Origin of the sequence: Pedobacter jeongneungensis (assembly GCF_039538295.1) — a bacterium.
GTDB classification, from domain to species: Bacteria; Bacteroidota; Bacteroidia; order Sphingobacteriales; family Sphingobacteriaceae; genus Pedobacter; species Pedobacter jeongneungensis.
The window spans coordinates 115,343-173,013 of the sequence record NZ_BAABBY010000011.1 but is presented as its reverse complement, the minus strand read 5'-3'; the positions used below and the strand labels follow the sequence as shown (position 1 = coordinate 173,013).

At 40.3% G+C, this 57,671-nt stretch carries 36 protein-coding genes and 1 tRNA gene (2 of these 37 running past the window's edge); 10 read left to right on the top strand and 27 right to left on the bottom strand.

Features of this window, described 5'->3' with window-relative positions:
* The 3 genes from ABD769_RS20650 to ABD769_RS20640 all read right to left on the bottom strand — a co-directional run.
* Nucleotides 1-860, bottom strand: partial view of a RagB/SusD family nutrient uptake outer membrane protein gene (locus tag ABD769_RS20650; protein ID WP_344853256.1) — the 5' portion only. 730 nt of this gene lie to the left of the window's left edge; 860 of the gene's 1,590 nt are visible here — the first part of the coding sequence; it begins with the start codon at nt 858-860; its stop codon lies beyond the left edge, outside the window.
* Between the two features lie 13 nt (nt 861-873).
* Nucleotides 874-3,849 (bottom strand): SusC/RagA family TonB-linked outer membrane protein, encoded by a 2,976-nt coding sequence (locus ABD769_RS20645; protein ID WP_344853255.1) that lies wholly within the window; start codon nt 3,847-3,849, stop codon nt 874-876.
* Nucleotides 3,850-4,282: 433 nt separating this feature from the next.
* A complete protein-coding gene (locus tag ABD769_RS20640; protein WP_344853254.1) occupies nt 4,283-5,296 on the bottom strand; it encodes a LacI family DNA-binding transcriptional regulator in 1,014 nt (337 codons plus the stop codon).
* Between the two features lie 287 nt (nt 5,297-5,583).
* On the opposite strand from ABD769_RS20640, the gene ABD769_RS20635 reads away from it, so the two are divergent.
* Nucleotides 5,584-5,943, top strand: coding sequence for a response regulator (locus ABD769_RS20635; protein ID WP_344853253.1), 360 nt, complete (start codon nt 5,584-5,586; stop codon nt 5,941-5,943).
* 183 nt (nt 5,944-6,126) lie between these two features.
* On the opposite strand, the gene ABD769_RS20630 is transcribed toward ABD769_RS20635, so the two are convergent.
* Both ABD769_RS20630 and ABD769_RS20625 read right to left on the bottom strand, forming a co-directional pair.
* Complete coding sequence (locus tag ABD769_RS20630; RefSeq protein ID WP_344853252.1) at nt 6,127-6,480, bottom strand: DUF6717 family protein; 354 nt, start codon at nt 6,478-6,480, stop codon at nt 6,127-6,129.
* Nucleotides 6,481-6,513: 33 nt separating this feature from the next.
* Nucleotides 6,514-7,104 (bottom strand): hypothetical protein, encoded by a 591-nt coding sequence (locus ABD769_RS20625; RefSeq protein WP_344853251.1) that lies wholly within the window; start codon nt 7,102-7,104, stop codon nt 6,514-6,516.
* 178 nt (nt 7,105-7,282) lie between these two features.
* On the opposite strand from ABD769_RS20625, the gene dinB reads away from it, so the two are divergent.
* Nucleotides 7,283-8,383 (top strand): DNA polymerase IV, encoded by a 1,101-nt coding sequence (gene dinB / locus ABD769_RS20620; protein WP_344853250.1) that lies wholly within the window; start codon nt 7,283-7,285, stop codon nt 8,381-8,383.
* A gap of 1,043 nt (nt 8,384-9,426) precedes the next feature.
* Here the strand turns inward: dinB and ABD769_RS20615 are convergent.
* The 13 genes from ABD769_RS20615 to ABD769_RS20555 all read right to left on the bottom strand — a co-directional run bounded on the left by ABD769_RS20615 (nt 9,427) and on the right by ABD769_RS20555 (nt 32,216).
* Nucleotides 9,427-11,901 carry a glutaminase family protein gene (locus ABD769_RS20615; RefSeq protein ID WP_344853248.1) on the bottom strand — a complete coding sequence of 825 codons (2,475 nt, stop codon included), beginning with the start codon at nt 11,899-11,901 and terminating at the stop codon, nt 9,427-9,429.
* Between the two features lie 202 nt (nt 11,902-12,103).
* Nucleotides 12,104-12,949 (bottom strand): PKD domain-containing protein, encoded by an 846-nt coding sequence (locus ABD769_RS20610; RefSeq protein ID WP_344853247.1) that lies wholly within the window; start codon nt 12,947-12,949, stop codon nt 12,104-12,106.
* 12 nt (nt 12,950-12,961) lie between these two features.
* The gene (locus ABD769_RS20605; protein ID WP_344853246.1) at nt 12,962-14,407 is read right to left on the bottom strand and encodes a PA14 domain-containing protein; all 1,446 of its coding nucleotides are present in this window, start codon (nt 14,405-14,407) and stop codon (nt 12,962-12,964) included.
* A gap of 33 nt (nt 14,408-14,440) precedes the next feature.
* Nucleotides 14,441-16,138: a DUF4983 domain-containing protein gene (locus tag ABD769_RS20600; RefSeq protein WP_344853245.1), complete on the bottom strand. Its 1,698-nt coding sequence runs from the start codon at nt 16,136-16,138 to the stop codon at nt 14,441-14,443.
* Between the two features lie 30 nt (nt 16,139-16,168).
* The gene (locus ABD769_RS20595) at nt 16,169-17,788 is read right to left on the bottom strand and encodes a DUF5008 domain-containing protein (protein WP_344853244.1); all 1,620 of its coding nucleotides are present in this window, start codon (nt 17,786-17,788) and stop codon (nt 16,169-16,171) included.
* A 24-nt stretch (nt 17,789-17,812) separates the two neighbouring features.
* Nucleotides 17,813-18,538, bottom strand: a complete 726-nt coding sequence (locus tag ABD769_RS20590) for a hypothetical protein (RefSeq protein WP_344853243.1) — start codon at nt 18,536-18,538, stop codon at nt 17,813-17,815.
* Nucleotides 18,539-18,561: 23 nt separating this feature from the next.
* On the bottom strand, nt 18,562-20,091 hold the full coding sequence (locus ABD769_RS20585) for a RagB/SusD family nutrient uptake outer membrane protein (protein WP_344853242.1): 1,530 nt from the start codon (nt 20,089-20,091) through the stop codon (nt 18,562-18,564).
* A gap of 11 nt (nt 20,092-20,102) precedes the next feature.
* Nucleotides 20,103-23,252: a SusC/RagA family TonB-linked outer membrane protein gene (locus ABD769_RS20580; RefSeq protein ID WP_344853241.1), complete on the bottom strand. Its 3,150-nt coding sequence runs from the start codon at nt 23,250-23,252 to the stop codon at nt 20,103-20,105.
* Between the two features lie 21 nt (nt 23,253-23,273).
* The gene (locus tag ABD769_RS20575) at nt 23,274-24,362 is read right to left on the bottom strand and encodes a DUF5007 domain-containing protein (RefSeq protein ID WP_344853240.1); all 1,089 of its coding nucleotides are present in this window, start codon (nt 24,360-24,362) and stop codon (nt 23,274-23,276) included.
* A gap of 36 nt (nt 24,363-24,398) precedes the next feature.
* Nucleotides 24,399-25,508: a discoidin domain-containing protein gene (locus ABD769_RS20570; protein ID WP_344853239.1), complete on the bottom strand. Its 1,110-nt coding sequence runs from the start codon at nt 25,506-25,508 to the stop codon at nt 24,399-24,401.
* 72 nt (nt 25,509-25,580) lie between these two features.
* Nucleotides 25,581-27,125 carry a RagB/SusD family nutrient uptake outer membrane protein gene (locus ABD769_RS20565; RefSeq protein WP_344853238.1) on the bottom strand — a complete coding sequence of 515 codons (1,545 nt, stop codon included), beginning with the start codon at nt 27,123-27,125 and terminating at the stop codon, nt 25,581-25,583.
* A 1-nt stretch (nt 27,126) separates the two neighbouring features.
* Nucleotides 27,127-30,033, bottom strand: a complete 2,907-nt coding sequence (locus ABD769_RS20560) for a SusC/RagA family TonB-linked outer membrane protein (protein WP_344853237.1) — start codon at nt 30,031-30,033, stop codon at nt 27,127-27,129.
* A 647-nt stretch (nt 30,034-30,680) separates the two neighbouring features.
* The gene (locus tag ABD769_RS20555) at nt 30,681-32,216 is read right to left on the bottom strand and encodes a SulP family inorganic anion transporter (RefSeq protein WP_344853236.1); all 1,536 of its coding nucleotides are present in this window, start codon (nt 32,214-32,216) and stop codon (nt 30,681-30,683) included.
* A 590-nt stretch (nt 32,217-32,806) separates the two neighbouring features.
* On the opposite strand from ABD769_RS20555, the gene ABD769_RS20550 reads away from it, so the two are divergent.
* The 3 genes from ABD769_RS20550 to ABD769_RS20540 all read left to right on the top strand — a co-directional run bounded on the left by ABD769_RS20550 (nt 32,807) and on the right by ABD769_RS20540 (nt 39,000).
* A complete protein-coding gene (locus ABD769_RS20550; protein ID WP_344853235.1) occupies nt 32,807-35,884 on the top strand; it encodes a SusC/RagA family TonB-linked outer membrane protein in 3,078 nt (1,025 codons plus the stop codon).
* Between the two features lie 11 nt (nt 35,885-35,895).
* On the top strand, nt 35,896-37,575 hold the full coding sequence (locus ABD769_RS20545; protein WP_344853234.1) for a RagB/SusD family nutrient uptake outer membrane protein: 1,680 nt from the start codon (nt 35,896-35,898) through the stop codon (nt 37,573-37,575).
* 822 nt (nt 37,576-38,397) lie between these two features.
* Nucleotides 38,398-39,000 carry a Crp/Fnr family transcriptional regulator gene (locus ABD769_RS20540; RefSeq protein ID WP_344853233.1) on the top strand — a complete coding sequence of 201 codons (603 nt, stop codon included), beginning with the start codon at nt 38,398-38,400 and terminating at the stop codon, nt 38,998-39,000.
* A 68-nt stretch (nt 39,001-39,068) separates the two neighbouring features.
* Here the strand turns inward: ABD769_RS20540 and ABD769_RS20535 are convergent, their stop codons facing one another.
* The 4 genes from ABD769_RS20535 to ABD769_RS20520 all read right to left on the bottom strand — a co-directional run bounded on the left by ABD769_RS20535 (nt 39,069) and on the right by ABD769_RS20520 (nt 43,257).
* Nucleotides 39,069-39,959 carry a helix-turn-helix domain-containing protein gene (locus ABD769_RS20535; protein ID WP_344853232.1) on the bottom strand — a complete coding sequence of 297 codons (891 nt, stop codon included), beginning with the start codon at nt 39,957-39,959 and terminating at the stop codon, nt 39,069-39,071.
* A 74-nt stretch (nt 39,960-40,033) separates the two neighbouring features.
* Nucleotides 40,034-40,852: an SDR family NAD(P)-dependent oxidoreductase gene (locus ABD769_RS20530; protein ID WP_344853231.1), complete on the bottom strand. Its 819-nt coding sequence runs from the start codon at nt 40,850-40,852 to the stop codon at nt 40,034-40,036.
* 105 nt (nt 40,853-40,957) lie between these two features.
* A complete protein-coding gene (locus ABD769_RS20525; protein WP_344853230.1) occupies nt 40,958-41,113 on the bottom strand; it encodes a hypothetical protein in 156 nt (51 codons plus the stop codon).
* A 392-nt stretch (nt 41,114-41,505) separates the two neighbouring features.
* Nucleotides 41,506-43,257, bottom strand: coding sequence for an RICIN domain-containing protein (locus tag ABD769_RS20520; RefSeq protein ID WP_344853229.1), 1,752 nt, complete (start codon nt 43,255-43,257; stop codon nt 41,506-41,508).
* A gap of 538 nt (nt 43,258-43,795) precedes the next feature.
* On the opposite strand from ABD769_RS20520, the gene ABD769_RS20515 reads away from it, so the two are divergent.
* Both ABD769_RS20515 and ABD769_RS20510 read left to right on the top strand, forming a co-directional pair.
* Nucleotides 43,796-44,212 (top strand): VOC family protein, encoded by a 417-nt coding sequence (locus ABD769_RS20515; protein WP_344853228.1) that lies wholly within the window; start codon nt 43,796-43,798, stop codon nt 44,210-44,212.
* 4 nt (nt 44,213-44,216) lie between these two features.
* Nucleotides 44,217-44,393, top strand: a complete 177-nt coding sequence (locus tag ABD769_RS20510; protein ID WP_344853227.1) for a hypothetical protein — start codon at nt 44,217-44,219, stop codon at nt 44,391-44,393.
* 265 nt (nt 44,394-44,658) lie between these two features.
* On the opposite strand, the gene ABD769_RS20505 is transcribed toward ABD769_RS20510, so the two are convergent.
* Nucleotides 44,659-45,531 carry a hypothetical protein gene (locus ABD769_RS20505; RefSeq protein WP_344853226.1) on the bottom strand — a complete coding sequence of 291 codons (873 nt, stop codon included), beginning with the start codon at nt 45,529-45,531 and terminating at the stop codon, nt 44,659-44,661.
* A gap of 519 nt (nt 45,532-46,050) precedes the next feature.
* A complete protein-coding gene (locus ABD769_RS20500) occupies nt 46,051-46,248 on the bottom strand; it encodes a hypothetical protein (RefSeq protein WP_344853225.1) in 198 nt (65 codons plus the stop codon).
* 1 nt (nt 46,249) lies between these two features.
* Between ABD769_RS20500 and ABD769_RS20495 the strand changes: the two genes are divergently transcribed.
* The 3 genes from ABD769_RS20495 to ABD769_RS20485 all read left to right on the top strand — a co-directional run bounded on the left by ABD769_RS20495 (nt 46,250) and on the right by ABD769_RS20485 (nt 52,344).
* A complete protein-coding gene (locus tag ABD769_RS20495) occupies nt 46,250-49,402 on the top strand; it encodes a SusC/RagA family TonB-linked outer membrane protein (RefSeq protein WP_344853224.1) in 3,153 nt (1,050 codons plus the stop codon).
* A 10-nt stretch (nt 49,403-49,412) separates the two neighbouring features.
* Nucleotides 49,413-50,990: a SusD/RagB family nutrient-binding outer membrane lipoprotein gene (locus tag ABD769_RS20490; protein ID WP_344853223.1), complete on the top strand. Its 1,578-nt coding sequence runs from the start codon at nt 49,413-49,415 to the stop codon at nt 50,988-50,990.
* Nucleotides 50,991-51,096: 106 nt separating this feature from the next.
* On the top strand, nt 51,097-52,344 hold the full coding sequence (locus tag ABD769_RS20485) for a DUF2268 domain-containing putative Zn-dependent protease (protein ID WP_344853222.1): 1,248 nt from the start codon (nt 51,097-51,099) through the stop codon (nt 52,342-52,344).
* 288 nt (nt 52,345-52,632) lie between these two features.
* Here the strand turns inward: ABD769_RS20485 and ABD769_RS20480 are convergent.
* The 3 genes from ABD769_RS20480 to ABD769_RS20470 form a co-directional block, all read right to left on the bottom strand.
* A tRNA-Asn gene (locus ABD769_RS20480) sits at nt 52,633-52,706 on the bottom strand.
* A 346-nt stretch (nt 52,707-53,052) separates the two neighbouring features.
* Nucleotides 53,053-54,627 (bottom strand): SusD/RagB family nutrient-binding outer membrane lipoprotein, encoded by a 1,575-nt coding sequence (locus ABD769_RS20475; protein ID WP_344853221.1) that lies wholly within the window; start codon nt 54,625-54,627, stop codon nt 53,053-53,055.
* Nucleotides 54,628-54,645: 18 nt separating this feature from the next.
* Nucleotides 54,646-57,671, bottom strand: the 3' portion of a protein-coding gene (locus ABD769_RS20470) for a SusC/RagA family TonB-linked outer membrane protein (RefSeq protein WP_344853220.1). It continues 202 nt past the right edge of the window; 3,026 of the gene's 3,228 nt are visible here — the last part of the coding sequence; its start codon lies beyond the right edge, outside the window — the gene reads right to left on this strand; the stop codon is at nt 54,646-54,648.

The following is a 57,671-nucleotide window of genomic DNA, read 5'->3' as shown; positions in this document are numbered from 1 at the left end:
ATGTTGTTATCTGCTTTAAAAAGATCCATATAACTGGCTTTTAAGCTATAACCGGCAGCAATAACCTTGCTCGAGTAAGTAATGGCTTCTGTATATTTTGCAGTTCCGGTGTACACCTGTGCATTTAAATATAACCTTGCCAGTAAAGCCCAGTCGGCACCTTTATCTGCACGGCCATATTCGTTGCTGCGCGCACTGGCTAAATCACCTTCAATTGCTTTCAATTCTGATTCGATATAAGTAAAAAGGGCAGCCCTTTGGATCTGTTTTGGGGCAACTTTACCAATTTCATCGTTTTCGGTAACAAAAGGCGGATTACCAAAGGCATCTAAAAGCACCCAATATTGGTAAGCGCGTAAGAAACGGGCTTCAGTACGGTAACGGGTAATATCTGCAGCATCGGTACCTGTAATGTTGCGCGAAGCTAATTTCTCTGGCGTACTTTCGCGAAGAAATTCATTACAAACCGTAATCTGTAAAATACTTCTCGAATATAATCCCCTTAAAAACTGGTTATCTACACTTGGTGTGCTGTAATCCAGTTCCGGAATACCGGTATCACCCCATGCACAAATGGCCTCATCGGTTACCAGCTCCTGCGAAGTCCAGAATAAACGAAGGAAATCTGCAAAACCTGAGTTTAGTCCGCCAATATCGCTGTTATCCGATCCGGTAGAACTGGTTAGTGCATAAGCCGCATATAGTTTAACCAAACCTTGTTTGTAACCTGCCGGAGTAGCATAAACGGTTGCCGAAGTCACATCGTTAGTTGGCAATACGTTTAAATCATCTTTTTTACATGAATTTAATGACAACAATAAAACACCTGATGTCAATATTATTTTAAATGAGTTTTTCATTTTTATCTCCTTATTAAAAACCAACATTAAAACCTAAAGTGTACGTACGCGGACGTGGATACAGGTTATAATCAATACCACCGCTCAACTCAGGATCTATACCATTGTATTTGGTTACGGTAAAAACATTCTGGCAGTTTGCCGATATCCTTAACGATGCAGTTCCGGTTTTAGATAATTTGCCGGCGTTGTAAGAAATACCCGCATTATCCATTTTCAGAAATGAAGCGTTTTTGATATAATAATCGCTTAAGAACTGGTTGTTCTGGAAATTGGTTGCCAGAAAATCTGTAGATGCATTGTTGATTACACCTGCCGGACTTAAGATATTCGCCCTTACACCAAAGTTTGAAGAAACGTTGTCGTATATGTAATTGCCGAAGTTTGCCCTAAGTGAAGTGGTAAAACTCCATTTTTTGTACGAGAAAGAAGTATTGAAACCCAGGGTAATGTTCGGATCCGGTGATTTATAAAAATACTGATCGCTGGTATTGATTACCCCATCTTTATTTAAATCCTCATAAACACCTTCTAATGGTTTTCCATCGGCATTATAAACTTGTTTGTACACAAAGAAAGATCCGGGAATCTGGTTAACCGCATTGTATTTTAAGGTTACACCGGTACCACCTGTAATATCGCCCGCACCCACTTTCGAAGCCGGATCAGGATTTAAGGTTAAATTGGTTACTTTTCTTTTGTTGTAAGCCACGTTTACACCAAAATCCCAGCTGGTATTTTCGGTTTTAATTGCCGAGAAGTTTAAACTTCCCTCAACACCCTTAACATCCATATTACCCACGTTTGTAGTTAATTCGTTGTTAAAGTTTGTACCTACCGGAATATTGATTTTACTTAATAAATCAGATGTTTTTTTGTAATATACATCGATACTTCCATATAAACGGCCTTTCATAAAACCGTAGTCCAAACCTGCATTATAGGTAGTGGTGGTTTCCCATTTCAAATCAGGATCGTATGCTGCCGGAGTATAATAGTTATAAAAAGTATTGCCGATCTGGTATTGGCCGGTATTGCTGTTGGCATAATATTTTGATAAGTAATCGTAATAACCGATACCATCTTTATTACCTGTTTGACCGTAACTTAAGCGGAGTTTTAAATCAGATACCGAAGTGCTGTTTTTCAGGAAATTCTCGTTAGAAATTCTCCAGGTAAAAGCAGCTGAAGGAAAATAGCCCCAACGGTTTTTCTCTGCGAATTTAGAAGAAGCATCAGCCCTTAAAGTTCCCGATAAAATATATTTATCGGCTAAAGTGTAAATAAACCTTCCGTAGTAAGAGAGCAATTTATCGCGATCGGTAGAGAAAGGAAAAACAGGAGTTACCAAAGCCTCTCCGGTTCCTTTGTAAGAAGTAAAGTTGAAACCGGTTTTGGAGTTATCGTAATACCCGTAACCTGCGGTTACATCAAAACGGCTTTTAATACTTTCTACCGTATGTGCATAGTTTAAGTAAAACTCAGAAAGTTTGTTGGTTTCTGTATTCAAAGAGTGGGTGTATGATCCCAAAGTTGAAATGCTCTGTGCGGCAAAAACCGGAATACGAACCTCACCATAACCTTTAGACAGATCGTAACCTAAGTTTAAATTGGCGTGCAATTCTGGTAAAAAATGGAAAGAGTAATCGAAACGTGCATTACCAAAACTTCTTTCGGCATTACCGTTATTATCGTTTAACCTGATTAAACCAACCGGGTTGCGCGGTGCATTAGGATTTACAGAGCCATCGCTTCTTAACCATTCGTAATAGTTACCAAAATTGTTATTTGCATTAACCGATTGTGTAGGATCGAACTGGATGGCAGCCCCAACAGCGCCAGAGTTAGCAAAATGCGACTGGGTTAATGCACCTTTTAAGTTTAAATCAATTTTTAAATGATCCTGGAATAATTTTGGCGAAATACTGATTGCACCCGTACCACGCGAAAAATGATCGGTAATTAAAAGCCCCTGCTGATCTAAATAACCAGCAGAAACACGGTAAGGAACACCTTTAAAAGAACCTGCAATGCTTAAACTGTTATCGGTAGAAAAGGCATTCTGATAAATTTCATCCTGCCAATCGGTATTAGAATTGCCCAGTAAAGCTGTAAATTTCTTGCCATCATCGTAACTTGCATTCGGGTTTGCATTTACAAAATCGCGGATCTGACCTGATGACAGGATATCAACCTTTTTAGCTACTGTAGCGATAGAGTTATTGGTGCTGAAATTAAACACCGGCGCACCTGATGCACCTTTTTTGGTGGTAATTAAAATTACCCCGTTTGATGCCCTCGAACCATAAATGGCTGTTGCATTGGCATCTTTTAAAACGGTAAAGGTTTCAATATCGTTCGGGTTAACCAATGATAAGGGACTTGGTGCGTTACCAATAGAGTTACCACTGAAAGGAACCCCGTCAATTACAATAAGCGGATCGTTACTGGCATTAAGTGAAGCACCGCCACGGATACGGATGGTACTCCCCACCCCTGGCTGACCGCTGTTTGAAATAATGTTCACACCTGCAACTTTACCCTGAATCAGTTGCTCAGGTGTAGTAATGGTACCTTTCTGGAAATCTTTCGAATTTACCGTAGTGATAGATCCCGTCAGGTTTTTCTTTTCTGCCGTACCGTAACCAATTACCACCACCTCATTCAGTTTTTGTGCATCGGGCACCAACTGGAAATTTACGGTAGCATTTGCCGAAACGCTAACAGTTTTATCAAGGGTTTGATAACCGATAAAACTTGCCGATAAGGTAACCGAACCGTTCGATAAACCTGCAAGTTTAAAACTACCGTTGCCATCTGTTGATGTACTTCTGGTTGTACCTTTTACAATTACAGAAGCACCGGGCAATGGCAGGCCGGTTTCGTCAAGCACTCTACCAGATACTGATCCGGTTTGTGCTTTTACCATTAATGCTGAAAAAACCAACAGCACCAAAAGCCCCTGTTTTAACAGGTAAAATACTCTCATATTTGAAGCTCGTTTAAGTATAAAAATTTGGTTAAATATTATAGTGATTTACACATAGGCCTAATTTACAGCTGTTAATGAGATTTCAAAATTTATTTAATAAATATATTTCGGAGCTAAACCAGCGCTTAAAATTCGGGTTAAAAATCAGCTTTTAGACGAGTCTAAAAAATCATATTAAATAATTGTTAATTATTTAATTAATTGATTTACAAATAATTATAAATGTTAAATTTCAATTTAAAGTGTAAATTTTACACTAAGCTATTTTCGAGGTATTTTTCGGGAACGTTCCCGAAGAAATCAGATCAAAATTTCGTCATCTTTCGGGAACGTTCCCGAAAATCGGTCAGAATTCTGCGTATTTTACACTAAGTGAAGAATTTTTTTGAAAAATTACAGGTTAAAAAACAGGGATTTTTTGAGTCGGTTTTTATCCTTTTCCGGTCGAATTCCGTTTGATTATTGCGGACTCCAAAACCACCTCTTTCGATTGGTTTTTATCGGCATTATCATCCAGAATAGTGAACAATAATTTTGCGGCCTGCTCGCCTATTTCGGTAGCGGGCTGGGTAATGGTAGTGAGTGATGGATTTAATAAGGGAGCAATTTCCAGACTGGAGAAACTAATCACTTTTAAATCGTCAGGGATGCTGATATTCAGATCGTAACAGGCATAGTATGTGGCAAAAGCCAAACGCTCTACCGAAGTAAAAACACCATCGGGTTTTAGCTGTGTTAACGCTTCTTTAATAATGATGCTGTTTTCTTCGTAACTGTTGCTGCAATCTAAAATCAGGTTTTCTTCAAAAGGCAACCCGTGTTTGGCAAGGGCATCGATATAGCCCTGCATACGCGTTTTACCGATAGATAAACTTTTATTTACCACTAAATAGGCGATTCTTTTGCAACCCTGCTCAATTAAATGTTCTGTTGCCAGAAAACTGCTGTTATAATCGTTGGTAATTACCCTTGGGGTTTCAATGTCTTCGTAAATACGATCGAAAAATACCAGCGGTAACCGCTTTGCCCCAAATTTATTCAGGTAATTATGGTCGTTAGCCTCACCTGAAACCGACATGATAATCCCATCTGCCCTCCCGTTATGCAAATGGCGGATAAAAGTAACTTCTTTCTGGTAATCATCATCAGTTACATAAATGAGGATATGGTAACCGTTTTCCCTCGCCACACGCTCAATGCCGTGAATGGCCTGCGAAAAATAATTATTGGCAAGTTCGGGTACAATTACGGCGATGGTTTTACTTTTTTGCTCCCGTAAATTACTGGCGTAATGGTTGGGTTGATAGTTTAATTCTTTCGCCTTGGCCAGTATAAGCGCCTTGGTAGCGCCACTAATGTCGCTATTATCCCTAAAAGCCCTCGAAATTGTAGAAGTAGATAGATTTAAAGCTTCTGCTAACTTCTTAATATTGATACTATCCATTTTTGGCGACTCAAGCTAATTCGATTTGAATTAACGCTGTAAATATAAAATATTAATGCGCGAATATCTGCTATGTAAAATAAATTATCGGTTAATTCACTATCGCGGGAATAAAATAGCTGCACTTTGCCAATTGACATTAATCAATATTTGATGTAAAATTCTTTAAATAAATATTCGTTTTTTTAAAACAAAAAGCATCTTTACGGCATTAATCATTATACGCTGTCAATTATCTTCTCATTTACCTGTTGCGAAACAAAACTATATGGAAATAAAATTACAAAATGGGAAATAAGAAAATACTCATTGCAGACGACGACGAGGGCATTGTTGATGCTGTAACGATGATTTTGGAGGTAATGGGTTATGAGGTTGAATATACCTATGATGGCGGAGCAGTAATTGATGCGGTTAAAAACAGACCTGATTTGATTCTGCTTGATATCTGGATGAGTGGTTATGACGGGAGGGATATCTGCAAACAGCTAAAAAATGATCCTGAGTTTAAGGAAATTCCCATTTTAATGATTTCTGCAAGCAGGGATATCAGGCAATCGGCACTTGATGCCGGTGCAAACGATTTTATGGAAAAACCATTTGAGATGGATTCGTTATTAAATAAGGTAGAAGTTTTATTAGATTAAACCCTTATTATCATCGAGACGTCACCCTGATCCGATAAATATCGGATTTATTTCAGGGATTAAGATTGCGTTAAGCTTAGTCTTGACTAATAAGAATTAGCTCCAAAAAGATCCTGAATCAAGTTCAGGATGACGATCGCAGAGGAAACCCGGCAGCAATCTTATCTGTATAAACGCTGCTAATCATTCAACTTCCTTAAAATAAATCCGTTCAGGCAGCTGTTTAAAAACAAATTCGGTAACGTTACAGAGCCAAAGTTTATGGTTTTTAAATTCGCCCCTAAAGCTTTCCAACATATAATCTCCACCTCCGCCCAGATTTTCTTCACGTACGTAAACCAGGTTTAAAATTTCGGCATTTTCGATCTGTTCATCTGCCATCAGCAATTTACATTCGCTTTCATTTGCCGAAATCCAGTTTAATAGTTCATCAGCACCTTCTACCATTTGTAAATCTTCAATAGATCCGCTCCATTCGGGTATATCGGCGTACCATTCGTGTTTAGCATTTTTATAAAAGCGGATTACTCTTTCCATATTTTGTAAAGAAAAGTAAAAATTATTCTAAAATTAATTCGCAGATTTATATTGAACAGTACATGAAAGGCTATCCACAAAATTATCCAATGGCTGTAGATTAGCTAGTTTTTTAACCATAAATATGCTATCAACAGCTTTACCTGCCACTATCTTAATGTGTTTTTCACAAACAGCGTCGGCAGTCCAAAGTTTGAGGGTTATTGGTTTTCCCTTTAACCGGTAATAGGTTTTTCCCTCGTTAATTTCTTTTAAAGGGGACATTACAGCTTTATTTTCATCCCAAAATTTTGGGAGGTTATATCTGCTTTTAACGGTAAGGTAAGCGTTACGGTCAAGATCAAACCCAAATACCTTTGATGCATTAATCCGTTCGTTATAATCCCCCAGGATAATATCTTTTAGGGTACCAGGTTCTGATGGGTACAAGGCAATATAATAGTCGGTAAAATCACCAGAAAAGTCAGCTACAACCTTAAGTGAATTCTGCGTTTTTTTGGGGAGTTCCAATAACTCATGATAGCTGCGAACAATCATCACCTTCTTTGATACCGTATTTTTAGTTTGGGGAGAATGACCAATATTTATAAAAAGCAACGATAAACAGATGGATAATAGTTTCATAATATGATTTGTTTAAACTACTTGACACCTTTATTAAAAGGTACTGATTTTGAATTGGATATTTTTTCAGAAACTGTATTACTAATTATCTCGATAATCAATAATATTTCATTTTATGTAAAGAAAAAAATTCTATTCCAATAATACTAAAAAAAATAGCGAAATTTAGCTATTCCCGATGTCTGATGAAACTCCAATAGCTTTAAGAAAGATTATCCATATTGATATGGATGCTTTTTATGCGTCGGTAGAACAGCGTGATTTCCCTGAATACCGTGGAAAGCCACTTGTTGTGGGAGGCAAACCGGATAGTCGCGGAGTGGTATCAACCGCAAGCTATGAGGCACGTCAATATGGAATCCGTTCGGCAATGTCCTCAAGCAAAGCTTATCAGCTCTGTCCTTCGGCCATTTTTGTGTATCCGCGTTTTGATGCATACACCACGGCTTCTAAAGCCATCAGGGAAATTTTTAGCCGTTATACCGATCTGATTGAGCCTTTATCTTTAGATGAAGCTTACCTTGATGTTACTGAGGATAAACTGGGAATTGGCTCGGCCATTGATATAGCACAATCAATTAAAGACGCGATTAAAAACGAACTGAATTTAACGGCATCTGCAGGGGTATCGACCAATAAATTTGTGGCCAAGGTAGCTTCGGATATGAACAAGCCTGACGGCTTAACCTTTATTGGCCCATCGAAAATTGAAACTTTTATGGAAAAACTCCCGGTAGAGAAGTTTTTTGGTGTGGGTAAAGTTACGGCGGCCAAAATGAAGGCCATGCAGATAAATACGGGAGCGGACCTGAAAAAATTAACTGAAGAACAACTGGTTGCCCAGTTCGGAAAATCGGGAAGGTTTTATTATAAAATTGTACGCGGGATTGATGACCGGCCTGTGAGGGCCAATCGTGAGGCAAAATCGGTAGGTGCGGAAGATACGTTTGCGGAAGATACCAATGAAGATTCGGTTATGCACGACCTGCTGAAAAGGATCAGCGAAATTGTAGCCCAACGCCTGGAAAAACATCAGTTAAGTGGTAAAACGGTGACTTTAAAAATAAAATTTGCGGATTTTAAGATCATTACCCGCAGCAGGTCTTTTGCTGTACCGATTAATAAAGCGGAAGTGATTTATGCTGAAGCGATAAAACTTCTGGAGGAAGCGGATATAGGTGTAAGCCAGATCAGGTTGTTGGGGATTACTTTATCGCGGTTTTATGATGATGTTGAGATTGAAAAAACAGAAAATAACCAGCTGGAATTTGAGTTTTAGGTTTAATGGTAGGTGGAGACATGTACCAAGGCCAAAAGAAAGTCGTTATTTCGACTGGAGCGCAGCGGGACAGAGAAATTTTTGAAGTTTATTTGAAGCAATCTGACAGATTTCTCCACTGCGGTCGAAATGACGATTGATCGCAGGTCTTCATTGATTTTTACCATATAAGGTGTTTAAGGGACATATAAGCCTATAATGCTGCAGCACTAGAAAATCGTCATTTAAACTGGAGCATGCAGATCCTTCACCGGTTGCGGAATGCCTGCCCGTATAGGCGGGGAGAAATCTTTGAAGTTTATCTGAAGCATCTTATAGATTTCTCCACTGCGGTCGAAATGACGATTTATCTCATGTGATAACTACCGTAATTTTTTACCATATAAGGCATTTAAGAAACATATAAGCCTATAATGTTGTAGCACTAGAAAATTGTCATTTCTACTGGAGCGCAGCGAAATGGAGAAATCTTTAAACTTTATCTGAAGCATCTTGCAGATTTCTCCACTGCGGTCGAAATCACGATTTATTGCAGGCAATGCAGTTTCATTATTTTTTACCAGATAAGGCATTGAAGGAAATATAAGTTGCAGTCTGCCTGGTGATTAGTTATTTGCAATGGCCATTGTTTATAAACCCGATTGAACGGAAATCCTTTTTGTTGCAGCAACTCACACGATCACTAACACCTCACAAAAAGATTGCAGGGAAAGCGGGGCCGGAGACAGCCAAGAACCACATCCGATCATTTTCAAAACATATTAAGATTGCTTTATTCGAGGCCGATGGGGACTAGAAATATCGTCATTTCGACTGGAGCGCAGCGAAATGGAGAAATCTATGAACAAGATAATTTATGAGATATCCAGTTAGATTGCCCGGCTGTGTTACACCCGAAATGAAATCATAGGAAGACAACAGGGATAAAACACCCCGTCCTGCGGACACCCCTCTGAAAGAGGGGAATGAGTGCACGATGGGAACAAAAAAGGTCCTGCAAATTAATGCAGAACCTTTGACTGTTAATTTAAAGGGTGAGAATCTTATTTACTGTTTAATTTATCGGCAAGCATTTTCATATAGAAACCGCCCACAACGCTACGGGCCTTAAAGTTATCGCGGATACCGGTATTTGAATCATAGAAATCGTTCAAAGGCACTCTCGATTCTGTTTCGATGGCATGTTTATAAACCGGATGCACCAAAGCCTCGAATTCTTTTTGGGTTGGTGCAAAAGTTGCCGTCCACAAAATCCAGTCGTTTTTGGTATAAGCCTTTCTACTGTCTAATGGAATACCATACCTGTTTTGTTTAGTGAGGTAATATTTGGTTTCGGTATCGTAGATTTTTTGAGGGAAAAGGTTTAAGTTTAATACTTTATCCCAAACCAGGTTATATTTCTGGCTCCAGGTATCTTTATTATCAAAAGTTAAAGCATAGTGATCGCCGGCATCAGCCATTTCTATCCATTTTGGCACCATGCTTTCGGCAATATCCCTGTATTTTTTAGCCACATCATCATAACCCAATGTTTTTGCCATTTGAGCATAACAGGCAATACCTACAATCGCTTTTACCGATAAATTGGCATTACGGGCCAGGTGACCAGCAAAATCATCGGTACAAAGTTGCGTTTTCGGATCTAAACCCTCTTTGGTTAAATAATCAACCCAGGTGGTTAATGTTTTCCAGTGTAATTTCGCGTAATCGGCATTTCCCTGTGCCTTGGCAATGGCAGCTGTTAAAATAATCATATTGCCCGATTCTTCAACAGGCATTGGCTCGCCGTAGGTTTGTCCGTTGGCCAATGGGTAGGTACCCAAATCGTGTGCAGCCCATGGGTGGGGATATTTCCCGCTTTCGCTGAAATAGAAAATACCATTTAACATACCTTGCAGTAACTGCGGATTGTAGATGAGGTACAACGGTGCAGATGGATAAGTTACATCAACGGTATTAATGAAACCACCGCTGTTATTCTCTTTTGATAACCATAAAATTTCACCCTGCTGGCTTTTAACCAAAGTGTGTGCTGCAATACTCTGGCGGTAACCTAGAACGCACAAATCGGCATACTCTTTACCGCCTGATTTTAAGGCATCGGCATATAAGGTTTTATTAAAAGCTTCACATTTCTGAATCACCGATTTATATGCATCGGCCGCAGCAGTTAATTGCCCTTCGATGGTTTCTTTACCAGAAGTGTTCCACCATGGCCTTAAATTTTTGTTGAAATATTGAACTGAATAAATTTCATCGTAACCCAACTCAACATATTTTTCTACAGCAGCTTTCCCTACCGCACCAAATGGAATGATGGTGTTAAGTGCCAGCATTTTGCCTTGTTTAGCCGTTGAAGCGGAATTGCCTTTTCTAAAAGCATCAGCTGCATCTTTTTCGGCAGTTACAAACTGAATGGCGTTACTGGTTTTTGGAGCTGCTACATAAAAGTAACCCCAATCGATACGCATATCATCACTGGCTTTTTGAAGGATTGGCTGTTCTACCGTTCCCGTTTTCAAAACCGATAATTTAGCTGTTGCGTATTTGGTTGCCGTAACTTCTTGCGCAGGGCGGTAAACTGCGATGTTGGAAGAAGCACTTAAATACACTTTTACCTGGTGTGTTTTACCATCGTTGGCCTTAACCTGATAAGAAACATAAGAAACCGGGCGTGCAAATAAACCTAAATCGTTCATTAACAACGGTGAGGTAAAAGTTAGTTTTAAATCAATTTTGCCACAGGTAAAGTTGTAAATGGTTTGCGTAGCATTAATATCAACACTTTTTTGCTTAGCCAGCTGTACTTTTTCGGCATTGTCTTTTAGCTTATCTAACAGGCCAAAATCAAGGAAACGGCCCCCGGCGGTATTTATAAGATGGATGGCAATTACGTTAGCTCCTGCCTTTAAAGCACTTTTATCGCTATTGCTTAAAGCAATGTACTGGAAATTGTTTGTCCAGCCTTCTTTGGTATAAATTTTCTTGCCGTTTAAATAAACCTCGATATTATCGTCGTGGTTTATTTTTAAGAACAGCTCATTTATTGAGGCCGGATTAGCCACGTTAAAAGTTCTTCTTACCCAGATATCGTGCGATTTCCAAAGTGTTTTTACGTTTTTGGCATCATCGCCAATGGGTGCGGTGCCGGTTTGCCAGTTGCCTGCATTGTAATTTGCAGCTTTCCAATCGCCTTGTGGCTCGCTTTCTGTATATTTAACTTCGTAACCTTTTTCGTCAGAAGCAGGTACAACTGTTTTATAGGTAGTGGTTTCTTTACCTAAAAAGCGATAAATACCGCCATCAACATTAATTAAGCCTAAAAGAGAATTATCGGCGCCGGTCCAGTGTTGAGTAGAAGATTCGTTTAATTTATCGGTAGCAGACCAGATACTGAAATAGGTATTGTGCGTAATTAGGGGATAAGCGGGTGCCTTTCGCTCCTGTGCTTTTAGCAAACTCCCGACTAACATGCAGCCAAGTATGCCGAAGAATTTTAAAGTGTTGGTTTTGTTCATAATTTGTGTGTGTATTGAAGTATGATCGTATATTCTGGTTAGATTAACGCTGGTTAAACGTTTTACTAAAGTATAAAATATAATTTACTTTGAAGAAAGATTTCATTTTTTAATTGTCTGATTGACATTTAAACTCACAAGCTAAAAAAATACATGAAGTTTTTAAGCCTCATGTATTTTTCAAATGTGTGGAGCGTATTAGTTAAGGTTGTTTTTTGTTGATTGTCCATTCACCCAGTTGAAACACGCGGCTTCCCCTGTTGGATTTAATGTACAAACGGTAGAATTTATAAGCGATGTAATTATCAAAGTGGAAAAGTTTGGTCTGTTTTCTACTCGCACCTTCATTGGTATTTTCCCACGGACAAGCCGTAACGGTATGCAGGTCGGTATATTGAATGCCATCTAAAGAACCCTGTAAGATCCAGTACCTTGGATCGCGATCGGCAGCATCGTTGCCCGATGTTAAGGTATAAGCACCCACCACCTGTGGCGTATTCAGTTCGAAAGTACATTTTTGGGTGCCATCAAAACCAGCCTGTAAAAATTTGGTATTGATATCCTGATCGACTAATTTTTTAGAACCTTCCGGAGAATCGGGACCGGCACCAGCCTCCAGGTTAACTGAAAATTTACCGCCAATGGTTTTCATGTAATTTTCGCCACAAATGGAGTAATCTATCGTCGGATCGACCACATTAAGCATTACTTCTTTGGCAGCGGTATATCCCTGGCCATTTCTGGTTGTTAAGGTTACCTTATATTTCCCCGGGAAACGGTAAGTATGTTTCGGGTTTACGGCAACAGATGTACTGTCATCGCCAAACTGCCACAATAAACTTTTATAATTTGTAGAACTTCCGGTAAACTGGTACTCTAAAAATTTTAAGGTATCGGGTTTTACAAAGGTAAAACCAGCTGTAGGCTTTGGTTCTTCCACTTCCGGAACAATCTCTACGTTTTCGCTTTTTTTACATTTCACCATTAACATTACAATGAGTAGTAAGAGTGAGCATGTACCCAATAATCTTTTCATATTACTTTTCATATCTATTCAAGTTTAAGGAGTTGGAAATAATTGTGTTTTAGGTACGGCACGTTTACCGGTTATACCTGCTGACGGAACTTCATATTCGAGATATGCCTGTTGTCCGCCAACATTTTCGCGGTGATGTGCTTCAATTTTATATCTGATACCACGTTCTAAATGTATCGTTGCATTTCTTTCCGGCTTATCCCATTGGGTGGTATAATCGTTTATAATAGCTTTCCCATTGATAAACAACCGACATCCATCGTCCCAGCGGGTTTGGTAGAAAATATAATCGCCCCTTACCGGCGCAAGGAATTCGCCACTCCATTTTGTAGCAAAATTATCCCTGCTTAACGATTCTCCGGCTGCATTTTTAACGCCGTCAGGCCAGCCATCTCCAGAAAATTCTATTGTTCCATCAACCCTTGTAAGAAAAGGTGCCCGGCCATCATCAGGATCTAATTGAGTATTGGTGTAATATTTAGCGATTAAACCTGTTCCGTTCCCCAAAATTGGCGAGTTATTATCTAAGTTCACATTTGGATCGATTATTACCATCACTTTTCCTTTTGTAGGATGGATTACATGATTGGTATTTTCGGCAAGACTTAATGCAAAAGCGAACTTTTTATTGGCTACGATATTTGCATCGAAAACCGGCCAGGGTATGGTTAACCGTACTGTGGCACTGCTGGCACCTGTATTAAACCTGATTAAAGTATCGAGTGAAAAATCTTTTGCCGCCAGATGAATGGCATCAGCAGGAAGCGTACCTCTCGAAACTAAGGTTGCAATGGTATCTACATTATCCCTCACCTTTACATTAAAGGCTGTAGAAGGGGCATTTTCCAAACTGATAATAAGCGGAAAAGTAACCCCGGCCGGCCCCACAATATAATTGCCCTGATAAGCGATGTTATAAGTACCACCACCCTGCAGCGTAAGAAAATGTACATCAGAAGGTTTAAGTAATTCGGAGGTATTGATGACCACCAGAATAGTCGATTTTCCATTGGCAATTTTATTTCCTTTACCTGGCGATGAGAGTTTTAAAGCAAAAGCCACTTTTTTACCGAGATATCGCTCTAAGGTAGCCCTGCGTACAATGGCAATACCTTCGGCATTATCTGTTCCGTAGGCGACATTAATTACCGTGGGATATTCTACCGCGGCAGAGGGCATTAATATGGCATTGGTTAACCCTCCGTTATTAATTAACTGGGTAACAGTATCGTTATTAAGGGTTAAACCCACCTGGAAAGCCTCTTCGGCCATACCCGAAAGGGAAATTTTAAAGGGTACCCTAACAAATTGATTGTCGATGGTTACATTGCCCACTACAATACCCTCGCCGGTAATGCTCCTGTTTGCAGCATCGGGCAGTTTTAAATCCTCTACCTGCGATTGTTTACAAGAATAGGCACCAATAATGATGGTTAAGCCCATTACCATTGAATATATAATTTTTTTCATTTTCGATATTTTTTAAATGATCCGAAACTCTTGTTATTGATCTAACCAAACCCTGCCGTCAAGCGCCCAGGTTTGTTTATTTGCTATTTTTAACCAGTTGATTACCTGTGCAGGGATATCAGAGGTTTGAGGCACCAACGCAGCGAGTGTGCTTGCAGATGGCGGACAGATTAAATCGTTAAAATTTTCCCATGCATAAGGTCCAAGTAATTTAAAATCGCGTGCCTGAGAAGAAAGATCAACCATTTTATCGCTGTTTCCATCTGTAGCAGGCCAGTAACCCACCAGGAAATTGTACGAAGGGTGACTTTGATCGATAGAAGTTTCGCAGGCATATTGCCCGATTACCCCATCCGGAACCGACAGTTTAAAGAACCTGATATCGGTTACATAATAATCCGGTTCTCCATGCCCGTCACCATTTAAGAAACCCAGTTTCAATGCATTTGAATTGGCCAGAGAGCCGGAATTGGTAATTTCCAACTCATTGTTAAAAACACCGTTGGTATAGGTACGGATAAACCTTTGGTTACCGCGCTGCTCTAATTTTACCGATAGGTTTTCCCATCTGCCCTGAACCAGGTCTCCGCCCCTGCACTGGCGGTAATCGCCATCCTTTGTGCCCCTCCATTCGAAATACCAGTACTTATCTTCCAGGTAAATTACCCAGCCTACACTTGGATGACCGCTAGACCACTCGTTCCGTTTACCTAAAATACTAGGGTAGAACAGTTTCTCCTGATTCTTTTTAACCTTCAGTTCGATGGTCATTTTGGTGGTATCATCGATATTGTACACGGTTGCATCTTCGCCTGCAATTTCTGCCCTTACCTCTTTACCCGTCATTTTAACTGTTTTACCTAAGTAACGGTTACCTGTAAAGGGTTTAACCAAAATTCTTTTGCTGTAGGTAGAACTGTAATAGATTACAAAAGCGTTATTAGCAGGCTTGCTAAAAATTGTCTGGTCATCTGCATTTGGTGGCAGGGTAAATGCCCCGCCATCGCTTGAAGCGATTACAACCAGCCAATCTTCGTTGATGTAGTTTGTGCGTTTTTTTAAAGCCGTCATGATCTCGCCTACACTGCCATCAAATTTTTCGATGGCCGATTTATAAGCCGGAAAAGAATTATCATAGCCCGAAGCCATACCTGCTTTATCTACATCGGTAAAATGACCCACAATTACCGATGCGGTATCGGTATTTAACTGATTGATAACTGCCGCCTTCACCTGGTCATCGTTGGTTACCAGGCTACTGATATCGGCCCCTGTGGTTAACGATTTAAATACGGTTGATGAAGTATAAGCTGCAATTTTAGTCTGTGGTTTTACCTCTTTAATCCTTTTAAAAATAATTGGATAGTTCTGCAGGTTGTTATTGGTTAAATTATCATCGTTTACGAGGTGTTTTCCTTTTTTTACCCCGGTAAGCATATTGGCCCAATTGCTGGCATTCTGCGTAACTTCGGGTTCGTTTAATGCTACCCAGCTATAAATGGAGGTTGGAAGTAAGGCGTTAATATTAGGGATATTCGCCGTTGATACTGACTGACCCCTGGCACCATCAACAATGAGGTACAAAACCTTACGGCTACCATACCTTACTTTAGTGGTATCGGTACCATCTTTTGGGGTAAGTGTTCTATCAAAATCTTTATTACAGGAAAATATGGCCGTTGTAATTATTGCGGCCATCAGACCGATCAATAATTTATATTTTTTCATCATGCTCATCATAATTTATCTTGGTTAGGCGTCTTATTCAATGGTTACTCTCATAATGCTATTAAATGGCTGGTTATCAAAGCGGCTAAAGCCACCGATTAGCAACAATGCTTTTTTGCCATCTGCAGATTTTGTTTCAATTACATCAGATAAACTTCCCTGAAAAGGGCCTGTTGCATTGTAACCTGGCGCCAGTAAGCCTGCTGGTGTAAGTACCATAAAGCCATTTCGGGTTACATTGTTATATTTTCTGAAATAACCACTTACTACAATCAGCCCGTTAGAAATCTGCTTGGCAAACTCCGGATAACCACCTTCAAATGATCTGGCACTAAACGATTCGTCAAGGCTGCCATCTTCATTAATCAAAGCTATTCCATTGGCCGGTTTGCCATTGTATTTGGTAAAACTTCCGGTAATCAGATATTTTCTGGTGGTGGCATTATAGGTTAAATTACCAATGCCATTATCTGCCCCGGTACCCGGATTAAAAGAAGGATCAACTGTTCCGCTGGCTGTTAAACGCAATATGCGCACCGCAGGCTGATCATCGAATGTACTAAAGTTACCAAATACCATCAGTTTTTCTAAATTGGCTGCATCGGTATGCATGTAGGTACCAATAGGCCCGTTTGCGCTTACATTCCCTTTGTTTGTTGAGGTGTTAAAACGGTAAGTTTTATCCAGTGAACCATCTAGGTTAAACCTTAAAATCTGGCGAATTTCGGTACTGTCTACAATAACGGTATCTCTGGTAAAATCGTAGTTATCTTTATTATAGGTGCGTTTAACATAATACCTGAAATCACCTGTGGCCAGTATTTTTCCCTGGTGAGGATATATTCGGCTGATATAAGCATTTGTACCGCCATTAAATTTTGGAAACCATTTCTGGGTTACGGTATCGGTAACGGTTGGTTTTCTTTTAGTCTGGATTTTAACAGTATCTATGGCGCCATTTGGGAACAGCGTAGTAATGTTACTGATGTTTTCGGTACGTTGATTGTAGCCACTAAAACCACCGGCAATAACAAAACGGCCACCTACCTCAATGATTCTTGACAACGATCCGTTTGCACCTTTTCCGGTTCTGAATGTACGGTCGTAATCACCATCAAGTGAGGTTCTGGCAATCCTGTTGATCGGTGTAATAAATCCTTTATTATCATAATTGCTAAAACTGCCGATTACGATGGCCCTTCCATCAACCATTTCGTAAAACTGGCTTACAAAATTATTTGCACCTGATGTTGCTTTCCAGGTAATGTCATTTTTAATGATACCGCTTACCGTAAACTGTGGGCCCAGAATTAACTGGTCGCCAATGGCAATAGAGGTAATACCTGTACTGCCGGCATCAGGTACCTTAACGGTAATTTCAGTTGCGGTTACGTTTACTACCTCAGCCTTTTCTCCATTAAACATAAAGGTGAGCTGATCTTTATAAGGCAATAACCCCGTTGCTTTTACGGTAACGGTTGTACCTACAATACCCTCTGCAGGTGTTGGCGGCGCTGTTTGACTGATGGTTATGCCAAGTGGTTCTTTTCCACTACCGTAGGGTTCGGCACCTAGTTCTTCTCCTTTTTTGCAGCCCTGGATGGTTAAGCTAATGAGGAAAAATACGGTTAGAATATATTTGATTCTTTTCATGATTTAATTCTTTTCTAATAAAACCTATTTACTTCCACCTGGCAGTAACCCGCTAATAAATACATCGTTCCAAAACTCTGACTGACTAAAACCCAGATATGCGCCGGTATAACTTAAACTATGCACCACTCCGTTGGTTGGTTTTATATCAGACGATGCAACCGGCACCGTTATCCAGTTATCATTTGGCTTTGATACATCGGGAATATAAGAAAACACTAACTGCCTGTAACCAATATACTTAACTCCGTTAGCATCGCTAAAGTTTACCCCGATATTAGCTACGCTGTTATTGTAATCATAGTACAGCGCGCCGGGGTAAATGCTGCGCAGGCCAAGATCGATTTGCGGGTAATCTTTTAAGCGGTTTACGCCTTTAAACATGTAGCGCTGCAGGTATTTTTTCCATATTGCAGGCGGAATCTGATCTAAGGTTTTAACGGTATCTTTACCGGTATAAAACAAAAAGGTATTTAAGCCTCCTGTTCTAATGGTGCCTATGGTTCTTCTTACCACATCATCATCAAAAGCGAAGAAGGTAAAATCTTCTGAAGTGAACTGTTTCTCCATACCTGCGAGTTTTACAATCTGCGCCACGGTATCGAAAGGAACTTTTTTGGCTTGCAGGTATTGCAGCATATTGCCCGGATAATCAGGATTTGCCCTGCCTCCATCTATATAATATTCGTCACGTTTACAGGCATTAAGCAAGAGTAAAAGTGCTGCACATATCATTATTAGCTTTTTCATATCTTCTAAATCTTTCTTATAAATTAATTACCTCCGTTAACCCAATACTCGTTTAATACCATATACGGGTTGTTATTCAACGCGTTCGAACTGATTGGCCAGGTCCATGCACCACGGTTAAATTTATCAGCTGTAAGTACATTGTAAGACCACTGGCTGCTTAAAATTCTTTTGGTACGCACGAGGTCGAAATAATGATGGCCTTCGCCGATTAATTCCCTTGACCGTTCGTAAAAAATAAAATCTTTAAGGTTTCCGTTGCTTGGGGTATATGGAGATGCGCCTGCACGGAGCCTGACCATATTTAACAATTTAATGGCATCATTATCCTGATCGGAATTGGCCATTGCTTCTGCGGCCAAAAGGATTTCTCCACCATACCTGAAGATCATAAAGGTATTATCAGGGTTGGCATCTTCTTCACCGGTAGAAAATGAGTTCTGGGCAAATTTTAACATCATAAACTTTCCGTTATCGGCAAAAATATCTTCGTTAAACCAGGTGGTAATCCTTCTGTCACTGCCATCCTGAAATATTTTCTGCATGTACTCTCCCCTGTAGTAAGCAAAACTTACACGGTGGGTATATTCTGGCCTTTTATATGGATAATGCAAAAACATATCGGCAACCGGGGCAAGATTTGTGTTGGCATCACCGTAATTGATACTGCGGTAAAACTCGAACAAGCTCTCATCCGACCGGCCTTTTATCACTGTGGCCCACTCATTTATCGGTAATAACCTGTAGGCATTACTTGCAATAAGCTCGCGGCCCAGGTCGGCAGTTTCCTCATAGTATTTTTTAGCATTATTGGGATCGAAACCCGCATTCCACATGTTCATTTCCATCATCAGGGCAACAATACTCCCCCTGCTAGCCCTTACGCCTTTCAGCGCAGGATCGGTATAGGTCCATGCGATATCGTTTTTATAGGTTTTAAGGTCGGCAATGCATTTGTTTAACACCGATACAAAGTTTTCTCTTGGTAATGCAGCAGAATGGAACGGATCGGTGTAATACACCACATTTCCGTACAGGCGAACCATAATAAAATAACTCAATGAGCGGATAAATGCGGCCTCTGCCTTGAATGATTTTTTTTCGGCTTCGGATACGCCGGGGATGCCTTCATCAAGTTTAGCGATTAGAATATTTGCTCCCTGGATGGCCTGGTAATACCCTGTCCAGTCGGTTATTCTGTAAAAATTATAATTAATGTCATTAACCCATGGCACTCCGCCGCTAAGTAATGTTAATAAATTATTTTTGCCTAAAACCTCTACAAATGAGCGTGCCGGTGCATGGTCTGACTGGCTCTCATAAAGTACTTCGCCCGAGCGGTACTCGCCGGTTGCACCAATGTAATGGGTTTCGTTGTACTTGTTGAAAACAATTCTTGATAAATTGTAAATATTGGCCACTACATCATCTTTAGACTGGAAGTAGTTATTTCCTGTTAATTTATCTAAAGGCTGTACATCGAGGAACTTTTTACATGCAGGCAGGCAAAAAGTTGCGGCTATAATGATCGTATAAATGATAACTTTTTTCATGATAGTATTGATTAGTTGCCTGTATTAAGTTCTAAGTTTAAACCAATGTTATAGGTACGTGGAACAGGATAACCTGTTGAAATATCGCGGCCTAAAGAGGTTACGTTTTCAGGATTTGGCCCGCTGTATTTAGAGAAAGTAATCAGGTTGTTGGTAGAGGCATAAATCCTTAACTGGTTAAGCCCGAACCTGCTGATCAGTTTCTTGTTAAACATGTACGAAACGGTTACGTTACTCACTTTAAAATAACTTCCGCTTTCCTGCCAGAGGGTTTGATCTGCACGTAAAGGCTGGATCTGATCAAAACGTTTATAATCATAAGGATAAGGGTATTTTGCTACATCGCCAGGTGACCTCCAGATATCAAGGTCGTTTAAAGGCACTACTGATTTTTGCGAGAATGGATCACGCATAATCCCAATCCTATCGGCTAAAGCATTGTTCAAAATCGTTCTGTCGGCGGTATAGGTTGCATAAATATTTAATCCCCAGTTTTTGTACCTGATGTTTGTAGATACCCCTCCGGTAACCAAAGGCTGCGAGTTTCCGGTTACTTCATAATCCCTGCCATCTAAAATATAATCGCCGTTAACATCTTTCATAATCGGATCGCCACCCAGGAAAAACTGACCGTTTGACTGGTATCTTTTTCCGGTAACGGGATCTACAGGCACATCGGCATCGGTTTTGTAAACGCCCTGATTGATTCTTAAGTAGTTTGATAAGGTATTTCTACCAACACGGTAAACATTGTGCTGTAAATAAGCCGACTCATCGAACTTAATGTACTGACCATTATATTCGGCCGGTAATTTTAGCAGTACATCACGGTTTAGCGCTCCGTTTACCGATACCGATATATCTAAATCCTTGCTCACCACCGGCCTAATGGTTAGCATTAACTCTGTACCGTAGTTGGCAATACCCAAATCATTACTGGCCAGTTTATTAAAACCTGTAGTATTGGATAAGAACCTGTCGAAAAGCAGGTTATCAACCTTTTTAAAATAAGTATCAAAGTTTACAGAAATCCTGTCGTTAAAGAAGCCTAAATCAAAACCTAAGTTATACTGTGTGGTGGTGGTCGGTTTTAAATTTGGATTTGGTACAAGATCAAAATCGATACCAATGGTTGGGTTGTTGTTAAAATTACCGTTAAGGTTATAAATACCATAAATACTTTGCAGGTTGCCTGTAGGCACAATGTTTTGCCCCCATGTTAACCTTAAGCTACCATACGATAACCATTTTTTATCGGCCAGCCAGTTTTCTTTGTTAAAGTTCCACCTTAAACCTACCGATGGGTTTTTAGAGTATGGATTTTCTAAACCACTTGATGATGTTCCATCTAAACGGTAAGAGAACTCGGCAACATATTTTTTATCGTAATCGTATGATAATGAACCCGCAAATGATGCAATGGTTGCATTTCTGTAATTGCTTAATACACCACCGCCTCTAGAGTTATAGTCGTCATAACCAATGGGCCCCTGTAACTGATCGTTCGGGATCCTTTCCTGGCGGGTAATTCCTGCCTGTGCACCCTGTTTATAAATCTCGTTAAAGGTGTTAATGAAAAGGTTGTGTTTTTCGCCAAAAGTTTTTGCATAAGTAATACCGTTACGGTTATACAACTGATAGTTCCGGCCCACATAATCGTAAAGTTTGGCATACTGGCCATTTGCGGCAGCTGGTGTAAAGGTAGATTCGGTATCTGAGGTATAATCGTAACTTAAGGTAGATGATAATGCCAAACCCGGGATAAATTCGTAACGGGCTTCTACGTTGGTTCTTAAATTTCTGGAGTTATTATCATTTAACGTTTGCAATGCCGACAATACACCGCCTGTTGCCTGATAAAATGATGGAGGAGGCAATAAGGTAGAGGCCTGCCCGTTTTCTGCAACTCCCGACTGAAGTAAACCCACACCATTACCTTTGTTCTGTTTACCTACGGAGCCATTAATGAAACCAAAAAACCTGAATTTATCGTTTGGTTTAAACTCCATGTTCATGTTGAGGTTATAACGGTCGTAACCTGTATTTTTAATTACCCCTTTTTCGGTATAGTAACCTAAGTTTGCCTTGTAATTAAATTTAGGATCGCCACCATCAAGGGCCAGATTATGGCTCTGGTTATAGGTAGTCTGGAAAAACACATTCTGCCAATCAGTAGAATTGTTCCAGTAAGCGTTTAAACTGTCGGATAAAAAAGCTGTGTTCGAAATCCTTCTGATATCGTCAACATTTGAGGCATTCAGGATGATTTGCTGGATTTTTAATGATCTTTCAGAATTTCCGCCCAAAGTTTCGCGCAGCTTAGGCGGGGCATTTACGAAAGCATTGGTAACATATTTAATTCTTGGCACTTTAGAGTTACCTCTTTTAGTGGTGATGATAATTACACCATAGGCACCTCTTGAGCCATACATGGAAGTAGCCTGCGCATCTTTAAGGATCTGGATATTTTCGATATCTTCCTGAGGGATCAAAGAAAGCGGACTAACACCCGGTCCCTGTGATTGAAAACCAAATTCGGCAGCTTTATCGGCATCCAGTGGTACACCATCAATAATGTATAAAGGCGATGTTGGTTGTAAAAACGATTCGTTACCACTGCCGGATATGCTTAAGCTCGATAAACCACGCACCTGTACCGATCCCCTGAAACCTGGTGCACCGGTATTGTTCTGAATATTTAACCCCGGAACTTTACCTTGCAAAAGTTGCTCAACATTTGATACCGGAATATCCTGAACATCTTTCGCCTGGATTAAAACCGACGATCCTGTTGTGGTTTCCTTGCTCCTTTTCTGGTAGGCCACAATAATTACCTCATCTAAAGCTTTACGGTCTTCGCTAATGGTAACTGTAATATTGGTAGCGCCGGTAATTTTTGTTCTCTGTGTATTAAAACCCAGAAATTTAAATAACAGGTTTCCTCCAACGGGTACATTAACCGTAAACTGCCCTTTCCCGTTGGTTTGGGTAAGGCCTTTATTGGTTTCTTCCAGGATTACGGAAACTCCCGGAACCCCCTGTTTTGTTTCTTTATCTACAACCGTACCATTCACAATGATGTATTTTTCCTGCGAATAAGCACTCGTGCCGCAAATCATGCACACAATAAGTAGTGCATAAAAAAGTATATTTCTTTTCATAATATTAGCGTTAAATATCACCTACTCGCTGGCGAATTTTGGATTCTCGTTTTTAAAGTGAAATACAATTTCCCAGTCTCCGGCTTTGTAAATGGCGAAGTCGATGCCGAAAACCGCTACCGTACGTCCGCCGCCAAAAGCCCCCCTGGAGTAACTAAGCTCAGCCTTTGCCCTCGAACCCCCAAGCGCATACGAGGTTGGAATTTCTACCAACGGAATTGGATAAGCCACATCGTACTGCACATATTTGTCGGTTTTTTGCATGTTAAAACCATGGATCATTTTATCCCACTGCGTTTCGTTAAAAAAAGCAGGGTTAATTTCTACCGAATCTTTATTTAAAGCCTTGATCCTTAACGAATGGCCATTGCCTCCGGTAAACGGACGGATATAAACCACTATATCTTTTTTATCATTATCGCTTACCAAATTTTTGTTGGAAGTAGCGCCAATTACATTGCCTATGTAAGGGCGGATATAATCTCTTAATTTTTTATCCAGGGGAAATTTCGGATCGGGTGCAGGCAAACCTGTGTACGCATTAAAATCGTTTGATGGCTCATACGGGCGCTCGCGGAAAGGCCTGATCTGAAAATCTTTGATCAATCTTTCCCCGCCGGTATTTTTAACTTTCACATCAAAAAAACGGGTATCCTGGCTAAAGTTGGTGCTATCTGTTGGCCTTGGGGCAATTAACTGGTTGGTAGATGAAGCCCACAAAATAAACTGACCGGAAGAACGCATTTCGAATAACTGGTGCTCCTCGATTTTCCTTTTTGCTTCTATCTCTGCTAAACTTTTTTCGAGGCCAGTGTATGGCGCCGTCCAAACATAGGTTGGTACCTTTTGGAAAATATCACTTACTGGTCTTCCATCACCAAACCTTGCATTCACGATTTCGAAAGTGATGGGCGCAGTAGAGTTATCGCCGTTAAACCCTCCAATCAAATTATTACGGCCAATAATCGGTTCGAGAATTTTATTGCTAAAATTTACATTGTTGCTTAAGTAATCTTTTTCTTCTGGCAAATTATACAGCTTTTTACATCCGCTTGCCATAACCAGCACAAACAGTACAAAAAGAAGTTCCTTTTTTACGATTGATTTCATAAGTCTTTCTAATTTATTTTTTCCGTACTCCATCACCTATTTCGTTTTATTAATTGTCCATTCTGCAAGCTGGAATGTACCGCCATTCCTTAATTCTGTAATGTTTACACGGTAATACTGGTAGGCAACCGTGTTGGTACACCTAAAGATTTTTTGCTGGTACCTTTCTTCGAAAAAGAAGTTGGTAACGCGGTGCAGTTCGGTCCAGTTAACACCATCCTGCGAGCCTTCGTATGTCCAGGCTTTTGGATCTCTTTCCGGGGCATCGTTAGCCGATATAAGTGTATAAACCGACGATACTTCTGGTGTTTTAAGTTTGAATTGCATGGTTAAAAAACCATTTATATTGCATAAAAACTTAGTGTGGTCATCGCCATCGATTACTTTTTTAGAGTTTTCGCCACTGGTTGGTCCACCGTCGTTTTCACGGTTGGAAGAGAAAGTACCCCCTATGGTAACCATTAAATTTGGTGGAGGCGGAACAAAAGTTAAACGGGTAACAAAGCCATCAAAACCGAAGGTATGATCGGGACTGATGACATGAACAACTCCATTTTTTGTTCTGATGTTATTTGAAGCCGTTGTACTGGTGGCCCAGTTTCTGATAAACTTGCTTTTTTTGGTATTGCTAAACTCGATCACTTCTGGTCCGGCACCAACCTCGCCCGATGCCGATCCTTTGGTTGATTTTGCATGCATCGGATAGGCAACTTTTACGCTGGTTAGGTTTAAACCATCCTGAAGTTTTAAAGAATCAGTTGTTTTTACTCCTCTGATGATGTAATAAGATACCATCGTATCCAGCTGTATGCCATCAATATTAGATAAGAACAAAGGATCCTTATCGGATAGTTTTCTTAAACTGTTTAAATTCCTTAAAGCCAGCTGAAAGCTCGGATTGGTTACGGCAAACAGGGTTACATTACTATCGGTAAGTGTTTTCTTTAAACCCATCCGGTCAATCGCCACAATGAGCGAATCGTACACGCCAGGTTTACTTTTTAAATATTCGTAGGTATTTCCTGCAAAAGGAACTGCTTCATCAGAAGCATCATAATAGCCCCCGTTCTTTTTACAAGCCGAATACACCAGGGTGAGCAATAAAAGCATAGCTGCTGTCCCCACATATTTTACAAAATTTTTCATCTGTTTATTATTTTAATGGTGATGAAGCCACCATAGCCCCGAAAGACCATATTGGTTTCATATATCTATTATTTAGCGCCAGTAAGGGTTCTGGGTTAATAAATTATTCTGCAATAAAAGTTTGCGCGATATTGGCCAATAAATGCCTCCCGAATTAATCAGGTTCATAAATTTGGCATCGTTTTGTCTTATTTTATTGTAGCGGATTAAATCGTACCACCTCTGGCCTTCGCCCATTAATTCGCGGTGACGCTCTTCGAAAATCATTTTTAAGATATCATCATTCAAATTAAAGCTGAATGATGAACCCGCAACAGTTCTCCGGAGAAGCACGTTTAGCAATTCGTTGGCAGCGCCTTCCTGATCGCCAAGCACAGACAGCGCTTCGGCACGTAATAACACGATATCTTCCAACCGCGTAAAAATTAATGCACTGGTAAAGTACCTGAAGTTAGGATCGGTGGTACCACCCTGAATTACCTTTATTTTACTAAAAATTGGATATTTGCCATTCAGGTTGGTGAAATAACGATCGTATTTAGATTGACCTAAGGTATCTACAGCAAATCTTTCGTCGTTTGGCCAGTTAAAATATTTTAAGATCGAATCTTTTGGCAGATAAATATCAGGGATTGCTTTTGTGGTAATTGGTTCGGCAAGCGTAAGCTCTTCTATATGGCCTGTTGATGAACCATCGATATGACCGTAATCTGAGTTAAAGCCAAACATCTGCCTGAAGTTTTTATTATAGAAGAAGCCATTTGAGTTTGATAAATCCTGGCTGGATGTAAAGCCTCCACCGCTTTTTCCGTAATTATCTTCTACAAATTTTGCGTATTTCGCTACGTTCGAGTAATCGGCTGTCCAGGCGGCAACATGCGCTAAAACGGCATAAGCTGTAACTTTAGTTGCTAATGCACCTCCCCAACGGGTTCTGTCTTCATTATAATAGTTACTCGGCTGCTGTATATCGCCACCACTGTAAATGTAAGGCAGGTCTGCAGCAGCTTTTAAAATTTCAGATTCTACCCAGGCCAAAATTTTTGCCTGACTTTCTCTTGGTTTATTTTCAAATACCCCCTCGTTAGAAGAAATAATGAATGGCACATCGCCCCAGATCCGCACCATGTAGAAGTATGCAAAAGCCCTTAAAAACCTGGCTTGCGCAATATCAACCGTCATGTTATTATCAGAGTAGCGTTTATCTGTTGCTTTAACATGCCCAACGTTTTCAAGAAAAACATTCGCACCATTTACAATCGCATAAAATCTGGTCCAGTCTGAAAGTGATTCTACAACCGGATAAGACGCATTTAAATTATTGCTGATAATGGCTTTTAAATCCTGACGTTTCGGACTGGTAAATTCGCCGGTTCTTACATCGCCGTAAATCCAGTGTCCATTGTTATCAGATAATGCCGAGCGCGTAAGGGCATAAACCCCCATAATACCGGCACGGGCATCCTCAACCGTGTTCCACATGTTTTTCTCGCCCACAACCCGGGTAGAATCTGTTTCCAAAGCCTTATTACAACCCGATAAAGCAATTACAGCAAGCAGAAATGAGTATAATATTTTCTTCATCATTGTTGATGTTTTGTTTGTATTTCTTTCCATATTATAATTCCATTTTAACACCCAACGTATAGGTTCTTGGGATTGGTTGACCGTAGCCTGTATCAATGCCATCGTAACCTACCAGTTCAGGATCCTGCCCCGTGTATTTGGTAATTACGAACACATTATTTACCGAGCCATATACATAGATTTTATTCACCTTAATGTTTTTACGCTTTAAAAAGTTGCCAAAATCATATCCAAGAGAAACCGATCTTAATTTTAAGAATGAGCCGTTTTCAAGGAACAGGTCCTGATCGGTACGGTAAGGAATTATGGTACTCCAGGGATTATATAAAGGATACTTGCTGTAATCGCCTCTTTTTTCCCAGAAGGTGATTTCTTTAACCGATGCTACATCTGTACTTCCTTCGTGGTTTACAAAATCGAAACGGTTAGCCATTTCTTCATTAATGATTTTTCTGCCAAGATTGAAATACAGGTTGGTATTTAAAGTCCAGCTGCCATACCTGAAAGCGTTATCAAACCCTCCTGCCAGAACCGGCAAAGAATGTCCTTTTAATACTTTGTCTTTTTCATCGATAATGTTATCGCCATTCTGATCTTTCCATTTCGGATCGCCGGCTTTTAAAGGCGTACCATTGTATTTTAAAGGCTGTCCGTTAACAACAGGCACCTGACTGTTTGCGGTATAAATCCCTTCATTTTCCAGTAACCAATACTGATCTACCGGTTCACCAACTTTTAAAAACCTGTTGCCGATGATAATTTCGTTCAATCCTCTAGGCAAGGCGGTTAGTTTATTACTGTTATGGTTCAGGTTTAGTGAAGAATTCCATGAGAATTTGCTTTTAGCAATTACCAGCGCACTGATGGTTAAATCTACACCGGTATTGCTCATATTCAATCCACTCTCGATAGATTGCTTGTAACCATATTCTGCATATGACGGGATGCCCAGCAATTGGTTTTTCTCTGCTTTGGTATAAAAATCAAGCGCTACATGCAGGCGGTTTTTAAGCATGGCTACATCTGCACCGATATTTAACTGATCTGAATACGACCATGGCACACCATAACCTACCCAACCGAATGAATATGGCCTGGTTAATACCCCGATTGCATTATAACCCGGAACAGTTAAATTTCCGGTGTAACCAACCGATGCACTGTACTGAGGCCCCTGTGCATAATTATCAAAGGTAAAAGCCCTGCCCAATCTGCCTGCGCTGGCACGCAATACCAGGTCGTCGATAAATTTTTCGTCTTTAAGCAGTTCGTTTTTGATGTTCCACGCTGCCGAAACCGTAGGCGAATAAAACCAGCGCTTTGTTGGTTGTGCATTTGATGAACCATCTGCCCTTAATATTCCCGATAAAAAGTATTTATCATTGTACGAGTAATTTACCTTACCATAAAATGATAACAGGTTATCGGCGGTTTTATCCAGGAAACGATAAGTTAACTCTCTTGGAAATGCTGTTGGAACCAGGTAGTTGGGGTTATCGGCACCGTTATCGAGTTTGGGTTTAGAATCCAACAGGTTGATTTTGATATAATCATTGGCCCCTTTATAAGCATAAGCATAGTTGTACTTATAAATATCCCATATCATGGACTGGCCCAGTTCGAAATGAAAATCGTGTACTTCTCTAAATTTGAGATCATAAGTGGCCTTATTTTCCATCATTAGCCTTTGGTTAAACCCATAATAGTTAGAGGCATAGCTATTACCTTGCAACAATGTTCTTGCATAGAAAATATCCCTGTAACCTTCGTTATAATCTACATTGAAAGATGAGCTGATGTTAAATTTGCCCAATGTGGCCACCAGTTTGGCAAAGCCCTGGATGCTATTGGTTTTGTTATCATCAAAACCTTTACTGTATGAATTTAAGTAACTGGCATAATAATCTTTATTGGGTGCCAGCGGTGCACTTAGGTCAGGGAAATAGTTGATCTGTGCAAACCTGTCTCTTAAGGTTCTGTTTCGATCGCGGTTTAAACGGTTACCATTAATCATGGCCGAAAACAACAACCATTTAACCGGTTTCATGTTGATATTGAACATGGCGCTATAACGATCTAAGCCAGTATCGTCAGCAACGCCACTGCTTTTCGTATTACCAAGTGAGAACCTGAAATTTGCACGGTCAGAACCACCGGTTAAGCCTAAGTTAATGCCATAAACCAGTGCATTCTTATAATATAAATCGGTCCAGTTAGATTTGCCGCTATATACATTATTTAGCGAATCACTTAAATATACTGGATAAGCTTCATCATCAGAGTACCTGCCGTTAGTGGTATAAATATCGTAGAAACGCTGTCTGAATTCATTCTCATACTTACCGTTAATGGTGTTTACAACTGGCTTTTGTGCCATACCGATATACGAGTTAAAACTGATGCTGCGCGAAACACCGTCAGGAGCTTTTGTTTTAAGCAGGATAACACCATTTACACCCCTTGGACCATAAACAGCCGTACTGGCCAGATCGCTCAAAACTTCTATAGAAGCGATGTTGTTCATATCAATCCCGGTAAGCAGGTTAGTGGCAGGACCAATCCTGTTGAAATCGTACTGCTGGATATCAAAAGCGAAAGGATGCTCGCCAATTAAAGGCACACCATCCAGCACCACCAATGGCTGTGAGGCATATACATCTTTTTTAGACAGCAACGGCATTGGCGCTCCTCTTAAAAACATATTTTGTATGGTTCCCGGTTCGCCTGAGGGCTCCTGAACATACAGGCCGGCAAAATTGCCCTTTAAATTTTGCTGTAATGAAATGGCCGGGAAAAGAGAAAGGTCTTTGGTATCTTTCTGCACACCACCCGATAGTTTGTTATAAACTGTTTTCTGACTGATCTGCTTTAAACTATCTTTCCGCAGTGAATCTTTTAGGGGTACGAACTTAATTTTCGTCGTATCCTGAAAGATCAAATAATTAATTGTTAGGCCTTTACTGATTTTTTTGCCCGCTGCAAAAACTGGTAAAACGTTTAATGTAAACGCGGCAAAAAAGACAAGGCACGCCCATAAGTATCGCATAGTTAATGGATCTTTAATTGGTAAAAAAATGATTCTTAAAATTTATTTTTTTGGAAACGGCAAGATATATCCTTGATTAGGGAGATAGGTACTTCTGGAGTAATAGTTAGGGATTCTCATAAAATTTAGCATTTGGTTAAATCAAATATATATATACTAAATCGTTTTAACAACAAATTGTCATTTTTATGAAATTTTTATTAAATCCGATAATAATATTCAATTATTAACAATAAATGTCAATTTGACACATAAAAAAATCAAATATTATCTAATTATATTAACATTTTAATCCGCTAGAAAACAGCATATAGCGATATTTTACACCCCTGATTACAATAAATTGAGTGATTTTATGTTGCAGGAAATAAATCTAGTTAAACGTTTTACCTAAACTGTTTTCAAGCAGGTTTTAACTACGTAATTATAGTATAACATTCAATATCTGTGTACATCACACTTAACATAGAATTAATATTACAGTTTAGCTTCCGTCAATACGTTGTTTGAAATACGAATCATTAATTGCTTAACCGCAACTATTTTTCTGTAGCAACACGGTAAAGAGGATCTTCAATGATATTTACCTCAATAATTTCGTCCGCATTTTTTAGAAGGCGCTTACAATCTTCGCTAAGGTGCTTTAACTGAAGTTTTTTATTGGCTAAGCGGTACCTTTCGGTAAGTTTGTTTAGGGCATCTATGCCCGACATATCAAAAACCCGGCTGTGTCTAAAATCAACGGTAACCGTTAAAGGATCATCGGCAACATCAAAAAGTTCGTTAAAATTGGCTACTGAGCCGAAAAACAATGGACCGAATACTTCGTAGTGCTTTACACCATCTACATCGATATACCTGCTGGCCCTTATCCTTTTAGAGCTTTGCCATGCAAAAACAAGCGCCGAAATAATTACGCCGATTAATACTGCCAGGGCCAGATTGTGCAACCATACTGTAATTACGGCTACTAAAATACCAATAATAATATCCTGTTTGGGCATTTTATTGATTACCCTGAAACTCATCCACTCAAAGGTACCAATGGCTACCATCATCATTACGCCAACCAATGCGGCCATCGGCACACGGTCGATTACCGGGGCGCCAATTAAAATGATGAGCAATATGGTTAATGCAGCAATAATCCCCGATAACCTGGCCCTCGCTCCTGCCGAAAGATTTACCAGTGTTTGCGCAATCATCGGGCAACCGCCCATACCGGTAAAAAAACCATTTAACATATTGGCAATGCCTTGCGCAATGCTTTCACGGTTGCGGTTCCCTTTGGTTTCGGTTATTTCATCAACCAGGTTTAAAGTAAGCAATCCTTCGGTTAAGCCTACACCTGCCATAATAAGCGAGTAAGGGAAAATAATTTTAAGCATATCGAGATTCAACGGCACTTTAGGGATATGGAATGGCGGGAAACCACCGTTTACCGAGGAGATATTCCTTACCAGCCTGGTATCGATACCAAAGCAAAACACAATCAAAAAAACCACGATGATGGCCACTAAAGAAGCTGGAACAGCTTTCGTTATTTTGGGGAGGGTAATTACAATGGCTACGGTAAGTAAAACCAAACCAAGCATAATATACAAAGGCGTACCGCTTAACCATTCGACCTTACCGTTTACCAGGGTTTTAAACTGTTCTAACTGCGATATAAAAATAATCACGGCCAAACCATTCACAAAACCGAACATTACCGGCTGCGGAACAAGCCTTACAAATTTGCCCAGCTTAAAAAGCCCGACCATAATCTGGATTACACCCGCCAGCGCCACCGCAGCAAACACATATTCAATGCCCTGCGTTTTCATTAAGGCGATAAGGACAATTACTGTTGCTCCTGCCCCGCCCGAAACCAAACCGGGCCTTCCGCCTAAAACAGCAGTCACTAAACCCATTATAAAAGCGGCATATAAACCTGTTAATGGAGGAAACCCAGCCAGGATAGCAAATGATAATGATTCGGGGATCATCGTCATGGCAACCGTTAAGCCTGCAAGGATTTCGGTTTTATAGTTTATTTTTTTTGAAAAATCGAAAAGCTGCAGGTAGGGTTTCATGTAAGGAATAATATTAGAGGAAACAAATATCCGATTTTATAACAGAATACAGTTGATAATAATTTCATTCCGATTGATAATATACCCCCTTATGGAATATTGTAGCTCAATTGCTTATCAGGACTAGACCTATATTTAATCTGCGTCCTTCGCGTCATCTGCGGGAAACAAAAATCCTGCAAACAGATCTTTTACCACTGGAGATATCAATAACCAAATCAGCTAAAAATGCCGTTACATAACTTACTAATCAAACGGTTGCGCGGAGTTTTACCGGCAATCATTGTTTACAAGGCCCAAATAATTGATATTCTGAAAGGAAACGTAGTCATTATAAGACCCTGAGTCTATTTATTTTAGCATTTTCGAATACGACAACAGGCTATTAATTGTCACTTTTACATTTCTTATTGCCTTTAATACGTCTTTTTCTGCCTTATTCACTCCAGCATCGCATTTTATATTGCCACAAACGTTTGCGTGGAGTTTGCTCCCCCATTTATTTGATAGCAAGTGGTTTCATTTCTAAATTACGGCTTCAGCCGTTCGAAAAGCTGCAACTAAACTATTAACTAACAAAACAAACAACCATGAACAAATTAAAAAAAAGGCAAGCCCTTCTAACCGGCTTGTTTTTAATGTTCTCTCTTTTGGCCTTTGCGCAGGTAAAAATTACCGGTGTTGTAAAGGATAGTGATGGAGGAACTGTACCAGGTGCAACCGTGATGATTAAGGGAACCAGCACTGCTGTAAGTACCACACCCGACGGTAAATTCTCAATCAACGCTCCGGCAGATGCCATCTTAACAATCTCTTTTATTGGTTATGACCCACAGGATGTGCCTGTTAATGGTAAAACCACATTAAATGTAGTGCTTACATCTTCTGCCAAATCGCTAAACGAGGTGGTGGTAGTGGGTTACGGCACGCAAAAAAAGGTAAACTTATCCGGTTCGGTAAACACGGTAGATACCAAAAACATTGTAAACCGTCCGGTTACTTCGCTTACCAATGCTTTACAGGGCGCCGTACCCGGCATGGCCATTAAAGCTACACCTGGCGATGTTGGCGGCGACATTGGTACCATTAACGTACGTGGACGGGGTAATTTAGGTACTTCAGAGCCGCTCTTCGTGGTAGATGGGGTAATTGTAAATTCGGGTGATTTTGCCCGCATCAACACCAATGATGTAGAAAACATTTCGATCCTGAAAGATGCCTCGGCCTCTGCCATTTATGGCTCGAGGGCTGCCTATGGTGTAATATTAATTACGACCAAACGAGGAAAGAAGGGCGAAATGACCATTAATTACAATGCTTATTACGGCATTCAATCGGCAACGGTTTTGCCAAACTGGGTTGGCGCTTATGATTATGCTACTTTGCGTAACGAGGCTGCGACCAATGCAGGTAAAGCTCCGGTTTACTCGGCCAGTGATTTAACCAAGATCCAGAATCAATCAGACCCGGATCGTTTTCCGGATAACGACTGGTATGCTTTAACCTTAAAAAACACTGCTCCGGTAATGGAACATGCCATTAATGTTTCTGGCGGTGATAAAACCAGGTATTATTTAAGCGGAGCCTATTTTAACCAAAACTCCCTGGTTCCGGGAAAAGATTTAACACGTTACTCGTTAAGGGCAAATACCGAAACCCAGGTAAGTGATAAATTTAAGGTAGGTACCAACATCTCATTTATCCGTGATGGTTTCGACAATAAAAACGGATTAATCGATTTTACCAGTTTAAACAGGCTTACTCCATTAGTGGTAAATAAACAAACCAATGGTAACTGGGGCAGCATGAACGGTGGTAAAATAGACGGAACGCTTGCCGCAACCAATACGGTTAGGAAGCTGGAAGAAGGTGGCCGTAACTCGTACAATACCAACCGTTTTATCGGAAATTTAAACGGAACTTACACACCAGTAAAAGGTTTAGAAATCAGTGGTTTGGTTTCTTACAATTTCTATAATACCTTAAACAGTGCATTTATCAGCACCATTGATCCGATTCCGGATTTTAACACTGGTGCACCACTTAGCGGAACGGCTGTAAATACCAACCAGCTTACGGAAGAGTGGCAAAACATCGGTCGTTTGCTAACCCAGGCAACCGCAAGCTACGAAAAAACGATTGATAAGCATTACGCCAAGTTGCTGGCAGGTGCTTCTTACGAAAATAACAACACCAGGATAATCAAAACCATCCGCAAGAACTTTGTAAGTAACGATTTAAATGCCATAGACGGTGGTTCAAGCGATCCGTTAAACACCACCGCATCAGGCAGTATCCAGCAAAAAGCTTTCGAATCGGTATTTGGCAGGTTTAACTACGCTTATAACGACCGTTATTTATTCGAAGCCAGTGTAAGGTTAGATGCTTCTTCTCAGTTTGCTCCTGGCCACCGCTGGGGTGCGTATCCATCATTTTCGGGTGCATGGAGAATCTCACAGGAAGATTTCATGAAAAACATCAGCTGGATATCTGAATTAAAACTCCGTGCATCGTGGGGTAAACTGGGTAATGTAAATAATGTAGGCCCTTACGATTATTTCGATGGTTTAAAAACAGGAACTGCAGCAATCCTCGACGAATCTAAACAGGATGGTGTTTTTCCGAATAAAATCTATAATCCACGCTTATCATGGGAAAAAATCGACATGACTAATATTGGTGTGGACGTGAATCTTTTCAAAAAGCTGAGTCTTCAGGTTGATGCCTTTGACCGTTTAACCAATGATATTTTATTGCCCGACCCAACTATACCAACAGAAGCAGGTTTAGTAAGTGATCCTGATCCACTTAAAACCCAATATCCATCTATTAACCTTGGTCAGGTGAGAAACAGGGGCTTCGAACTTTCGTTAACGTACAACGGACAAATCAACGATTTTAAATATTCAATCGGTGGTAACCTGAGTAAAATCTGGAACAAAGTGGTAAGCTTAGGTGATGCTTCAGAAACGCCTCCAAGCGGATATTATATCAACAGGGTTGGTCAGCCGATCGGTTCGTTTTACATGTGGCAATCAGACGGCTTATTTGCAAGCGATGCGGAAGTTGCCCAGCATGCATTTCAGGCCAATGGAACAAAAGCTGGTGACATTAAATATGTAGATCAGAATGGCGACCATAAAATTGACGGAGATGACCGCGTAATTGTAGGTAACGATGTGCCTTACCTTATCTATGGACTTAACTTTTCGGCAAATTACAAAAACTTCGATTTTTCAGTTTTAGCCAATGGAGTAAGTGATGTTAAGGTATATCTGGAAAGTGAAGCATCACAGGCTTTCTTTAACGGTGCCGGTGCAAAAGAATATGTATTAGACCGATGGACTGCCGCCAATCCTAATCCAAATGCAGCCTACCCAAGGGTTCTGGTATCTGGCGATAATACACAGAACTTAAAACAGTCTGATTTCTGGTTATTCAATGCAGATTACTTAAGGATTAAATCGTTAACCCTGGGTTACAGCTTGCCAAAATCGGTATTGGATAAAATTAAAATCAGGGGATTGAGGATTTATGCATCGAGCAATAATCCGTTTACCATCCGCGGCGATAAAAGGTTAAAGGATTTCGATCCGGAGGCTGCCTCTCAGCGTGCAGCTTATCCACAGTTAAAAACTTATTCGTTCGGTATTAACCTTACCCTTTAATAAAAGCTTTTATGAAAAAATTAATATATATATCGTGTTTAACTTTTGCCAGCCTGGCGATAAGCAGCTGCAAAAAATCAGCAATCGATTTTATTCCACAAAATGAGGCTTCGAACGCTACCTTCTGGAAATCACAAAAAGATGCCACTTTAGCCTTAAATGGTTGTTATGGTTATTTAAATAATGCTTTTAATAACGCCTACGATGATGGAGGATCAGACAATGCCTATGCCCAGTATCCGTGGGAAAGCAATGCCACAGCTATTGCTGCCGGTAATATCAATGCCACAATTGATCAGGGTTATAACAGCCGCTATGTCTATATCCGCAGGTATAACTATTTTCTGGATAATGTAGGCAAAACACCAATGGGTGCCGATTTAATGAAAAGATTTATTGCCGAGGCAAGGGTTTTAAGGGCATTAACCTATTTCGATCTGGCCAGAACATTCGGTCCGGTGCCGTTATTAAAAGTAGCGTATAGCGATCCGCACGAAACCGGAATTGCACCAACGCCAGAGGCCGAGGTGATTAACTTTGCCATTGCTGAAATTCAGAGTGCGCTAACCGATCTGCCGGCCACTTATCCTGGTGGCTCAAGTGTTGAAACCGGACGAATTACCAGCGGCGCAGCCTGGGCCATTTTAACCAGGATACAGTTACAATATGGCAAATATGCCGATGCGGTTGCCAGTGCTCAAAAAGTAATGAGTGCAGGTTATCAGTTATTCAGGGTAAGTACATTAGCTCCTGCTGATACGCAGGATGATTTTGGTTCTTTTGTAACTTTCGCCAATGACGCCGAAAAACAGAAATTTTATAAAGGTTTGGCCAGTTACGAGCAACAGTTTTGGCAAATTAATGAGGGAGCCAGTAAAGAGAACATTCTGGTTTCCCAGAATATTACCAATTCCTCTTATGAATATGGTAACGGTTTAAGAACCTTGTTTCCTCCGGGCAATTTAGGCGGATGGAGTTCGATTACCCCTACACAGGAAATGGTAGATGCCTACTGGGATAAAAACGGTAATCCATTTACTCCACCCGATGCAGCTACAAGAGCAAGCAATTATAATAACGGAACACCAAATGCGGCCTATGCAGATGAATTTAAAAACCGCGACACCAGACTTTATGCCAGTATATTATTCCCGGGTACACCCTGGAGCCGCTTTGATAGTGGTTATAAATTCTCGTGGGGAAAAGGCGGTGGAAACAACAGTGTAACCGGTTACAACTTTAAGAAACTGGTAGACCCTGCTTTTACCCAAAACGATTGGGATGGCGCACAGGATTTCCCGATCATCAGATACGCCGAAATCCTACTGGCTTACGCCGAAGCTAAAAATGAATTAAGCGGACCGGATGCGAGCATCTACGCGGTACTCGACGACATCAGGGACCGTGCCGGAATGCCGGCTGTGGTTCAGGCTACTTATAATACGAAAGAAAAATTAAGAACATTCATCCAGCAAGAACGCCGCATCGAACTGGCAGCAGAAGGTCAGCGTTCCTTTGATATCAGACGCTGGAACATCGCCAAAGATGTAATGAAAACCACTCACGATATCACCAACAGTCCGGTGCAGGAGCGTGTATGGGAATCTAAATTTGTATTGATGCCTTATCCTCAGGCAGCCTTAGATGGCAACCCGAATTTAAAGCCTGCCCAATCGGCAAAAGGTTATTAGAAAAAAAGTCCCGATCTAAAATCGGGACTTTTTTTTTTGTCTGGAAAGTCAGGAGACCGAGGTCGGGAAGTCCGAAGAAAATAAACCTTAATTTCCTTAATTCCTTAATGGTGAAAAGTCCTGAAGCCGGGAGACCGAGGTCGCGAAGTCCGAAGAAAATAAACCTTAATTTCCTTAACCTCTTAATGGTGAAAAAGTCCGGAAGCCGGGAGACCGAGGTCGCGAAGTCCGAAGAAAAATAAGCCTTAATTTCCTTAATCCCTTAATGGTGAAAAAGTCCGGAAGTCAGGAGACCGAGGTCGCGAAGTCCGAAGAAAATAAACCTTAATTTCCTTAATCCCTTAATGGTGAAAAAGTCCGGAAGTCAGGAGACCGAGGTCGCGAAGTCCGAAGAAAATAAACCTTAATTTCCTTAATCCCTTAATGGTGAAAAGTCCCGAAGCCGGGAGACCGAGGTCGCGAAGTCCGAAGAAAATAAACCTTAATTTCCTTAATCCCTTAATGGAGAAAAGTCCCGAAGCCGGGAGACCGAGGTCGCGAAGTCCGAAGAAAATAAACCTTAATTTCCTTAATCCCTTAATGGTGAAAAGTCCCGAAGCCGGGAGACCGAGGTCGCGAAGTCCGAAGAAAAATAAACCTCAATTTCCTTAATCCCTTAATGGTGAAAAGTCCCCAAGCCGGGAGACCGAGGTCGGGAAGTCCGAAGAAAATTAAGCCTTAATTTCCTTAACCCCTTAATGGTGAAAAAGTCGGGAAGTCAGGAGACCGAAGTCAGAAAGTTTAACGTATAAGTAAAAAAGCTTATTACATCTTCCTGCCTTAATGGTAAATCAAAAATACCCTTTATCTTTATCACCCAACATGCACCACGAATTGAGAGCACATATAGAAAAGATAGTCCCGTTAACAGATGAAGAATTTGCTTTTGTAAAGGAACATTTTATCACTAAAAAATTCAAAAAGCATCAATTCCTCATTCAGGAAGGAGAAAATGTAACCTATTCTTATTTTGTAGTTTCAGGACTTTTAAAACTGGTACATACCGACGATTCAGGCAAGCAGCACATTGTTTCGTTCGCCATGGAAGACTGGTGGGAAAGTGATTACCTGGCCTATTTTACACAAAGTAAGGCAACCATGAGTTTAGAATGCCTGGAAGACACCGAAGTATGCTGCTTTACCCTCGAAAATTACCGTAAATTATGTGCCGGCCTGCAAAAGATGGAACACTTTTTCTTACAGAAAGCAAACTTTGGCCATATCGGATCTCAGCGCCGAATTTTATCCTTATTAACCTCTAATGCACAACAGCGTTACGAACAGCTGTTAAAACAATATCCTGCCTTGTTCCAAAGGGTACCTAAATCATTACTGGCTTCTTATCTGGGTGTTTCGCGCGAAACATTGAGCAGGTTTTCTGTTTAAAATAAACCATATTATGATGGATACTGAAACAAGTTCAGCATGACGAAACGCTTAGCAAACTTATCCAACTAATTCAACAACTGCTTTTTAAATACATTCGGACTAACGCCCACTTCCTTTTTAAATAAACGCGAGAAATAAGAAAGATTCTCAAACCCCAGTGCGTAAGCAATTTCCGAAACCGATTTGTTCTCTCCGATCAGGCGGTTTTTGGCTTCAGATATTAAGTAAATATGAATATGTTCAAGGGCTGTTTTTCCGCTTTCCTGTTTTAATACATCAGATAAATAACCTGCAGAAATATTTAACCGTTCGGCCATATAATTTACCGAAGGTAATCCTTTACTCGCCAGTAATCCCCTGGCCACATAATTGTTAATCTCCTCATTAAATCTGGTTACCGTTTTGCCCGAAATCTCTGTCCGGTTAAGGAACTGCCTTTTGTAAAACCGCTGACTATACTTCAACAACGTATCTACATTTGCCAAAATCAGTTCCCTGCTGTATTCATCCTGGTTATTAAGGTATTCATTTTCAATTTTATGGAAAAGTTCCCATACCGTTGTTTCCTCACTGGGCGAGAGGTGCAGCGCTTCATTGGTTTCATAATCAAAGTAATGGTACTTTTTAATTTCATCATGCAGGTTATGCCCGTTCAGGAAATCCTCATGGATAAAAATCAAAAAGCCATCTTCCTCAAATTCGAGGTTTTTCATTTCAATAATCTGGTTGGGCTTAAAAAACATCATCGAGCCGTTCTCATGGTCGTATTTGGTACGCCCGTAAAGCACCTGCCCGGCAATAATCTTTTTAAAACCGATCATATAAAAGTCGCTCGTAAATTCACGGTCGCCCATGGTACACGTGCGGTCGCAATGGTAAACGCTAAATAAAGGGTTTTCGGGTGGTGGAAGCACATTTTCCCGGTGCAGCTCTACCAAACTTTTATAATGTTTCATCCTGTAATATCATTACAAAAACAAGCTACGCAATTACCCGCACAGCTTGTTATTTAAACCTTTAATATGATTGATTAATGACCATGTGCCTCTGCAGAAACCGTTGCCCATTCTTCAAATTCGGCCAAACGCTCTGCATACACCTTTTTAACTCCGGGATATGCAACTTTGCCCAACAGAAAATGTAAAGGCGGGTTTTCGCTATCAATCAATGCCAGTACCGCTGGTGCTGTAGCTTCTGGTTTGCCCCAGGTATCAGGTGTTGCTCCTTCAGCAAATGCTTTTTTAACCGGCTCGTACACTTCCAGAGGTGCTGTCTGGAAAGCCGAAGCACCCGACCAATCGGTAGAAAAACCGTTTGGTTCTATTAAACTCACATTAATACCAAAGCCTTTTACTTCAGCAGCAAGTGTTTCGCTTAAACCATTAACCGCATATTTAGAAGCATTGTATAAGCCCAGCACCGGTAGCGTTACCAGTCCTAAAAAGCTCGATACCTGGATAATATGACCGCTTTTTTGTTCGCGCATTACCGGTACCACCGCCTGTGTTACCCACAGCAACCCAAAAAAGTTGGTTTCCATTTGTGCACGCGCCTGTTCTTCGGTAGTTTCTTCAATAGCACCAAATAAACCAAAGCCAGCATTGTTGATCAATACATCAATTCGGCCGAAATGTTGTTTAACCTTATCTATTGTTGCAAATGCGGCGGCCCTATCATTCACATCCAATTGCAGGGGAAGTACCGCATCGCCGTAAGCCTCAACCAGGTCGTTTAAATCGTTGGTATTTCTTGCGGTCGCTGCAACTTTATCGCCGCGTTCTAAAAGGGCCTTAGCCCAGATTTTACCAAAGCCGCGAGAGGCACCGGTAATTAAAATTATTTTCGACATCTTTTTCTTTGTTAAATATTGATAACAAAGGTATTGGCCATGCTTCAAAGCTATTTATACAAAACACGGAAGTATTAGCACATTTTAAGGGGGGATTAATATTCACTAATAAGCCATAGGTTTAAAAGCAACAGGATATTCTTTTTGGAGCGCAATTTTTGTGCTGATAGGTCGGGTTCCGTCCTGCTGTTCGTTCAATCCTTTTGGTGAATTTGCTCTGGAGAAAAAATCATCGTTTCCCAAAAGGGATTTCACTGCCATCAGGACTATTTAACAACGGCCTGGTAAAATCCACTAAAGGATTAAAAATACAAAATGACGGTGGTTATAATAAAGCAGGTATTCAATATCAGCCATAATTTTAAAAGCAACAAGTTTTTTTTGGAGCGCAGTTATCGTGCTTATGGGTTGGGTTCTGTCCTGCTGTTCGTTCAATCCTTTTGGAAACTTAATCAGGAGAAAAAATCATCGTTTCCCAAAAGGGATTTCACTGCCATCAGGGCTATTTAACAACAGCCTGGTAAAACCACTAAAGGATTAAAAATTCAGGCTGACAGAATATTCACATTAAACAAAACTACAGCTATATAAAAGGCCGCTACAATATAAAATCGTAACGGCCTGATTTAATTATTCAAGCATCCTGTAATTACTTAAGCTTTAGGGATATATTTCGACAATGGAAAATCTTTATACTGCCAGTGGAAACTCAACTGCTCTATCTTTTGTGCACTGTGGTAGCCCGAAATATTGACCAGTTTAGGGTTAAATCCGTCGCTAAGATCGGCTGTAAAATAAGTATTGCCAATGCTGCCTCCACCAGCGGTACTGGCTTTTTGGGTACTAAACCAAAGGCCATCTACGTGGCGGTTGGCGTAACCGGTTACATGGTTAATGTATTCGCCATTGCCTACCGTTAAAGTTTCTACCGAACTGCCGGCTTTTCCCTTTAAACCTTCAGATGTTTCGCTTCCATCGTAAAATACTTCCAGTCCGCATAATCCGCCAGCTTCGGCATATATTTTTATCTTACTGATTACCCCATTCTCTTTCCCTTTAAATTCTGTTGTTTTATATGGCCCGCCGAATGAGCCTGTTGTTTTACTGGTAATGGTTTCCTCATATTTGGCATGTTCCGGATCAAAATACTTCCAGAGTTTTGCAGGAAGTAAAAATTCATCGAGTTCTGTGCCGTATTGAACCCGAACCTGGTTTTTACGTTGCTCTGCAGCATTTCCGGCAAGTTGTTTATAATCTTCGTCGCCAATTCTATTAGAAGTAAACCTCCACTCCATTTTCCAGCCGTCGTAGGTATCCACCGCTTCCGAAACATGGGTATCGCGTGGCAATTTGCCTCTCCCTTCAATGGTATAATCCCTCCTGTCTTTTACCTGTGCCATCCTGAAATCCATCACGGCTTTTCTGCTTTTCTCTACCTCAGCGCTATATTCTTTTATTGAGGCCCTTAGTTTCCGAAGGTTATTGGCTTTAACCGCATCAGTGGCCTCAACACCATAAAGATCTTTATACTTCGTTACCATCAGGTTCCTCAGGGCAATCATTATTGTACCTAAACCCACCAGGTAAGGCAATACTTCTTTCGATTGATGCAGAAAATGAGGTTCTCTCCTTACAATACTTAAAATTACATCATCAATTTTACTCCCTTTTAAGCCGCTCTCGGTATTGATTTCTGCAAGGCTTTTTAATTGCCCTTCGAGCATTTCTTTAAGTTGTTTTAACTGCGATTCTTTAATCAGTTCCCTGATCCGCGCATCCACATAAACCTTCATTTGCTCCCAAAGATTGGCCAGTTTATCTTCCTTGCTCCAAAAATGCTCAACAATCGCTTTAAGTCCACCACCAACTTCGGGCAGTACACCAATAAGCCCTAAAGCAGCGGTATGGGCCATTTCGTTAATTTCTATAAAAGACGCCGGACTATCGTCGACAGGTTGGTTAATTACCGCTACAGGTTTAAAAAGCTGGTTATCGGTTGTGGTTAAACGGTGCTGTACCACCTCGGCATTATCAGCTGTACTTAAGCCATAAACATCGAGGTATTTGCCACTGTTAAGGTTCATGATGCGGTAATATCCGTCACCTGCAGGTATAAACCTGAAATGCAGGTTAGCTTTGTTGGGTTCCCAATGCCAGGAAATGGGGCGTACCCCGTCATCTTTTGAACTATTATGTATAGCTAAAAAACGTTCTTTGTAAGGCTCCATTAAAATCCAGTGGAAGTTGTTTCCAAAATCGAACCGAAATTGCTGCTGTTTGTTGTCAGGATCGAATTTCATCTGGATCAATCCAATTCCGAGATTGGTGTTGGCAAAGCCAAGTGCTTTTTCACTATGCTTCGCAATCAGGTAATAGCTCTGATTGGCTAAAGGTTTAAACGACATGGGATGAGGGTAATTAAATTTAACTAAATGTATCTAAATTAATCTGGATACTGGATCATCATTAATGAGTAAATGCGAAATAGTCTGGAGACCGAGTTTGGAAGATCGTAATGATGGAAAAGGTAAGATGGATGATGGGATAAGTCCGAAAGTCGGGAAGACCGGGGTCGGATGATAAAGTATATAGAATGATGGATGATGGGATAAGTCTGAAAGTCGGAAGACCGTGGTCGGATGATAGAGTACATAGAATAGCGACCCGGCTCTGCGTCCCTTGCGTTTTTCTCTCTGTGCTCTTTGCGGTTAAATTAGCTTTTTTTTTGCCACGGATGCACAGAAAACACGGAGGATTTGGTAAACACTTCATTTTTACTAATTCTGATTGAAGGATATACAGAAGGTAGTTTTTGTAAAAGCAGAAAATCCTATTAAGGCGGCATCACATCCGTCGCGTTTTACCCCTTAACTTGTCGTTTTTGCACGTTAACACCTATGGCTAATGCCTGTATCTTTGAGTAAACTAAATAAGAAAACAAATATGGCAACTCAAATTTTTGTAAACCTGGCTGTTAGCGACCTTAACAAATCAGTAGAATTTTTTACCAAACTTGGTTATACTTTTAACCCGAAATTTACCGACGAAAAAGCAACCTGCATGATCATCAGCGATACGATTTATGTGATGCTGCTCACCAGAACCTTTTTCCAGACTTTTACCCAAAAAGAAATTATTGATGCCCACAAAGCCATAGAAACCTCCATTGCCTTATCGGCCGATAGTAAAGATGAGGTAAACGCCATGGTAGATAAAGCGGTAGATGCAGGTGCAACCATACCGAACCCGGCTACAGATTATGGCTTTATGTACCAGCACAGTTTCGACGACCTGGATGGCCACCACTGGGAATATGTATGGATGGACCCAAATGGTATGCCGGAGCATCAGGACTCATAATATAATGTATTATAAAAAGGCAGGCAACGATTTTTCGGGCTTGCCTTTTGCTTTTTCTATTGTTGATATCAGCCAGAGGCTGGCACCACCGAAAGACTACCTGCTTTTGGTAAACAAGAATTCTCTTCCCTGTGAATTGATCAGGATTAAATTATCGCGATCTGATTTAGCCACGCTGTAAACCTCCTTGTGTGGCGGCTCGATCATGTTTCGCTGTGGCTTAAGATCAACAAATAAATCACTTCTTTTTTGTAAAAATCTACTGAAAGGGATAATTACACGGTTATAACCTATAAAATCAACTGTAAAATATTGGATTCTTTGTGATCTATCCACCCGCAGACTGGTTTTTCCCTCCGACATCGAATCTTAAGCATATTACCCGTTTATGGTTTTAATTTAAAGGTCTGAAATTTCGTCTAAGTGTTTCACTGTGGCAGCTGGTATTATTTCGAAAATTTAATTTTCTTTTGGTATGCTTTCTTAATTTCAATCAGTATCACGCCGTTAGCGCCTCTAGCACCATATATTGCTGTTGCCGAGGCATCTTTTAGTACTTCTATTTTCTCAATCCAGTCAGGCGATATTTCACCCATCCTGGAAGGATCGATGATGCAGTTTTTACGACCGGCATACACATAGCAAAGCGGCTTTTGATTTACCGACACTGCTGCAATGCCCCCCAGCATAATCCTTCGCTCGGCGATTAATTTCACCACAATGTTGTCGTTAATGTAAACCTCCGCTTTCGAAAAACCTGGTAAATTAAAGATGAACTTACTAAGCATATCCCTATCGGTCAGCCTAAGTTCAAATCTGCCAGTTGAGTCGGTAACGGCCAGCACCTTTTCATCGCCCTTTTTCCTGATCTCTACACCACCTAATGGCCGGCCATTTACATTATCGGCCACTTTACCCATAATCATAATACTTAAAGGAGGCAAACTATATGGTGCTTCAAAGGGTAAAGATGAAGATTTAGATTTAGGATGTTGTTCGCTGGATAATGCCTTAGGTTTTAAATTTTGTGCCTGGGCCGGACTAACTACGAATGCACCTAAAGCGAATGGCATTAGCCAGTGCCAGCTAAGCTTTGACGAAGGCAAAACAAGCTCCCGGTTTAACTGGCTGGCAAGCACCCTTCCACATACATTTTCATTTTTATGTTGAAAGAAAAGCAATAATTCCTTATCTGATTTGGCCGTAAGATCAAGAATGTTTTTTTCGCAACGGCTGCAATGATGGTTTCCATCTGCGCGTTCAATCTCACTCCATTGTTGTGTACAGGGATTGGTTAGTACTAATTGTAGACTTTTCATGCTTAAGGTTTTAAAGAAGATGCAATAAGGTATTTTATTCCATAATACAATCAGCCGGTATTTTATTGTTCTTCTAAAACATACAAATCTTCCCAAAGAGAATTTTTCGCCATCCATGGAGTAATCTTATCTATTCATCGACTACACCTTTAGTTCGGTATCGTTTTAATCTAAATTAGTCACACCGATTTTTAGATTAAAATAATTAAAGCACTTTTTACAGATAGTTCGTGCAGGTAAATGCGCTTAATTAAGAAATAATAAAATCGTATTGAAGGGATAAACCTTCGTGCCAGCTAATAATTAACCAAACACTAAACTACATCATGAATAATATGCATTGTTTTAAACCGGCCTATGAGAAACAGTATATTAAATTTATCTGCTAAGTAGGGGTAAATGCCGCCACCAGCCATATATAAACGATCCTAAATCCGGCATTAACAGAATGCAGGGCGTAACCGCTTAGATCGATCCAAAATCCCGGAAATTAGCTTAACAGGCACTGTAAATACCTGCTCAAATATCGGCATATACATGGTTTTTAGGGATCATCCAAAAAGCACTTGCTAACCCAAATACACCAACTCCTGCATCACCATTTAACCAATAGTTGTAAAGTATGTTGCTTTCTTTTTGCGCAGTATTAAATGATGTTCTAAAAGGAGATGATATGGTGAAAAACAAAATAAACTGATAATAATATACTGTAAACAAAATGAAGAAAATTTATTCAACCATCAGTGCCATAAAAATCGCATTTCCCGGTGCAACCGGTGATCTGTATAAACTGGCATTTCTCGGCCTTACTATCCTAGGCTTACAAAACATGGCCAAGGCCAGAGGAATTGTAACCAATAAAACCGGTGTTTCAACGCTAATAACAAGGCCTGCAAACAATTTCGGGAGCAAAATATTTAAACCCGTCAATGGATTGGTAACTGATGAAACAGGAATTCCACTGCCTGGCGCAACCGTTGTTGCTAAGGGCACCAACGCCAAAACACTTACAGACAGTGATGGAAAATTTGCGTTAAATGTTCCCGACAACGCCACAACCCTGGTAATTTCATACATTGGCATGGAGTCTCAGGAAGTGAACATCAGCAACCTGAGCAACGTAATTATAAAGCTAAAGGCCTCAGGCAGCGCCAACCTGTCAGAAGTAGTGGTTACCGCGTTAGGTGTAAAACGCGAAAAAAGGGCGCTTACCTTTGCGGCACAGCAACTTGCAGGTACAGAACTTACCAAAGCCGGAAGCCCCAACTTTATGGAGGCTTTAAGCGGTAAAGCTGCTGGTATTGATATCGGAATAAGTAATTCAGGTGTGGGCGGTTCAACCAAAACAGTATTAAGGGGTTCAAAATCTATTGCAGGAAACAGCGAAGCCCTTTTTGTAATAGATGGAGTTCCTGTAGTAAATAACAAAGCGGGGCAACCGGGCTCTTATGGCGGAACGGATGGTGGTGATGGTTTATCAGCACTAAATCAGGACGATTTTGAATCTGTTACTATTTTAAGGGGTGCAAACGGATCCATTTTATACGGTAGTCAGGGTGCAAACGGTGTAATTTTAATTAATACCAAAAAAGGTCAGGCCGGAAAAGTAGCCATCGCTTTAAATTCTACAACAAATTTTAGCACTGCAGCTACATTACCAGAATTTCAGTTTAATTATGGAGCTAAAGACGGAAATGATAGAAGCTGGTCTCCATCAAAGGGGAATTACCAAAGCAACTATATTGATGATTTTTTTCAGACAGGCGTAAACACCATTAATTCAGTATCGGTATCCGGAGGAAATGAAAGAACAACTACTTATTTTTCTTATGGAAATAACTACGCCACAGGCATTGTGCCTACCAGTACTTACAATAAGCATAATGTAACTTTGAGTCAGGAAACAAAATTATTTGATGATAAGCTTACACTTAGCGCGAATGTAAGGTTCTCTTACGAAAAATCAAAAAACCGCCCCGGGGCAGGTTATTACAACAACCCGTTAACGGGATTATATTTATTTGCCCGCGAGAGAAATTTTGATGATTACAAAACCAATTATCAGATTTTTGATGCTACCCGAAATTTGTACAAACAAAACTGGTATTCGAGCGAAGAAAAACAGAACAATCCTTATTGGGAATTGTATAACGACCCAAAACTTTCTACCAGTAACAGGGTAATTGCTACGGCAAAAGCATCATACGCATTTTTACCGCATTTTAAATTTGATGTACGTGGAAACATTGATTATAATGATAAACTATTGGACTATCGTTATGCTGCAGGCGGTAACCCGGTAAGTGTAAGTTCTAACGGAACCTGGAATTATACCAAGTATAATGACAAGGCCTTATATGGTGATGCCATTTTAAGCTACGACAATACTTTTGGTAAATTCAATTTAAATAGTGTATTGGGAGGAAGTATCCAGGATTACACGTTTAATGATGGGATGACTTTTGCCAATGGTATAGTACCGCTTCAGTACCCAAACTTTTTTAGTTTCGCAAACCTGCCATATAATTTAGTAATTAATCAGACCTATAGCAGGGTACAAAAACAAGGCTTATTTGCAAATGCTTCTTTAGGCTTTAAAGATATGATTTATTTAGATCTGGCTGGCCGTAATGACTACGCATCTACACTGGCGACTACCGGAAATGACTCCTATTTCTACTATTCAGGTGGTTTATCGGCAATAATAAGCCAAATGATAACCCTGCCTAAAGAAATCAATTTTTTAAAACTGAGAGCATCAACATCAAAAGTAGGTAATGAGGTGCCCTATAATATTGTAAACCCTGGCAACACCATAGGTGGTGCAGGTGGGCCAGATGGCATAGGCGGTATTAACAGAAATACACAAACACCATTTGCAACATTGGTACCCGAAAAAATAATCAGTAACGAGATTGGTTTGGAAAGCCGTTTTTTAAATGATAGGTTAAACTTTGATATTACTTATTATAAAAATACAAGCACGAATCAATTTTTATCTTTAACAGCTCCTTCGGGCTCTGGTTATACTTTTTATTATGTAAATGCGGGTAAAGTAACTAACCAGGGTTTTGAGCTAACACTGGGTGGATACCCGATAAAAAATGACAATTTTACCTGGAACTCAACGCTGAATTTATCGCAGAACAAAAATAAAATTGTAGCGCTTATAGCCGAAAATCCAGAATACCAGGTGGGTAGTAACGACGAAGGATTTAATTCAATCATAAAATCAGGCGGTTCTTTTAACGATTTATACATTTATAAGCTTGCACGTAATGCAACCGGCCAAATCATATTAGATGCCGATGGAAAGCCAACCAGAACCACTAACCAAGAATATGCAGGAAATTTAAACCCGGATTTTATCAGCGGATGGAACAACACATTCACGTACAAAGATTTCACTTTAAGTGCTTTGGTATCGGCTAAGTTCGGTGGTGTTGCCTTTTCTAAAACAGAAGCTTTCTTAGATTCATACGGAGTAAGTAAAAGAACAGGCGATATTCGCGATGCCGGACCAACCATGCCAATCAACGCCATTAAAGGGAATACACCCGTTACATCAATCGACCCGGAAGAGTACTATAAGGTAGTGGGCGATCGAAATGGAATTATGGAACCTTACGTGTTCTCCAGAACCAATGTTCGTTTAGCGCAGGTATCATTAGCTTACACTATACCTGTCAAACGTTCTGCTATTAAGTCGGCGTCTGTTTCGTTAATTGGCCGTAACTTATTCTTCTTCTACAAAAAAGCACCTTTCGATCCGGAACAAGCAATGAGTACAAACAATAGCAATCAGGCAAATGATGTTTTTGCAATTCCTGCAACCCGTTCTTATGGGCTAAATCTTAAATTAAACTTCTAATATCTTACTAATGAAAAAATTATGTTTAATGGTGCTGGCTTTGATTTTACTCAATTCCTGCACCAAAAATTTCGAAGAGATAAATACAAATCCGAATCAGATAACAGATAAGATGTTAGAACAGGATTTTAATTTAGTAGGTTCTTCTTTTTCTGTGATGTTATTTAACCTGATGGGACACCAGGTTGAAGAAGATTTGTGTTACGATAACTGGATGGGCTATATGGGTACACCTACCCCTTTTGTTGGGAATGTAAACAACACCACCTATTATCTGCGCTGGATTGATTCTTACTGGAACCGTATATACGGCAGTGTAATGTCACCTTCAAAACAGGTAATACAACTTGCCCAGGAAAAAAACTTACCATTGTTTGGCGATTGGGCAAAGTTGGTTAGAATTCTGGCAATATCTAAATTAACAGCTTTACACGGACCGGTAATTTATTCTAACTATGGAACTTCAGGATTGGGTTCAATTAAATACGATAAAGAGTCAGATCTGTATAACAATATGTTTACGCAATTAGATCAGATTGAAGCAAATCTCAAAGCCAACACATCGTATGTGGGCTTTATCAAATTCGACCCAAGTTATAAAGGCAATATCAACTCATGGTTAAAATTGCTTAATTCAGTACGGCTTCGTTTGGCCATGCGTTTGGTTAAGGTTAGCCCTGCAATTGCTAAAACACAGGGCGAAAAAGCTTTGTCAGACCCGGTTGGATTAATTACCACTAATGCCGAAAATTTCCTTGTACCTCTAAATGGCAATGTGATGCCAGTTGCAACGATCAGCTTTGACTGGAATGATACACGGATGGGTGCTACAATGGAATCTTTTATGGTAGGCTTAAAAGATGGCCGTATAGCTAAGTATTTTAATGAAGTAACCGATGTTTCATTAGTTTCTGATCACCCTGCTTATAAATATAAAGGTATCCGCGGCGGAGCATTTATAAATGCCAAAGATGACAGGGTTTCGTATTCAACTGTAAATACAGATTTCAAATCAGTACAAAAGCGAAGAGGGTTTACTGCATCTGAAACAGCCTTTTTAAAAGCTGAAGCGGCATTAAGAGGCTGGGCTGGTGCCGGCGATGCCAAAACCAACTATGAGGATGGCGTTCGTTTGTCGTTTGCCGACTGGGGAGCTGCCGGTGTTGATGCCTACCTGGCAGATGCAACAAGCAAGCCTATTAATTATGTTGACCCAAAAGACAGTAAAAATAATTTCACGCCACTATCTACCATTACGGTAGCATGGGATGCCGGCGATTCTGATGAACTGAAACTGGAAAAAATTATCACCCAAAAATACTTAGCTACTTTTACCAATACTTTAGAGGCCTGGGTAGATTTTAGAAGAACAGGATATCCAAAAATTCCGCATGTGGCTAAAAATGACAGTAGTCCTGATTGGGGCATTATAGCACCCAATCAATGGATAAAACGACTTGTATTTGTACCTGCAGAAAGAACCGGGAATGCTACGGCTGTGGCAGAAGCGACTACTTTTTTAAGCTCAGGTAAGGACGACATCGCTTCACGCCTGTGGTGGGATACACCTGCAACGAGTAATTTCTAAATCATTTAAATAGTGCTTTAAAAAATGGCTGCCTTTATGGTGGCCATTTTTGTAAAAAAAACACTAATAATGTCACATTCTGATTTTTCGTGTGTCTTTTATCGATATGAATAAAGCCATACTTTTTGCAACCCTTTTATGCGCTTCCATCACTCAAAGTATTTGGGCGCAAAAATCTGTAAACCTGATCACCACAGATATTGACCATTTCTGGCAGGCTTATGACAAAATTATCTCCACAAAAGATACGAGTGCGCAATACGCGTATCTTAGTACCTTATTTCTGGAGAAAGCCACGCCCGGCCAAAAAGCAATGATAAAGGCCAGGAACTATACTACAAAAGATTACCTCAAAGTGATTACGGAGCAACAAACTTATTTTAATTCCATCCGTGCCAATACCTTAAAAGCGAAAGATTATGCAAAGGCCATTGCCATAAAAGTTGAAAAACTGAAACAACTTTACCCGGCTTTAAAGCCCGCAGAAATCTATTTTACCGTTGGTGCCTTTAGAAGTGGCGGTACCACCAAAGGTAAAATGGTACTGATTGGAAGTGAAATTGCCATGGCTGACGAGCACCTTGAGAACCTGGTTTTTACCAATGTTCATGAATATGTGCACACTCAACAAAAAACAAATATGGGCGACAATCTATTGGCACAATGCGCAATGGAAGGCGTTGCAGAATTTGTTTCTGAAAAGGTGATGGCCAGTCCTTCTACTGCTCCCGCCATAGCGTACGGCAAGGCAAATACTAAAAAAGTGATGCAGGCATTTTCCTTGCAGATGTTTAATACCGGAAACGGCTTTTGGTTGTATAGCGATGCCGAAAATCAGTTTGGTGTAAGAGACCTCGGCTATTATGTGGGTTATGCCATTGCCGAACAGTATTATACAAAAGCGAGTGATAAAGCAAAAGCGATTAGCGAAATGATTGAGCTTGACTACAACAATGCGGAAGCTTTATCTGCCTATGTGGATCAGGCGGGTTATTTTGATCAGGCAGTTAAGCAATTAAGTGATGAATATGAAAAGAACCGTCCTTTTGTGTTGAGTGCCACACCTGAGAAAGTTACAGATTCAGCAGGTTCCTTAAAATATACAGTGAAAATACTCTTTTCAAAACCAATGGATAAACGCTTCAGAAACTTTGAATATGGTCCATTAGGTAAAGACAATGCCATGTACATTAAAAATTTTATTGGCTTTTCTGCGGATGGCAGCGCTGCAACATTCGATACGGAATTAAAACCCGGCAGGCAATATCAGCTTGTACTTGGAGAAGGATTTAAGGATGCGAATGGCATAAGGATGAAGCCTTACCTCATCGATTTTAAAACCGGAGACAAATAATGTTCAACAATTGAGTGTAATATTTCTCTGCTGAACCATTAGGCATATCAACTTATATCGCCTTATATTGCTTACATGATAAAATATTCACAGCTTGAAGAATCGTAGAAGCGAAGGGCTAAAACAAATTTGCTTACTTTGGTGGGCTTCCTTCGCAAGTGCGGGATCTTACTTCCCAGCGATCATCTGATTAATCCCGCAATTGCGGGATGCTAACCAGCTGAGCCAAAAGGCTCATAAAATAGCCATAAACGCAAAAAACCACAACTTTCATTGTGGTTTTTGAAGCTCCCTCTGCTGGGCTCGAACCAGCGACCCTCTGATTAACAGTCAGATGCTCTAACCAGCTGAGCTAAGAAGGAATATTTATTTATTCTGGTTGTACTTTACTAAATTTGATCAAAATCCTTTGATCGTTTCTTAACTCTGATTAATCCCGCACCTGCGGGACTCAACCAGCTGAGCTAAGAAGGAATATTTATTCTGGTTGTAATCAATAATGATCAAATTCCTTTGATCATTTCCTAAAACGAGGTTATATATACCTTTAAGTAACTTTACCCTTGTTCGTTTTGGGAGTGCAATATTAGCGCTTTTAAATTATTTATGCAAAAAATAAATAAAATATTATTTAAGAAAATGTTGCTCCGTTTAAAGTAGAGCAACATTTCTTTATTTTAAAACTGAATATCAAATAGTTATCAATTTCTATTTTACAATCCAGGGGGCTAAATTAATATCATCTACACCATTATACTGACGTTGTAATGCCACTTTAAGGTTATCGCCATTGGTTGTTCTTTCGATAGTAGTGTACTGAAAACGTTTCGGAATCCTCTGGCTGTTACCCGTACCCGGCCCGGTCTGGAATTCAGGAATATTGGTTCGGCGGTACTGGTAGTAAGCTTCGAAACCTGAGTTTCGGAAAAAGGCAAGGTATTTTTGTGTCAGAATCTGTGTTAAACCTGTAGCCGTATTACCTGCATATTTAACCGCAGTTTGTGCATAATAATCAGTTTCGAAATTGAAATTAACACTGAAGCTTTCAAATTCACCCAGTTTACCATCCTTTTTAAGAAAAGTAACTGCATTACTTCCATCTTTAATGCCATAGAAACCTATAGAAGCCTGAATACCTTTTTTATACCAGCTTTCGGCATCGCCATTGGCCCAGCCACGGTTAATGCCTTCGGCTTTGATAAAACACAATTCCGGGTAAGAAATTATGAAAGTATTTTCGGCCGTATAACCACTGTAATACCTGTAACGGCCAATAAGTGAGTATAAACCTTTCTGCACTTTATCCAACATCACGCCCTGATCTTCGCCTGAGTTTGCACCAACAAAATTGCGGTAATCAGTAATCGCATATCCATTGGCTTCTGCAATTCCCCTGGCAGGTTCTGCCACCATATAAGCGCGGGGATCTTTCAGCGCAGAAAGTGTATTTAAATACGTACCTGCCATGTTATAGCGCAAAGCATCGTTACCAAAATTATCCTTATTGTTTGGATACTTGTTAAAACTCTCGTTGTACACAAACTGAAGGTTATCGGCCATACTGTCCATCACCGGATATTTGGTCGGGTTATCCAATACGGCTGCAAACTGTTGTTTTACCTGCAGATCGGCATCATCAACCCTGTTGCTCAAATGGATCAGCACCCTTAGTTTAAAAGTATTAACAACTTTTTGCCAGGCCACAAGGTCATTTTTAAGATAAATATCGCCCTTTAATTCTTTATTGCCTGCAGCAATTAAAGTGCTCAGGTTTTGGTTGGCTTCTTCTAACCAAAGCAACGATTGTTTGAAAACATCTTTTTGGGTATCGTATTTTGGTGTAAGATTGGCTACGCCTTTTAAAGCCTCCATCATGGGGATATCGCCCACCTTTAAACTCATTTTCACAAAGAAATAAGCTTTAAAAAACTTGGCTAAAGCCAGGTAAGGTTTGCCCACCTCGCCACCTAAACGGTTGGCTTCTTCTTCCATTTTCCCTACGTTTTTTAGCGTGGTATAATCTAATTTTAAAACACCTGGCTCATTCCAGTTATATTCATTTTTAGCATAATAAGCATAATTTGATGCCGTATATTGATTCCAACGTTCAGAATCTGAAAACGGTGCTTCGTACATGTCGTATAAAATACCATTCAGGACTAAGTTTGGCGGCACACTTTCGGCCTGGTTTGGGTTTTTAAAGTTGTCTTCAAATTGTTTCTTACATCCGCCGCAAACTGCAACTGCAATGAAGAGGAACAAAATTTTATATATCGTTTTCATAATCTTTTGTGCTAACAGTTAAAAAGTAACATTCAGGTTAAAGCCCACACTTCTGGTGGTTGGCGTTTGCAGTGTAGAAGTACCTTCTCTACCCGAATACTGATCTACATCCACATCGTTGTAGGTAGAATTAATGAAATACAGGAGGTTACGGCCCACTACCGAAATATTGGCCGAACGGATAAAAGTACCTTCCAGTAATTTTTTAGGCAACTGGTAACCAAAGGTTACTTCGCGCAATTTGGCATAGGTACGGCTCATCATCGTATTTTCTTTCGCACCGTAAAACACGCCTAAATAATCCTGCAATAAAACAGGGGTATTATTTGGAGCGAAAGCAAGATCGCCATAATTGGTAATTACACCGGTAACCGGATCAAAGTTGAGTTTACCGCTATTGGCAACCACTACCCCATCGCCTACCCATGTACCTTTATAGTTGGGATCGCTAACGTGGATATAATCCTGATACCTGGCTTCGCCCATTTTACCCTGGATGGTTTCGATCTGGCGACCGCCCTGGAACGATTTTAACCTTACATAATCCTGCATTACACCGCCCACTTTACCATCTAACTGGAAGCTGAAAGAGAAATTCTGATACCTGAATTTATTACCGATACTCCATACCCAGTTCGGATCGGCATGACCTAACAATTGATTAACCGGCAACAAGATCGGCGTTCCGCTTGCGGTATGGATCACCTGCCCGCCAGGTGTTTTGGCCAGTACAGAACCATAGATGTTATCGATACGGTCGCCGGTTTTGAAGAATTGATCAACCGATGTTTCGCCTGGAGCCAGTTCTTTATAAATCTGTTTGTAGGTAGACCAGTTAATCATCACATCCCAGCCAAATTTATCGGTCATGATTGGTGAACCTGATAAGCTTAGTTCAACTCCGCTGTTTTGTGTTTTACGACCGTTTATGGTGTTTACTTCATAACCCGAAGCTTGCGGAATACTTTGTTTAATAATTTTTGGCCCATCGATGTACCTGAAATAAGTAGCTTCGAAACCTAACCTGTTTTTCAGGAATTTAAGATCGATACCACCTTCGTAATTGGTTCTGCTTTGCGCCCTGATGCTATTTAAATCGATAAGGCTATTGGTATAATACGCACCGGTTTGGTTATTATAGGTTTGCCTGATAGTGTATGGAGAGGAAAGACCATAAACCGGACCACCATAAGACGAATTATATTCTGCGCCATAACCCAGCGGATAACTTTGCAATGGCGTGGCGCCGATATAATCCTGCGTGCCCAAACCAGGATCTTTAACGTTGGCGTAAGATGCCCTTACTTTTGCAAAAGAAATAAACTCAGGCATTTTAACATAATCAGAAATTACCGAGCTTAATGAAACTGAAGGATAAAAAGCCGAATTATTGTTTGGTGACAGTGCAGAGTTTTTATCTACACGGCCTGTAGTATTGATGTTGAGGTATTTTTTAAAACTTAAATCAACCGAATAAAAAGCACTTAACACCAACATTTTAGAGTTAAAATCGAAAGCCTTAACCGGATTTTTAGAGTTAGAGAAGTTATACACATTCGGAACGTTGAGGTAATCGGTTGTGGTAAAACTCGAGTTATAACTGAAATTACGGGCGTTACCTCCTCCAAAAGCGCTGATCTCGAATAAATCACCAACATTTTTGTTGTATTTTAAAATTAGCTGGGTATTGTTTTCGAACATGCTGCGGCGGTCTTCCCTGTAATCGCCCAAACCTTCTTCACGGCCGTAAGGATGTGCAGAAAAAGGCATTTTCTCTGTTCTTAACTGATCGTAGGTAGAAATCTGTGTTTTTAACAATACATCCAATCCTTTGCTTACATTATAGTTTAGGGAGGCATAACCATTGATATCGTTCTTTTTATGTCCGCGTAACCACTCGTACGACATAAAATAAGGGTTATGGTAACGCTGGTATTCGGCATAAATAGATTGGATACCTTCCTTACCCGGCTGCCAGTAGTTTTTCATATCATCGATATTCCAGTCGGCACCACCCCAAAGCGTCATGTTGTAAATCACACTGTTCGGACCATAGTTTACATCAGGAATATTATCAGAAAACTGACGGCTGTAATTGATATAGGTTTCTGCCCTTAATTTCGGCGTGATGTTATAAGAACCGCTTACATTAAAATTATTGATGTTTAACTGAGTATTCGGGATAATCCCTTTCTGGTAATTGTTAGAGATGGAAACCCTTAAATTGTACTTATCATTTGCTGAAGATAACGCGACATTATTGGCAGAAAGCAAACCTGTTTCGATAAAACGCTTTAAATTATCTTTACCGCGAGCCACCCATGGCGTACCCTGGCGCACACCGTTTACCACCGGGCTATCGTATTGAGGGATTAACTGACCTTCAAATTTCGGTCCCCAGATATCATAATCACCATCATTTAAACCACCGCCTTTACCATCGCCAAAGGCATAAGCACTGTGTTCACCCGGTCCGTATTCGTCCTGGCTTTTTGGCAAAGCGATAAAACCCTTATTAAACTGAGTGCTCGAGTTTAATTCTACAGTAAAACCCTTATCACTTAGTTTGCCTTTTTTAGTAGTGATTAATAAAGCACCGTTATAAGCCTGGTAACCGTAAAGTGCCGCAGCAGCCGGGCCTTTAAGCACCGTATAAGTATCAATATCATCAGGATTGATGTTCCAGGTATCCGAATTGATCGGCACCCCATCTACCACCACCAGGTTTACATCATTACCACGCAGGTAAAGTGATGAGCGACCCAAAAGTTCAGATGATACACCTACAGTTAAACCTGCAACTTTACCCACCAAACCATTTACCGGGTTGGCTTCCCTTGCTTTTACCAGATCGGCTCCTTTAACTTCCTGAATGGCATAACCGAGGTTCCGTTTTTCTTTACGGATTCCAAGTGCGGTAACCACTACTTCGTTCAGGTTTTTTGAATCTGTTTTTAAAGTGATCGAAAGATTTGCACCACTAACCTGCACTTCCTGCGCTATAAATCCGATTGAACTTACCAACAGCGTTTCGCCGGTTTTGG

What these genes read in the sequence shown, in the direction of transcription:
- ABD769_RS20475 (WP_344853221.1), bottom strand. Translation starts at nt 54,627, where the DNA reads ATGAAAACGATATATAAAATTTTGTTCCTCTTCATTGCAGTTGCAGTT.
- ABD769_RS20605 (WP_344853246.1), bottom strand. Translation starts at nt 14,407, where the DNA reads ATGAAAAAAATTATATATTCAATGGTAATGGGCTTAACCATCATTATT.
- ABD769_RS20595 (WP_344853244.1), bottom strand. Translation starts at nt 17,788, where the DNA reads ATGAAAAGAATCAAATATATTCTAACCGTATTTTTCCTCATTAGCTTA.
- ABD769_RS20600 (WP_344853245.1), bottom strand. Translation starts at nt 16,138, where the DNA reads ATGATGAAAAAATATAAATTATTGATCGGTCTGATGGCCGCAATAATT.
- ABD769_RS20515 (WP_344853228.1), top strand. Translation starts at nt 43,796, where the DNA reads ATGGCAACTCAAATTTTTGTAAACCTGGCTGTTAGCGACCTTAACAAA.
- ABD769_RS20490 (WP_344853223.1), top strand. Translation starts at nt 49,413, where the DNA reads ATGAAAAAATTATGTTTAATGGTGCTGGCTTTGATTTTACTCAATTCC.
- ABD769_RS20590 (WP_344853243.1), bottom strand. Translation starts at nt 18,538, where the DNA reads ATGAAAAAGCTAATAATGATATGTGCAGCACTTTTACTCTTGCTTAAT.
- ABD769_RS20570 (WP_344853239.1), bottom strand. Translation starts at nt 25,508, where the DNA reads ATGAAAAATTTTGTAAAATATGTGGGGACAGCAGCTATGCTTTTATTG.
- ABD769_RS20540 (WP_344853233.1), top strand. Translation starts at nt 38,398, where the DNA reads ATGGTAAATCAAAAATACCCTTTATCTTTATCACCCAACATGCACCAC.
- ABD769_RS20640 (WP_344853254.1), bottom strand. Translation starts at nt 5,296, where the DNA reads ATGGATAGTATCAATATTAAGAAGTTAGCAGAAGCTTTAAATCTATCT.
- ABD769_RS20510 (WP_344853227.1), top strand. Translation starts at nt 44,217, where the DNA reads ATGTATTATAAAAAGGCAGGCAACGATTTTTCGGGCTTGCCTTTTGCT.
- ABD769_RS20530 (WP_344853231.1), bottom strand. Translation starts at nt 40,852, where the DNA reads ATGTCGAAAATAATTTTAATTACCGGTGCCTCTCGCGGCTTTGGTAAA.
- ABD769_RS20580 (WP_344853241.1), bottom strand. Translation starts at nt 23,252, where the DNA reads ATGAAAAGAAATATACTTTTTTATGCACTACTTATTGTGTGCATGATT.
- ABD769_RS20635 (WP_344853253.1), top strand. Translation starts at nt 5,584, where the DNA reads ATGGGAAATAAGAAAATACTCATTGCAGACGACGACGAGGGCATTGTT.
- ABD769_RS20610 (WP_344853247.1), bottom strand. Translation starts at nt 12,949, where the DNA reads ATGAAAAGTAATATGAAAAGATTATTGGGTACATGCTCACTCTTACTA.
- ABD769_RS20485 (WP_344853222.1), top strand. Translation starts at nt 51,097, where the DNA reads ATGAATAAAGCCATACTTTTTGCAACCCTTTTATGCGCTTCCATCACT.
- ABD769_RS20585 (WP_344853242.1), bottom strand. Translation starts at nt 20,091, where the DNA reads ATGAAAAAAGTTATCATTTATACGATCATTATAGCCGCAACTTTTTGC.
- ABD769_RS20495 (WP_344853224.1), top strand. Translation starts at nt 46,250, where the DNA reads ATGAAGAAAATTTATTCAACCATCAGTGCCATAAAAATCGCATTTCCC.
- ABD769_RS20535 (WP_344853232.1), bottom strand. Translation starts at nt 39,959, where the DNA reads ATGAAACATTATAAAAGTTTGGTAGAGCTGCACCGGGAAAATGTGCTT.
- ABD769_RS20555 (WP_344853236.1), bottom strand. Translation starts at nt 32,216, where the DNA reads ATGAAACCCTACCTGCAGCTTTTCGATTTTTCAAAAAAAATAAACTAT.
- ABD769_RS20545 (WP_344853234.1), top strand. Translation starts at nt 35,896, where the DNA reads ATGAAAAAATTAATATATATATCGTGTTTAACTTTTGCCAGCCTGGCG.
- ABD769_RS20645 (WP_344853255.1), bottom strand. Translation starts at nt 3,849, where the DNA reads ATGAGAGTATTTTACCTGTTAAAACAGGGGCTTTTGGTGCTGTTGGTT.
- ABD769_RS20520 (WP_344853229.1), bottom strand. Translation starts at nt 43,257, where the DNA reads ATGTCGTTTAAACCTTTAGCCAATCAGAGCTATTACCTGATTGCGAAG.
- ABD769_RS20525 (WP_344853230.1), bottom strand. Translation starts at nt 41,113, where the DNA reads ATGGCAGTGAAATCCCTTTTGGGAAACGATGATTTTTTCTCCAGAGCA.
- ABD769_RS20615 (WP_344853248.1), bottom strand. Translation starts at nt 11,901, where the DNA reads ATGAACAAAACCAACACTTTAAAATTCTTCGGCATACTTGGCTGCATG.
- ABD769_RS20505 (WP_344853226.1), bottom strand. Translation starts at nt 45,531, where the DNA reads ATGAAAAGTCTACAATTAGTACTAACCAATCCCTGTACACAACAATGG.
- ABD769_RS20575 (WP_344853240.1), bottom strand. Translation starts at nt 24,362, where the DNA reads ATGAAATCAATCGTAAAAAAGGAACTTCTTTTTGTACTGTTTGTGCTG.
- ABD769_RS20565 (WP_344853238.1), bottom strand. Translation starts at nt 27,125, where the DNA reads ATGGAAAGAAATACAAACAAAACATCAACAATGATGAAGAAAATATTA.
- dinB (WP_344853250.1), top strand. Translation starts at nt 7,283, where the DNA reads ATGTCTGATGAAACTCCAATAGCTTTAAGAAAGATTATCCATATTGAT.
- ABD769_RS20630 (WP_344853252.1), bottom strand. Translation starts at nt 6,480, where the DNA reads ATGGAAAGAGTAATCCGCTTTTATAAAAATGCTAAACACGAATGGTAC.
- ABD769_RS20550 (WP_344853235.1), top strand. Translation starts at nt 32,807, where the DNA reads ATGAACAAATTAAAAAAAAGGCAAGCCCTTCTAACCGGCTTGTTTTTA.
- ABD769_RS20625 (WP_344853251.1), bottom strand. Translation starts at nt 7,104, where the DNA reads ATGAAACTATTATCCATCTGTTTATCGTTGCTTTTTATAAATATTGGT.